At 37.3% G+C, this 57671-nt stretch carries 64 protein-coding genes and 1 other RNA gene (2 of these 65 cut by a window edge); 43 read left to right on the plus strand and 22 right to left on the minus strand.

The window, feature by feature from the left end:
- The 12 genes from ACFO5Y_RS02175 to atpC all read left to right on the plus strand — a co-directional run.
- Positions 1 to 908, plus strand: the 3' portion of a protein-coding gene (locus ACFO5Y_RS02175) for a serine hydrolase (RefSeq protein WP_197103795.1). It extends 25 nt beyond the left edge of the window; 908 of the gene's 933 nt are visible here — the last part of the coding sequence; its start codon lies beyond the left edge, outside the window; the stop codon is at positions 906 to 908.
- Positions 909 to 958: 50 nt separating this feature from the next.
- Entirely contained in the window at positions 959 to 1852 is an 894-nt protein-coding gene (locus ACFO5Y_RS02180) for a DMT family transporter (protein WP_197103796.1), read from the plus strand.
- A gap of 747 nt (positions 1853 to 2599) precedes the next feature.
- Complete coding sequence (locus tag ACFO5Y_RS02185) at positions 2600 to 2845, plus strand: AtpZ/AtpI family protein (RefSeq protein WP_197103797.1); 246 nt, start codon at positions 2600 to 2602, stop codon at positions 2843 to 2845.
- An 18-nt stretch (positions 2846 to 2863) separates the two neighbouring features.
- Complete coding sequence (locus ACFO5Y_RS02190; protein ID WP_197103798.1) at positions 2864 to 3238, plus strand: ATP synthase subunit I; 375 nt, start codon at positions 2864 to 2866, stop codon at positions 3236 to 3238.
- A gap of 19 nt (positions 3239 to 3257) precedes the next feature.
- Positions 3258 to 3935: a F0F1 ATP synthase subunit A gene (locus tag ACFO5Y_RS02195; RefSeq protein ID WP_197103799.1), complete on the plus strand. Its 678-nt coding sequence runs from the start codon at positions 3258 to 3260 to the stop codon at positions 3933 to 3935.
- Between the two features lie 60 nt (positions 3936 to 3995).
- Entirely contained in the window at positions 3996 to 4265 is a 270-nt protein-coding gene (gene atpE, locus ACFO5Y_RS02200; RefSeq protein WP_231606824.1) for an ATP synthase F0 subunit C, read from the plus strand.
- 36 nt (positions 4266 to 4301) lie between these two features.
- Complete coding sequence (locus tag ACFO5Y_RS02205) at positions 4302 to 4856, plus strand: F0F1 ATP synthase subunit B family protein (RefSeq protein ID WP_197103800.1); 555 nt, start codon at positions 4302 to 4304, stop codon at positions 4854 to 4856.
- Positions 4844 to 5389: an ATP synthase F1 subunit delta gene (gene atpH / locus ACFO5Y_RS02210; RefSeq protein WP_197103801.1), complete on the plus strand. Its 546-nt coding sequence runs from the start codon at positions 4844 to 4846 to the stop codon at positions 5387 to 5389. The genes ACFO5Y_RS02205 and atpH overlap by 13 nt, the downstream gene beginning before the upstream one ends.
- Positions 5379 to 6890, plus strand: coding sequence for a F0F1 ATP synthase subunit alpha (atpA, locus tag ACFO5Y_RS02215; RefSeq protein WP_197103802.1), 1512 nt, complete (start codon positions 5379 to 5381; stop codon positions 6888 to 6890). The genes atpH and atpA overlap by 11 nt, the downstream gene beginning before the upstream one ends.
- Before the next feature lie 21 nt (positions 6891 to 6911).
- Positions 6912 to 7748: an ATP synthase F1 subunit gamma gene (atpG, locus tag ACFO5Y_RS02220; RefSeq protein ID WP_231606829.1), complete on the plus strand. Its 837-nt coding sequence runs from the start codon at positions 6912 to 6914 to the stop codon at positions 7746 to 7748.
- An 11-nt stretch (positions 7749 to 7759) separates the two neighbouring features.
- Positions 7760 to 9157 (plus strand): F0F1 ATP synthase subunit beta, encoded by a 1398-nt coding sequence (gene atpD, locus ACFO5Y_RS02225; protein ID WP_197103804.1) that lies wholly within the window; start codon positions 7760 to 7762, stop codon positions 9155 to 9157.
- A 1-nt stretch (position 9158) separates the two neighbouring features.
- Positions 9159 to 9629, plus strand: a complete 471-nt coding sequence (atpC, locus tag ACFO5Y_RS02230; protein ID WP_197103805.1) for an ATP synthase F1 subunit epsilon — start codon at positions 9159 to 9161, stop codon at positions 9627 to 9629.
- 69 nt (positions 9630 to 9698) lie between these two features.
- Here the strand turns inward: atpC and ACFO5Y_RS02235 are convergent, their stop codons facing one another.
- Complete coding sequence (locus ACFO5Y_RS02235; RefSeq protein ID WP_197103806.1) at positions 9699 to 10349, minus strand: SDR family oxidoreductase; 651 nt, start codon at positions 10347 to 10349, stop codon at positions 9699 to 9701.
- A gap of 604 nt (positions 10350 to 10953) precedes the next feature.
- Here ACFO5Y_RS02235 and recQ point away from each other — a divergent pair.
- On the plus strand, positions 10954 to 13107 hold the full coding sequence (gene recQ / locus ACFO5Y_RS02240) for a DNA helicase RecQ (protein ID WP_197103807.1): 2154 nt from the start codon (positions 10954 to 10956) through the stop codon (positions 13105 to 13107).
- 487 nt (positions 13108 to 13594) lie between these two features.
- Here the strand turns inward: recQ and arsB are convergent, their stop codons facing one another.
- From arsB to arsA, 5 genes are all read right to left on the minus strand, one after another.
- The gene (gene arsB / locus ACFO5Y_RS02245) at positions 13595 to 14674 is read right to left on the minus strand and encodes an ACR3 family arsenite efflux transporter (RefSeq protein ID WP_197103808.1); all 1080 of its coding nucleotides are present in this window, start codon (positions 14672 to 14674) and stop codon (positions 13595 to 13597) included.
- A gap of 75 nt (positions 14675 to 14749) precedes the next feature.
- Positions 14750 to 15112 carry an arsenite efflux transporter metallochaperone ArsD gene (arsD, locus tag ACFO5Y_RS02250; RefSeq protein WP_197103809.1) on the minus strand — a complete coding sequence of 121 codons (363 nt, stop codon included), beginning with the start codon at positions 15110 to 15112 and terminating at the stop codon, positions 14750 to 14752.
- A 47-nt stretch (positions 15113 to 15159) separates the two neighbouring features.
- Complete coding sequence (gene arsD, locus ACFO5Y_RS02255; RefSeq protein ID WP_197103810.1) at positions 15160 to 15489, minus strand: arsenite efflux transporter metallochaperone ArsD; 330 nt, start codon at positions 15487 to 15489, stop codon at positions 15160 to 15162.
- A complete protein-coding gene (locus ACFO5Y_RS02260) occupies positions 15467 to 15808 on the minus strand; it encodes an ArsR/SmtB family transcription factor (protein WP_197103811.1) in 342 nt (113 codons plus the stop codon). The genes arsD (ACFO5Y_RS02255) and ACFO5Y_RS02260 overlap by 23 nt, the downstream gene beginning before the upstream one ends.
- 18 nt (positions 15809 to 15826) lie before the next feature.
- Positions 15827 to 17566 carry an arsenical pump-driving ATPase gene (arsA, locus tag ACFO5Y_RS02265; RefSeq protein ID WP_197103812.1) on the minus strand — a complete coding sequence of 580 codons (1740 nt, stop codon included), beginning with the start codon at positions 17564 to 17566 and terminating at the stop codon, positions 15827 to 15829.
- Positions 17567 to 17952: 386 nt separating this feature from the next.
- Here arsA and ACFO5Y_RS02270 point away from each other — a divergent pair, with 386 nt between their 5' ends.
- On the plus strand, positions 17953 to 18531 hold the full coding sequence (locus ACFO5Y_RS02270) for a rhodanese-like domain-containing protein (protein ID WP_197103813.1): 579 nt from the start codon (positions 17953 to 17955) through the stop codon (positions 18529 to 18531).
- 204 nt (positions 18532 to 18735) lie between these two features.
- On the opposite strand, the gene ACFO5Y_RS02275 is transcribed toward ACFO5Y_RS02270, so the two are convergent.
- The gene (locus ACFO5Y_RS02275; protein ID WP_197103814.1) at positions 18736 to 19479 is read right to left on the minus strand and encodes a cyclase family protein; all 744 of its coding nucleotides are present in this window, start codon (positions 19477 to 19479) and stop codon (positions 18736 to 18738) included.
- Between the two features lie 106 nt (positions 19480 to 19585).
- On the opposite strand from ACFO5Y_RS02275, the gene ACFO5Y_RS02280 reads away from it, so the two are divergent.
- A complete protein-coding gene (locus ACFO5Y_RS02280; RefSeq protein WP_197103815.1) occupies positions 19586 to 19897 on the plus strand; it encodes a YqfO family protein in 312 nt (103 codons plus the stop codon).
- A 231-nt stretch (positions 19898 to 20128) separates the two neighbouring features.
- Here the strand turns inward: ACFO5Y_RS02280 and ACFO5Y_RS02285 are convergent, their stop codons facing one another.
- Positions 20129 to 20569 carry a YtoQ family protein gene (locus ACFO5Y_RS02285; RefSeq protein ID WP_197103816.1) on the minus strand — a complete coding sequence of 147 codons (441 nt, stop codon included), beginning with the start codon at positions 20567 to 20569 and terminating at the stop codon, positions 20129 to 20131.
- Positions 20570 to 20788: 219 nt separating this feature from the next.
- On the opposite strand from ACFO5Y_RS02285, the gene ACFO5Y_RS02290 reads away from it, so the two are divergent.
- Both ACFO5Y_RS02290 and ACFO5Y_RS02295 read left to right on the plus strand, forming a co-directional pair.
- The gene (locus ACFO5Y_RS02290; RefSeq protein ID WP_197103817.1) at positions 20789 to 21571 is read left to right on the plus strand and encodes an IclR family transcriptional regulator; all 783 of its coding nucleotides are present in this window, start codon (positions 20789 to 20791) and stop codon (positions 21569 to 21571) included.
- Positions 21572 to 21786: 215 nt separating this feature from the next.
- Positions 21787 to 23112 carry a DUF308 domain-containing protein gene (locus ACFO5Y_RS02295; RefSeq protein WP_197103818.1) on the plus strand — a complete coding sequence of 442 codons (1326 nt, stop codon included), beginning with the start codon at positions 21787 to 21789 and terminating at the stop codon, positions 23110 to 23112.
- A gap of 50 nt (positions 23113 to 23162) precedes the next feature.
- Here ACFO5Y_RS02295 and ACFO5Y_RS02300 read toward each other — a convergent pair whose 3' ends face one another.
- The 3 genes from ACFO5Y_RS02300 to ACFO5Y_RS02310 all read right to left on the minus strand — a co-directional run bounded on the left by ACFO5Y_RS02300 (position 23163) and on the right by ACFO5Y_RS02310 (position 25582).
- Positions 23163 to 24623, minus strand: coding sequence for a hypothetical protein (locus tag ACFO5Y_RS02300; protein WP_197103819.1), 1461 nt, complete (start codon positions 24621 to 24623; stop codon positions 23163 to 23165).
- Between the two features lie 51 nt (positions 24624 to 24674).
- Entirely contained in the window at positions 24675 to 25079 is a 405-nt protein-coding gene (gene ndk / locus ACFO5Y_RS02305) for a nucleoside-diphosphate kinase (protein WP_197103820.1), read from the minus strand.
- Between the two features lie 62 nt (positions 25080 to 25141).
- Complete coding sequence (locus ACFO5Y_RS02310) at positions 25142 to 25582, minus strand: rhodanese-like domain-containing protein (protein ID WP_197103821.1); 441 nt, start codon at positions 25580 to 25582, stop codon at positions 25142 to 25144.
- 410 nt (positions 25583 to 25992) lie between these two features.
- Here ACFO5Y_RS02310 and ACFO5Y_RS02315 point away from each other — a divergent pair, with 410 nt between their 5' ends.
- The 4 genes from ACFO5Y_RS02315 to ACFO5Y_RS02330 all read left to right on the plus strand — a co-directional run bounded on the left by ACFO5Y_RS02315 (position 25993) and on the right by ACFO5Y_RS02330 (position 29763).
- Complete coding sequence (locus ACFO5Y_RS02315) at positions 25993 to 27774, plus strand: alkaline phosphatase (protein ID WP_197103822.1); 1782 nt, start codon at positions 25993 to 25995, stop codon at positions 27772 to 27774.
- Positions 27775 to 27855: 81 nt separating this feature from the next.
- Positions 27856 to 28473: a hypothetical protein gene (locus ACFO5Y_RS02320; RefSeq protein ID WP_197103823.1), complete on the plus strand. Its 618-nt coding sequence runs from the start codon at positions 27856 to 27858 to the stop codon at positions 28471 to 28473.
- A 27-nt stretch (positions 28474 to 28500) separates the two neighbouring features.
- Positions 28501 to 29550: a hypothetical protein gene (locus ACFO5Y_RS02325; RefSeq protein WP_197103824.1), complete on the plus strand. Its 1050-nt coding sequence runs from the start codon at positions 28501 to 28503 to the stop codon at positions 29548 to 29550.
- 24 nt (positions 29551 to 29574) lie between these two features.
- A complete protein-coding gene (locus ACFO5Y_RS02330) occupies positions 29575 to 29763 on the plus strand; it encodes a hypothetical protein (protein WP_197103825.1) in 189 nt (62 codons plus the stop codon).
- 85 nt (positions 29764 to 29848) lie between these two features.
- On the opposite strand, the gene ACFO5Y_RS02335 is transcribed toward ACFO5Y_RS02330, so the two are convergent.
- The 4 genes from ACFO5Y_RS02335 to ACFO5Y_RS02350 all read right to left on the minus strand — a co-directional run bounded on the left by ACFO5Y_RS02335 (position 29849) and on the right by ACFO5Y_RS02350 (position 32203).
- Complete coding sequence (locus ACFO5Y_RS02335; RefSeq protein WP_197103826.1) at positions 29849 to 30193, minus strand: hypothetical protein; 345 nt, start codon at positions 30191 to 30193, stop codon at positions 29849 to 29851.
- Between the two features lie 107 nt (positions 30194 to 30300).
- On the minus strand, positions 30301 to 30945 hold the full coding sequence (trmB, locus tag ACFO5Y_RS02340; RefSeq protein ID WP_197103827.1) for a tRNA (guanosine(46)-N7)-methyltransferase TrmB: 645 nt from the start codon (positions 30943 to 30945) through the stop codon (positions 30301 to 30303).
- Positions 30946 to 30959: 14 nt separating this feature from the next.
- Positions 30960 to 31748, minus strand: a complete 789-nt coding sequence (locus tag ACFO5Y_RS02345) for a phosphotransferase family protein (protein ID WP_197103828.1) — start codon at positions 31746 to 31748, stop codon at positions 30960 to 30962.
- Between the two features lie 86 nt (positions 31749 to 31834).
- Positions 31835 to 32203, minus strand: coding sequence for a hypothetical protein (locus tag ACFO5Y_RS02350; RefSeq protein WP_197103829.1), 369 nt, complete (start codon positions 32201 to 32203; stop codon positions 31835 to 31837).
- A 235-nt stretch (positions 32204 to 32438) separates the two neighbouring features.
- On the opposite strand from ACFO5Y_RS02350, the gene pepA reads away from it, so the two are divergent.
- The 18 genes from pepA (at position 32439) to ACFO5Y_RS02440 (ending at position 50560) form a co-directional block, all read left to right on the plus strand.
- Positions 32439 to 33512, plus strand: coding sequence for a glutamyl aminopeptidase (gene pepA / locus ACFO5Y_RS02355; RefSeq protein ID WP_138404688.1), 1074 nt, complete (start codon positions 32439 to 32441; stop codon positions 33510 to 33512).
- A gap of 29 nt (positions 33513 to 33541) precedes the next feature.
- Positions 33542 to 34171, plus strand: a complete 630-nt coding sequence (ytpR, locus tag ACFO5Y_RS02360) for a YtpR family tRNA-binding protein (protein ID WP_197103830.1) — start codon at positions 33542 to 33544, stop codon at positions 34169 to 34171.
- Positions 34172 to 34209: 38 nt separating this feature from the next.
- Entirely contained in the window at positions 34210 to 34818 is a 609-nt protein-coding gene (locus ACFO5Y_RS02365) for a hypothetical protein (RefSeq protein WP_197103831.1), read from the plus strand.
- A gap of 21 nt (positions 34819 to 34839) precedes the next feature.
- Positions 34840 to 36174 (plus strand): UDP-N-acetylmuramate--L-alanine ligase, encoded by a 1335-nt coding sequence (gene murC / locus ACFO5Y_RS02370; protein ID WP_197103858.1) that lies wholly within the window; start codon positions 34840 to 34842, stop codon positions 36172 to 36174.
- Positions 36175 to 36252: 78 nt separating this feature from the next.
- The gene (polA, locus tag ACFO5Y_RS02375) at positions 36253 to 38916 is read left to right on the plus strand and encodes a DNA polymerase I (protein ID WP_197103832.1); all 2664 of its coding nucleotides are present in this window, start codon (positions 36253 to 36255) and stop codon (positions 38914 to 38916) included.
- A 311-nt stretch (positions 38917 to 39227) separates the two neighbouring features.
- Positions 39228 to 40112 (plus strand): glycine betaine ABC transporter substrate-binding protein, encoded by an 885-nt coding sequence (locus ACFO5Y_RS02380; RefSeq protein WP_197103833.1) that lies wholly within the window; start codon positions 39228 to 39230, stop codon positions 40110 to 40112.
- 128 nt (positions 40113 to 40240) lie between these two features.
- On the plus strand, positions 40241 to 40891 hold the full coding sequence (locus ACFO5Y_RS02385) for an ABC transporter permease (RefSeq protein WP_197103859.1): 651 nt from the start codon (positions 40241 to 40243) through the stop codon (positions 40889 to 40891).
- Positions 40884 to 41651 (plus strand): ABC transporter ATP-binding protein, encoded by a 768-nt coding sequence (locus ACFO5Y_RS02390; protein WP_197103834.1) that lies wholly within the window; start codon positions 40884 to 40886, stop codon positions 41649 to 41651. The genes ACFO5Y_RS02385 and ACFO5Y_RS02390 overlap by 8 nt, the downstream gene beginning before the upstream one ends.
- Positions 41648 to 42280, plus strand: coding sequence for an ABC transporter permease (locus ACFO5Y_RS02395; protein WP_197103835.1), 633 nt, complete (start codon positions 41648 to 41650; stop codon positions 42278 to 42280). The genes ACFO5Y_RS02390 and ACFO5Y_RS02395 overlap by 4 nt, the downstream gene beginning before the upstream one ends.
- Positions 42281 to 42418: 138 nt before the next feature.
- Positions 42419 to 43255 carry a DNA-formamidopyrimidine glycosylase gene (mutM, locus tag ACFO5Y_RS02400; RefSeq protein WP_197103836.1) on the plus strand — a complete coding sequence of 279 codons (837 nt, stop codon included), beginning with the start codon at positions 42419 to 42421 and terminating at the stop codon, positions 43253 to 43255.
- A gap of 14 nt (positions 43256 to 43269) precedes the next feature.
- Positions 43270 to 43866, plus strand: a complete 597-nt coding sequence (gene coaE, locus ACFO5Y_RS02405) for a dephospho-CoA kinase (protein ID WP_197103837.1) — start codon at positions 43270 to 43272, stop codon at positions 43864 to 43866.
- Between the two features lie 21 nt (positions 43867 to 43887).
- Positions 43888 to 44388 (plus strand): transcriptional regulator NrdR, encoded by a 501-nt coding sequence (gene nrdR / locus ACFO5Y_RS02410; protein WP_138404665.1) that lies wholly within the window; start codon positions 43888 to 43890, stop codon positions 44386 to 44388.
- Positions 44372 to 45811 carry a replication initiation and membrane attachment family protein gene (locus ACFO5Y_RS02415; protein WP_197103838.1) on the plus strand — a complete coding sequence of 480 codons (1440 nt, stop codon included), beginning with the start codon at positions 44372 to 44374 and terminating at the stop codon, positions 45809 to 45811. The genes nrdR and ACFO5Y_RS02415 overlap by 17 nt, the downstream gene beginning before the upstream one ends.
- On the plus strand, positions 45811 to 46740 hold the full coding sequence (gene dnaI, locus ACFO5Y_RS02420; RefSeq protein WP_197103839.1) for a primosomal protein DnaI: 930 nt from the start codon (positions 45811 to 45813) through the stop codon (positions 46738 to 46740). Before ACFO5Y_RS02415 ends, dnaI begins: the two co-directional genes overlap by 1 nt.
- A gap of 11 nt (positions 46741 to 46751) precedes the next feature.
- Entirely contained in the window at positions 46752 to 46955 is a 204-nt protein-coding gene (locus tag ACFO5Y_RS02425; protein WP_197103861.1) for a hypothetical protein, read from the plus strand.
- Between the two features lie 385 nt (positions 46956 to 47340).
- A complete protein-coding gene (gene thrS / locus ACFO5Y_RS02430; RefSeq protein WP_197103840.1) occupies positions 47341 to 49287 on the plus strand; it encodes a threonine--tRNA ligase in 1947 nt (648 codons plus the stop codon).
- A 182-nt stretch (positions 49288 to 49469) separates the two neighbouring features.
- The gene (locus tag ACFO5Y_RS02435; RefSeq protein ID WP_197103841.1) at positions 49470 to 49832 is read left to right on the plus strand and encodes a DUF488 domain-containing protein; all 363 of its coding nucleotides are present in this window, start codon (positions 49470 to 49472) and stop codon (positions 49830 to 49832) included.
- 92 nt (positions 49833 to 49924) lie between these two features.
- A complete protein-coding gene (locus tag ACFO5Y_RS02440) occupies positions 49925 to 50560 on the plus strand; it encodes a hypothetical protein (RefSeq protein WP_197103842.1) in 636 nt (211 codons plus the stop codon).
- Between the two features lie 41 nt (positions 50561 to 50601).
- Here the strand turns inward: ACFO5Y_RS02440 and ACFO5Y_RS02445 are convergent, their stop codons facing one another.
- The 3 genes from ACFO5Y_RS02445 to ACFO5Y_RS02455 form a co-directional block, all read right to left on the minus strand.
- The gene (locus ACFO5Y_RS02445) at positions 50602 to 51381 is read right to left on the minus strand and encodes an ABC transporter permease (protein ID WP_197103843.1); all 780 of its coding nucleotides are present in this window, start codon (positions 51379 to 51381) and stop codon (positions 50602 to 50604) included.
- Positions 51368 to 52045, minus strand: coding sequence for an ABC transporter ATP-binding protein (locus ACFO5Y_RS02450; protein ID WP_197103844.1), 678 nt, complete (start codon positions 52043 to 52045; stop codon positions 51368 to 51370). The genes ACFO5Y_RS02445 and ACFO5Y_RS02450 overlap by 14 nt, the downstream gene beginning before the upstream one ends.
- A gap of 148 nt (positions 52046 to 52193) precedes the next feature.
- Positions 52194 to 52616 carry a cupin domain-containing protein gene (locus ACFO5Y_RS02455; protein ID WP_138404674.1) on the minus strand — a complete coding sequence of 141 codons (423 nt, stop codon included), beginning with the start codon at positions 52614 to 52616 and terminating at the stop codon, positions 52194 to 52196.
- 279 nt (positions 52617 to 52895) lie between these two features.
- Here ACFO5Y_RS02455 and ACFO5Y_RS02460 point away from each other — a divergent pair, with 279 nt between their 5' ends.
- Positions 52896 to 53054, plus strand: coding sequence for a hypothetical protein (locus ACFO5Y_RS02460; RefSeq protein ID WP_197103845.1), 159 nt, complete (start codon positions 52896 to 52898; stop codon positions 53052 to 53054).
- 70 nt (positions 53055 to 53124) lie between these two features.
- On the opposite strand, the gene ACFO5Y_RS02465 is transcribed toward ACFO5Y_RS02460, so the two are convergent.
- Positions 53125 to 53535 carry a DUF2871 domain-containing protein gene (locus tag ACFO5Y_RS02465; RefSeq protein ID WP_138404675.1) on the minus strand — a complete coding sequence of 137 codons (411 nt, stop codon included), beginning with the start codon at positions 53533 to 53535 and terminating at the stop codon, positions 53125 to 53127.
- Position 53536: 1 nt separating this feature from the next.
- Positions 53537 to 54205: a TetR/AcrR family transcriptional regulator gene (locus ACFO5Y_RS02470; protein ID WP_209494294.1), complete on the minus strand. Its 669-nt coding sequence runs from the start codon at positions 54203 to 54205 to the stop codon at positions 53537 to 53539.
- A 107-nt stretch (positions 54206 to 54312) separates the two neighbouring features.
- On the opposite strand from ACFO5Y_RS02470, the gene ACFO5Y_RS02475 reads away from it, so the two are divergent.
- Entirely contained in the window at positions 54313 to 54669 is a 357-nt protein-coding gene (locus tag ACFO5Y_RS02475) for an MmcQ/YjbR family DNA-binding protein (protein ID WP_197103847.1), read from the plus strand.
- A 51-nt stretch (positions 54670 to 54720) separates the two neighbouring features.
- Positions 54721 to 55236, plus strand: coding sequence for a GrpB family protein (locus ACFO5Y_RS02480; RefSeq protein WP_197103848.1), 516 nt, complete (start codon positions 54721 to 54723; stop codon positions 55234 to 55236).
- A 132-nt stretch (positions 55237 to 55368) separates the two neighbouring features.
- On the opposite strand, the gene ssrA is transcribed toward ACFO5Y_RS02480, so the two are convergent.
- Together ssrA and ACFO5Y_RS02490 are read right to left on the minus strand one after the other, a co-directional pair.
- Positions 55369 to 55735: a transfer-messenger RNA gene (gene ssrA, locus ACFO5Y_RS02485) on the minus strand.
- A gap of 63 nt (positions 55736 to 55798) precedes the next feature.
- Positions 55799 to 56572, minus strand: a complete 774-nt coding sequence (locus ACFO5Y_RS02490) for an NRDE family protein (RefSeq protein ID WP_197103849.1) — start codon at positions 56570 to 56572, stop codon at positions 55799 to 55801.
- Positions 56573 to 56880: 308 nt separating this feature from the next.
- Here ACFO5Y_RS02490 and ald point away from each other — a divergent pair, with 308 nt between their 5' ends.
- Positions 56881 to 57671, plus strand: partial view of an alanine dehydrogenase gene (ald, locus tag ACFO5Y_RS02495; protein WP_197103850.1) — the 5' portion only. It continues 325 nt past the right edge of the window; the window shows 791 of its 1116 coding nt (coding positions 1-791); the start codon lies at positions 56881 to 56883; the stop codon falls past the right edge of the window.

Consider the following 57671-nt stretch of genomic DNA (forward strand, 5'->3'; position numbering starts at 1 on the left):
TTTCCGTGTTTTTATTGGCGGCGTGTAGCACATCTGAAGAATCTGTGCCAGTTATTGAAGAAGAAGAGACGACTCAAAGTGAGTCTGTTGAGAGTGAGACAGAGGAGTCTGTGACTGAAGAATTATCTCAAGACTATAGTCAATTCACTTCTATGGAAGAATTAGTGACGGCAACAATTCAAGAATTCGGTTTGAATCCAGAGGCTGTTTCAGTTGCCTATCATAATTACCAGACTGACACAGATTTTTTCTATAACGAGCGAACGCCAATGCTTGTTGGAAGTGTGACGAAAGTGGGTGTCGCAAGACTTTACGCAGATTTAATTGCCGATGGTGTGATGTCTTTTGAGACAGAGTTACCTTATAGTGACGCTTTGTTCGAGGAGGGTGCCGGTCCAGTGACGAATGGTGAGAAGAAGGCGTCATATCCTTTATATGAGTTGTTTTACAATTCATTAGCTCTGTCAGATAACACCGCTTTTAATATGCTTTTCTCTTATTACCAGCAAATTTATGGAAATGTGCAAGAGTCACTTTTAAATTTAAGCGGACTGTCGTTTGATCAAGCTGAGTATACAACGAATAATATGGCAGACGCCCAGATGATTTTGAATATTTTACTTCCCGTCGCCACTGAAGATAAATACAGTTATATTTTAACGTCACTTAGCGGGAACACCGAGGCAGAATATTTTAAAAAATACATCCAAGAAGGTATGTTCACAAAATACGGTAGTATCGGCGGGTCTCTTCACGACTCCGGTATTTATATGGAGGACGGCGAACCGGTCTATGCTTTAGTTGTCTTAACGAATGGCCAAGGAAATGTAGATGAATTTCTAGCGACGATGAACCTTAGAATGAATGAATGGGGCAAAATCCAACAACAAAACACCCAAACAGATTAGAATTATGTTAGAATACTATTAAAACTTTAAAAGCTGAGGGGGATTGTGTTTTGGAAAAAGTTAAATTAGTGGTCGCAATGTTAATCGTGGGGTCCATTGGGATTTTTGTTCATTTTATTCCGCTGCCATCTGCTGTGATTGCTTTGTTTAGAGCTGTTATCGGAACACTTTTCCTGCTCGGGGTTATGATTTTTAAGAAAACGAAGATTGATTGGGCTGTTGTTAAGAAAAATTCGATTTACTTAATTATTTCCGGAACGGCGATTGGTTTTAATTGGATTTTCCTATTTGAGGCGTATCAATATACAAGCGTCGCCGTCGCAACTTTGTGCTACTATATGGCACCCGCCTTTGTGGTATTATTAGCACCTTTTGTATTAAATGAAAAAATGACGATTTATAATCTCATGAGCACAGTTGCTGCCTTGTTCGGAGCGGTCTTGATTTCAGGTGTGTTTGGTGGGGTGCAAGTCAACTTAATCGGGGTCGGATATGGAATCGGTGCAGCAGTTCTGTATGCATGGATCATGATTTTAAATAAAAAGACTAAAGGCTTACCAGGATTAGAACTGACCTTCTTCCAATTGTTAGTTTCAGCAGTGGTGATGGTTCCATATGTGTTCCTGACCGAGGACTTAAGTGGATTGAGTTTCACGCCTTCCGTGCTAGGACTTTTGTTGATCGTCGGAGTTGTTCATACAGGCTGGGTTTACCAACTATTTTTTGAAGCCTTGAATAAATTGCCAGCTCAAACCTCATCACTCTTGAGCTACATTGATCCAGTTACAGCTATTATCCTATCGGCAGTATTGCTACACCAACCTCTAAGCACGATACAAATTGTTGGGACGCTGTTTATTCTAGGCTCGGCGGTCATGAATGAGGTATTTAACTTTAGAAAGCAGAGATCAAGTGTGCCAAAGCAGTCTGAGAATTTAATATAGAAGTTATAAACACTATTCTTGAATGGAATGGTGTTTTTTTATGCTTGCGGGGCGTCGTGACCTGGCGCGACGCTACGCATTTTCGTTTGCGGACTGTCGCGCCGGCTCACGACGCTCCACATTTTCATTTGCGTACTGTCGCGCCGGCTCACGACGCCCCGTATTTTCATTTGCGTACTGTCGCGCCGGCTCACGACGCCCCGTATTTTCATTTGCGTACTGTCGCGCCGACTCACGACGCTCCGCAAGTCTAAATCCCCCAAAAACCCGACTAAATTCCATAATGACTATCCTTACATATAAAAATAATCATTCAATCCAATTCATGAAATGTTTTTTGGTTAACAATATAATAATAGCTAAATTTGCTTCTCAAATAAAAATAATAAAAAATTAACATTATTCATTTTGATATTTGAATAATTTATGGTAATCTCAATATATAAAGGTAAAGAATATAAGGGTTTACAAATGAAGGAGTTACACCGATACATAGAGATAACGAGGATAAATATAAGTATTGAAATTAATCTTTACCTTATACATAAGGTGAAAATTATAGAAAATATTTTTGGTCTTTCTCGAATAAAATTTTGAGAAAGACTTTTTTCGTTCACAGAGTATTCATACAATTCTAATAGGATTGAAAAGGATATAGAATTGAACAAGCCTCTTCCTGTACATGGTTTTCATTTTAAAGCAGTCTTATATTTAAAATTTAAGCGTGAAAGTAAGGAGGAGGTTGTTGTGAGCAAAAAGGATTCCCAGGAAAAGCAGGAAAGAAATAATAAGACAATTCGCGCTTTAGCCCAGTTCTCGCATATTGGTGTTGTCATTGCCGCTTCGATATTTATTGGTGTTATGATTGGTAAATATTTGGATGCATTTTTAGGAACATCGCCATGGTTTTTATTAATATTTTCTTTACTAGGAATTGGAGCAGCCTTTAAATCTTTATTAGATATTCCAAAAGAAGAAGAGAAAAAGAAATGATGAAAGGGGAGTGACATGTTGAAACTGACTTATATTGCTAAGCGAATGATTTACTCTATTCTGATTATTGCACTTATTGGTATTGTCGGATCAGTATTATTTTACCAGTCATTGGAATTTCTTCCGTTTTTATGGGGAGTGATCCTTGGATCGTTAACAAGTATAGTGAAAGTGGTTCTTTTAGATAAAGCGGTGGATAAAGCACTCTCGATGGATAACAAGAAAGCGAAAAATTATGTTGGCTTACAACATATACTCAGACTGTTTCTTTCTGGGGTTGTGCTTGTATTGGGAGCAGTTGTACCACAAATTAACCTCTGGGGTGTTGTTTTAGGGATTCTTGCTTTTCAGCTTTCTGTATACACCGTTCGAAATGTAAAAAACGCAAAATAAAATATAGGAGGTGTAGCTTATGGGATTAAATATTGAAAACTACGGCGTCCTCAATATTGGTGGCGTTGAAATTTGGATCACCGAAACGATTGTCAACACATGGATTATTATGATTCTACTAACAATACTGGCACTTTTCGTCCGATTCAAACTCAACAGTTTCAAGAAGGTACCACGAGGTTTTCAAAATGTGATCGAAATTGTTGTAGAGATGTTTGATAATTTTGCAGGTGGAATGTTAGGAGTCAACTTATCGTATATATCTCCGTGGTTCTTTATGATATTTGTCTTTCTACTCACCAGTGCGTTACTTAGCGTCTTTGGTTTAAGAGCACCGACTGCGGACTGGGCAACAACCTTTGCCTTTGCACTCGCCACGTTCGTATTAATGATTGGAATGGGATTCAAACATCGAAAAGGGGATTACTTAAAGACCTTCTTCGAACCACACTTTATCTTCTTCCCACTGAATTTAATTGGGGAGTTGGCTAAGCCAGTGTCACTGAGTTTCCGTTTGTTCGGGAATATGCTTTCGGGAACAATTATCTTAACACTGTATTATTCACTGACGCCCTTATTCGTACAATTTGGGATACCGTCTTTATTACACGCATTCTTTGACGTTGTTTTCGGAGCACTACAGACATATATTTTCGTAATTATTAGTTTAATGTATGTCAAAGGGGCAGCAGAATAGCCTCGGTAAATTTGGGAATAATTTTATAAAAATACAAAAATATAATGGAGGAATTAACACATGGGAGATTTAGCACTAATTATGGCGGTTGCGCACATCGCAGCAGCAATTGCACTATTAAACGGATTACTAACAACATTTGGACAAGCAAGAATTGCGGCACAAGCAATTGAATCAATGGGGAGACAACCAGAAGCAGCAGATGATATTCGTTCAACAATGTTTATCGGTTTAGCGATGAGTGAGACGTCAGGTATCTATGGACTTTTAATCGCAATTATCATGCTATTCGCAAATCCGTTAGTAGACATCTTTATTAACCTAATGTAATTATGCACTGCATACTGAAAAAGGAGGTCATGTGAATTGAATAACTTAATCATTCTTTCGACCCAAGCAGTTCCTGAAGGACGCGTGTTTGGTCTGGATGGGCAAACACTAATTCAAATAGGTGTTCAGTTATTAAACGGGATTATATTAGCCATTGTATTAACTTACGTATTATATAAACCTGTGAAAAGCTTTTTGGATAAGCGTACTAATAGTATCGAAGCGGACATCGAGCATGCTGAACGCATGTCAAAAGAAGCGGATGCTACAATTTCAGAATATAATAAAAAAATCGAAGACATTGAGGAAGAACGACTAAAACTTTTAGATGAAAGTCGGGCACAAGCTGACGAAGAACGCAAAGAAGTCCTCAAGCGGGCACAAGTTGAAGCCGATGATATTAAATCAGCAGCCCTCTTAAGAATCTCAGCGGACCGTGCGCGCATGGAAGAAGAAATGCGTCTTCAATCGATTGAAATGGCCAACTTAATGGCGAGTCAATATTTATCTGAACAAATGGATGACGAAGCACAATCCGAATACTTCGAAAAAATGCTCTCTAGGATGGAGGAGACATCATGGTCCAAGTAGTGAATCGTTACTCTAATGCAATGTTAGAACTACTCAATGAACAAGATGACATAGAGAAAAGTTTAAACCAAGCAACTTTCATCCGAGATTCGCTTGATTACCAAGAAATTAAAGGCTTTCTGGAGAATCCAGATATACCTAATGTCGAAAAGAAAGCCCTTATCAAGAATAACTTTGAAGGAAAACTAGACGATCACTTTATGGGGTTTTTAGAATTACTCATTAGAAAAAGTCGAGAATCACTGATTGTGCCAGTCTTGACAGATCTCATCCATCAATTAAATAAACAATTGGGAAATATGGAAGCTTATGTCGTATCAGCGACAGCCCTAAGTGAAGACCAAAAAGCATCCTTAGTTAAAGCACTAACGGATAAATTAGATACAAAAATTCATTTGAAATGCTCGGTTGACCCTCAAGTTTTAGGAGGGTTTTCTGTATTAGTAGATGGACAAATCTTTGATAGTACTGTCCGAACTGAACTAAATAAAATGACAGAACGTTTGAAGAGAGGAGACTATCGTGGCAGTTAAATCTAATGAAATAAGTAATGTAATTAAAGAACAAATCAAAGCATATTCTACCAAAATGGAATTTATCGAAGCCGGAACTGTAACACAAGTGGGTGACGGTATTGCACAAGTATATGGTTTAGAAAGTGCTAAAAGTGGTGAGCTATTAGAATTTCCAAACGGCGTTCAAGGAATGGCTCAAAACTTAGATGAAGACAGTATTGGTGTTATTATCATGGGTTCCGATGCTGGAATTAAAGAAGGTGATTCGGTTAAATTAACCGGACGCATGGCAGAAGTGCCGGTTGGAGATGGTATGTTAGGACGTGTTGTGAATGCCTTAGGTGAGCCGATCGATGATAAAGGACCGATCGCAGCAGACGGACACCGCCTCATTGAAAGCCCAGCACCAACAGTTATTATGCGTAGCGAAGTGAATCAACCCCTTCAAACGGGAATTAAAGCAATTGACTCGCTCGTTCCAATCGGAAAAGGCCAACGTGAGTTAATTATTGGAGACCGTGAAACCGGTAAGACAGCAATCGGAATTGACACAATAATCAATCAAAAAAATACTGGCGTACATTGTGTCTACGTAGCGATAGGACAAAAAGCGTCGACAGTTGCCCGTATTATTAAAACTTTAAATGAAGCAGACGCAATGGATTATACAACCGTCGTTGTTTCAACTGCAAGTGATCCTGCGCCCTTACAGTATATTTCACCCTATGCAGGAACAGCAATCGCGGAAGAATGGATGAATAATGGGAAAGACGCTTTAATCATTTATGATGATTTATCAAAACACGCCGTTGCTTACCGATCAATTAGTTTACTTCTAAAGCGTCCACCTGGACGTGAAGCCTATCCTGGTGATGTATTCTACTTACACTCGAGATTATTAGAACGAGCAGCAAGCATGAGTGAAGAACATGGTGGAGGAACATTAACAGCCTTACCGATTGTAGAAACACAAGAGGGAGACATTTCTGCTTATATTCCAACAAACATTATCTCCATTACTGATGGACAAATTTATCTAGAATCTGATCTATTCAACCACGGAATTCGACCTGCGATTAACCCAGGTTTATCCGTATCACGTGTGGGTGGGTCGGCTCAGATTCCAGCAATGAAGAAAATTGCCGGACCACTGAGAATTGAGTTTGCTCAATACAATGAACTATCAGTCTTCTCGCAATTTGGGACTGATTTAGATAAAGACACTTTAGCACGACTCGAACATGGTGAGCGTATTATGGAAGTATTAAAGCAAGGTCAATACAAACCAATGAAAGTTGAGAATCAAGTCTTAATTTTCTATGCATTAAGCCAAAGGCATTTAACAGACATTGAAGTAAACCGCGTCTTAAAATTTCAAAATGATTTCTTGAGATATGTTGAAAAGAATCATAAAGATATCCAAACAGAAATCCGCACGACCGGATTAATTTCAGATGAGTTAGCTGAACGAATTGATCAAGTTATCGCAAAGGTAAAAGAACAGTATAATTATAGTTAGGGGGACTACGATTTGGCTTCAATGAGAGATATTAAAAATAGAATCGAAAACGTCAGTTCCACTGAACAATTAATTAAAGCGATGGATACAATTGCCTCGACGAAACTTCATAAGGCACGCCTTCAATTGAATGGCGTCCGACCTATGTATAATGGTTTGAAAGAACAAGTCGAAGAAATTGGCGAAAGAGAAGATGCCCTAAATCACGCTTTCTATGAAGAACGTGAAGTGAAAAATTCGCTGTACGTTGTCATGACAAGCAATCAAGGTTACGTAGGGTCTTATAATTCCGCAGTTTTAAACGCAGCTTTAGAACACATGGATGACGGTCGCGAAGAAAAGATACTATCCATAGGGACAAAGGCACTCAGTTACTTTAGAAAACGTGAGAAAAATATCGTGCGTAAAATTACTGATGTAGCGGATTCGCATGTATATTATGGTTCCCAAGAGATAGCGCAATGGATTACAAATCAATACTTAACTGAAGAAGTTGATGAAGTGTATATTGTTTATTCAAAATTCGTGAATGTGTTAACACATGAGCCAAAAGTTGAAAAAATATTACCCATTAAGTCTAACTTTACTTATCTCGGTTACGAAAGTGATCGTGAATATGAACCAAGTATCAGTTCAGTCATTGACCACCTTGTTCCATTATATCTACATATGAACATATTTAGAGCATTCTCAGAAGCCCATACTAGTGAACAATCCGCCCGTATGGTTAATATGGATTCGGCTGGGAAAAATGCATCCGAACTGATTCGAGAATTAACGCTATCGTACAACCGTCAGCGCCAAGGAGCAATTACACAAGAATTGAGCGAAATAGTAGGAGGTACAAATTTTGACTAAAGGTGAACAATATGGCTAAAAAAAATATAGGAAAAATCACTCAAATTATTGGAGCCGTTATCGATATTCAATTCGATGAACTACCAGCTTTATATAATGCGATTGAAATAGAATTAGAAGAAGACAAAATCATTGTCGAAGTCATGCAACATTTAGGTGACCATGCTGTGCGTTGTATTGCGATGCATCCAACAGATGGTCTAGAACGTGGAATGGAAGCCTTAGATACTGGTGCACCTATCAGTGTTCCAGTAGGGGAAGAAGTTTTAGGACGTATGGTGAACGTATTAGGTGAACCCATTGACGCAAAACCACCCATCGAATCTAAAGAAAAATGGTCAATCCACAGAGAACCCCCTGCATTAACCGATATCGTAGCTCAACCTGAAATCTTAGAGACAGGAATTAAAGCCATTGACTTGCTTTGTCCATTCTCAAAAGGTGGTAAAATCGGGTTATTCGGTGGTGCCGGAGTAGGTAAAACAGTACTAATTATGGAATTAATTAATAGTATTGCGAAAGAACACGGCGGTTATTCAGTATTCGTTGGAGTTGGAGAGCGTACTCGTGAAGGAAACGACCTTTACTACGATATGCAAAACTCAGGCGTTATTGATAATACAGCCTTAGTCTTTGGACAAATGAACGAACCTCCTGGAGTTAGAATGCGTGTTGGTTTAACAGGCCTAACGATGACAGAGTACTTCCGTGATGAGAAACAGCAAGACGTATTATTATTTATTGATAATATCTTCCGTTTTGTTCAAGCAGGTTCAGAAGTTTCTGCCTTATTAGGACGTACGCCAAGTGCTGTAGGTTACCAACCAACACTTGCCAACGAAATCGGATCTTTACAAGAACGAATCACTTCAACAAAATCAGGTTCAATTACATCTGTTCAAGCAATTTATGTTCCAGCAGATGACTTTACTGACCCAGCAACTGCGACAACGTTCTCGCATTTAGATGCTGTCACGGTCTTATCAAGATCTGTGGTAGAACAAGGTATTTACCCAGCGATTGATCCACTAGAATCTTCTTCACGCTCACTAGAAGCAAGTATTGTTGGTTCTGAACATTATCAAGTGGCTCAAGCTGTAAAAAATATCTTACAACAATACAAAGAATTACAAGATATTGTAGCAATCTTAGGAATGGACGACTTATCAGAAGACGATAAGAAAATCGTCAGCCGTGCAAGAAAAGTACAACAATTCTTGTCACAACCATTCTATGTTGCAGAGAAATTCACTTCGATTCCAGGTCGTTACGTAACAATTGAAGAAACACTTCAAGGCTTCAGAGAAATTATTGAAGGCGAGCACGACGATATACCAGAAGGCTTCTTCTTGAACGTTGGTTCAATTGATGAAGTGGTTGAAAAGTATAGAAATAGTCAAGGTGAGTGAAATGGCTGAAACTCAAGAAAATATTGATAAAAAGAAACTAACATTAACGATCACAACGCCTCGTGGCGTGAAATTCGTTGAGGAAGCGGATATGGTTATTATGCGTACGATTGACGGTAATATGGGTGTGTTACCAGGTCATGCGCCCGTTTCGACGACCTTAGGCGATGGTGTGCTTCGAATTATGAATAATGGTTTCGAAAAGCAACTCGCTGTCTTTGGTGGTCATGTTAATATCTCTGATAATGCGATCAATCTTTTTAGTACAATAGCTCAAAGACCAGATGAAATTGATGTGGCGAGAGCAGAAGAGGATCGTAAGGAAGCGTTAGCTGCCGTAGAAGAAGAGATTGAAGAAAATATGACGAAACGTTTAGAATTAATGCAGTTCCGTGCTTTAGTTCGTTTACGTGTGAGTCAAAATGAATTCTTCGAAGATGAGGATGAGTCTGATGAAGAAGATGAAGATTAATAAATCCAAAAAAATAGCCGAGTCAGTCACTTTATAATGTGATCTGACTCGGTTATTTTTTGTTATATATTAAAGTGATTTAACAGCGTCATTAACGGCCTTGTCGCCAGCTAAGACTTCGAATTCTTTCTTGATTGAGTTGTCGTTTTCTAAGACGGCTACAAGAGTGCGGGCAACATCTTCACGTGGAATCTCATTGATTTCAAAGTCTGTTCCTACTTTAATGTTTCCAGTACCGCTTTCGTCTACAAGAATACCTGGGTGAACGATAGTCCAGTCTAATTCTGTACGGTTTTTCAACCATTCATCTGCATAGTTCTTAGCGATGGTGTATACTTGCAGGGAATTTTCTTTTTCCATTTCTTCGCGTCCAGTACGGAACGTGCTGACCATTACGAAGCGTTTAACACCAGCTTGTTCGGCAGCTGTCATTACTTTGATTGCGCCGTCTAAGTCGATTTTCACGGTCTTATCTAAGCCTTTTCCTCCGGCACCCGCACTGAATATCACTGCGTCCATGCCTTTAGCGGCTTCGGCTAATTCGTCGATGGAATTCTTAGCTAAGTCGAGTAACACTGTTTCAATGCCTCGTTCTTCAAAGAAACTTTCTTGTTCAGCCTTACGTATCATGGCTGTTTCTTGAATGTTTTCATGGTCTTTGACTATTTCAGCAAAGTGTCTAGCGACTTTACCATTTGCTCCTACTACTAATACTTTCATTAAAAAACTCCTTTCAAAAGCTTTTAACCTAATGTATCTTCTACCTAATCTTAACAACAACGCTTTTTGTTTACAAAGAATTGGATTGTGAGGGGGAGTTGGTTTGAGCTGATTGCAGAGAGAATGATTCGGTGACCGTAGTGGAACGCCTTCAGCTAATCACTTCGGCTAAAGCCTTGTGATTGAGCTTCCGTCTCGCTCTGCTACTGAATCCATACGTCGCTACCGCTCCTATGGCTTCATGTGCGCACAGTCGTCCTAATACTACGGTACCTCATCATTCTCTCTTTCATCAGCTAACTAAATTATATTATTTTAACATTAAGCTAAAGTTATATATGAATTGATATTGAAGTGACTGAGGAAATTCATGTGCCATGCAAAAGGACGATCTACCGCATTAGATTCTGTGCGAACGTTAGTGAGCTACAGAAGCAATAGGTAGGCGAGTCGGAAGCTCCTTTGTATAAATACGATAGTGTTTATACAAAAAGCTACAGACGTTCCCATGGCTACAATGAATTTCCACTGGAACGAAAATATCGATGAATCACCTCATGTTCTAAATAATTCAGTTGTATGTTAAACTATTTAAGGATAAAAAATGATTTTAGAAGAAAGGGCGTATTTTGTGCAGTTAGAAGCATCATTACAGGAGCATTTTGGGTATTCTTCCTTTCGCCCTGGGCAAAAAGAAATAATAAACACAATATTATCTGGACAAGACACATTAGGAATTCTACCAACCGGGGGCGGGAAGTCAGTATGTTACCAACTCCCGGCTTTAATGTTGCCTGGCTTAACCGTAGTGATATCACCGTTGATTTCATTGATGAAAGATCAAGTGGACACGTTGACGCAACAAGGTGTTCAAGCAGCTTATTTGAACTCGACCATCAGTAGTGAAGAGTTCCAAGACATTATTCAACAATTGCGACAAAGAACTTTGAAGATGTTGTATGTCGCACCTGAACGGTTAGAAAATCCTAGTTTCCAAGCATTTTTGAGCAAACAAAATATCTCATTATTTGCTGTAGACGAGGCGCACTGTGTGTCTCAATGGGGCTTTGATTTTAGACCAAGCTACCGAAACATTACACAATTTATTAACCAATTGCCTCAAAGACCAAGAATGGCCGCTTTTACCGCAACCGCAACGAAACGAGTACAAGACGATATTGTCGCTCAATTAGAATTAGAAGAACCTGGTGTGTTCATTAATTCCTTTGACCGACCAAATATTAAATTTTCAGTCGTCGAACCTAATAATCGCTTAGCGACTTTGCATAGTTTAATTAATCACGACGAGGCGATTATTATTTATGCCAGCACGCGTAAACAAGTCGACAAGTTGCATATAGAATTAAAGCAAGAAGGCTATGCCGTGAATAAATATCACGCGGGGATGGAACACGACCAAAGACAACAATCTCAGTCTGAGTTTATTAATGATGAGTGTAATATTATTGTTGCTACAAATGCTTTTGGAATGGGAATTGATAAGACGGACGTTCGGAAAGTGATTCACTTTAACTTGCCGAAAGATTTAGAAAGTTATTATCAAGAAGCAGGTCGTGCGGGACGAGACTCATTAGATGCGGAAGCGATTCTTTTATATCACTCACAAGATATTATGACCAATAAGTTCTTAATTGCGCAAAGTAATGATGAATTAGCTCACCGCCGATTAGAAATGATGATACAATACGCAAGTTTCACGGGTTGCTTACGGAATTTTATCTTAAGATATTTTGGCGAATTCCCTAATGAACCGTGTGGAAATTGTTCAAACTGTATGGGTGAAATGCGTCAAATCGATGTGACAAAAGAAGCTCAGATGATCTTATCGTGTATGCTTCGAATGAAGCACCAATTTGGGATGACGATGATTATTGATGTTCTGCGTGGAAGTCAGAATCAACGAGTCTTAGATAATCGCTTTGACGAGCTATCGACTTACGGCATTATGAAGACTTATTCCGTTCAACAAATTCGCGATATCATCTCAGCCTTATTGGCGTATCAATATATCAGCGTAACTGAACATCGCGGTTTATATGCGACTGAAGCGTCTAAGATGCTTTTAATGGGTCAAACGTCTTTAACGATTAAAGAACGTAAATACTTGAAAGCTTCAACGAGCCGCAGACGAACAGTATCTAAAAATGTTAACCCGGATCTGTATGAACAATTACGTCAAGTTCGGGCACAATTGGCCAAAGAAGAGGGGATGCCGGCTTATATTATCTTCTCTAATAAATCCTTGGAAGATATGGCGAGTCGTATGCCGAATACTTATGAAGAATTCCTTGATGTTGAAGGAGTTGGCTCGGTTAAAGCCGAGAAGTATGCGGGTTATTTCTTGCCAGCGATTCAAGAATATTCGTCTTCGAATCCGAATGCGACAGTCGAATCGGAACCGCACCGTGAAAGTGTTGAGACACAAAGTAGTGGCGGCCAATCGAGTTATCATCTGAGTGCTCAGTACGCAGAGCGTGGACTGACGCCTTTAGAGATTGCGATTGAACGTAATATCACTGAAGCAACTGTCTTGTCGCATCTGACTCAAGCTGCGGAGCAAGGGGATTTGGAAGTGTTTGACGCGGATGTGTCATCGTATATTAAGAACCAAATCAAGCAGGCGATTCGAAAAGTTGGAACCAATTCACTGAAAGATATTAAAGAGGCTTTGCCTGATAAGATAAGTTATGATGATATAAAATACGTCCTGATTGATTATTTAGTAAATAATATTTAATAAAAAGCACGCATCTAAGGAGCAGTAATGAGGTGACCCCCGTAAAGTTAGAGTTAAAAATCTAACTTTACGGGGGTCGTTTTTGTGTCACAAAAGTATTCATATAAATATCAAAATACGTTTAATCTCAAATCGAACTACTCTTTTAGAAATTTACTCATCACCACTGCAACATTCAGAATTGATCGTTAAGTATTACTCCAGATTGCCAACTCTACTTATAATATTTGAACTCAATAAAGATTTCGTCATTATAACGTATATTTTTGTTAGACGTTGTAATAGATAACCATGGGTTTGGAATCTTATTCCGCAACAAGGTCGCTTCTAAACGTTTCTACATACCCTCGTCCATACATCGCCCGATTCACTATGAAGTTGAATACAATCTCTGTGATTAGATAAAGTCTGGCATTATGCATTCAAATTTTAAGTTAATAAAACAGTTGATGAAAGGTTCTATCACATAATTTTCTTCTCTTTTTAATTAATATTCGTAGCCATCGAACCAATGTTTCGTTTTATTTGAAAATTTGACTAATAATAGCATAACAGGAACCTCTACTAATACTCCTACAACGGTTGCTAAAGTTGCACCAGAATTTAATCCAAATAATGCTATTGAGACAGCTACAGCAAGTTCAAAAAAGTTACTTGTTCCAACCATAGCTGCGGGTGCTGCTATTGAAAAAGGCAATTTACAAGCTTTAGCACCACCATAACCAAGGAAAAATATTACTATATTTTGAACAATTAACGGAATAGCAATTAATAAAATATGGAATGGATTACTTAGAATTCGTTCACCTTGGAATGAAAAGATAATAACTAAAGTTAGTAGTAAACCAATCCGTGTGGTCCCATCAAATTTATTCACAAAATCTTTTTCAAAATAATCATCACCTTTTTTCTTGACCACGTATTTTCGAACAATAATTCCTAGAGCCAAAGGGATTACAATGAATACAAAAATAGAGAGTAAAAGTGTATTGATAGGGACCGAAACGTTACCAATACCCAATAAAAGTGCCACAATTGGAGCATATAAAAAGAGAACAATGATATCATTTATAGATACTTGCAATAAGGTGTATGCTGGATCACCTTTGGTTAGTTCACTCCATACAAATACCATAGCTGTACAAGGTGCTGCCCCTAAAAGAATCGCACCAGCTATGTACTCATTGGCTAGTTCGGGACTTAAAAACGGTTTAAATACCACCAAAAAGAAAAAGGCAGAAATTGCATACATGGTAAATGGTTTAATTAGCCAGTTTACTACTGTAGTTAAGATTAATCCTTTTGGCTTTCTTGTTGCATTTACAATACTGCTAAAGTCAATTTTTAACATCATTGGAAAAATCATTAACCAAATTAAAATAGCTGTTGGAATTGATACGTTATAATACTCAAATTGACTTAAAAAATTAGGTATTGCAGGAACAAATTGCCCTAGCGCTACACCAATAATCATTGATAAAGCAACCCATAAACTTAAATAACGTTCCCAAAGCCCAATCCCATTTTCTTTATTCGATACATTTTCTTTTAAAGCTGTTTCTTTCATTATTTTCATCCAATAATAATAGTATTTAATCTTTTAATGAGAAACAAAAGAAGATAAACTCTTACTTCTTTTCCCTTAACAACATCCAGTGGAACCACAATCGCTCTCACCAGATTGGTCTGTTACCATAAAACGTACACCAGTATATTCAGCAATTTCATCAAGAGTTGGATAAGCTCCAGCTTTCTTCACTTTGCCATTCAATACTGTGATTGGCAAAGCAGCAGAATTCTCTTTCTGTAAAATAGTACTAACGGTTTCATTACTTACAAATTGCACAGGATTGTCAGTCAAATTGTATTGATAAGCTTGATATCCATCAATAGTATTTAATGCATTGATGAGAGATGTAATTAGCATTTGATTTTCATCCACTGATGAGCCACAACCTCCACTACTGCAGCACATAGCGGGTTCAAATATCTCTAATTTGTTCATATTTTACCTCTTTTTCTAAAATAAATTTCGCACCTCAAACATTTTTCTTATTGAATCGCTTCTTTAACCAGTTGAATACCTAAATATTCACTAATTTCTTCATTCATTGGATAAGCACCGGTTTTAACAATTTCTCCATCTAATACAGTAATTGGAAGAGAGTCTTGTCCTTCATTTTGCATAGTGTCTATGACGTTTTGATTTCGTACAAACGAATTAGGATTGGAAGCAAGATTGTAACGGATCATCATCACATCGTCTTCTTCTTTCACTTGTTTCATCACACCCGTAATACGTAATAAATCCTCGTCTACAGAAGGACCACAAACTCCGGTACTACAGCATAGGGCAGGTTCATAAATGGCTAACTTTTTCATATTGATCTTCCTTTTCATTTATTGTTGTATGACAAATACATCTTTCAGAACTTGAGAAAACACTTTGAAGGATTTCTGTTATCTCGGTAGCTAATTCTCGATTCAGCGAATAATGATGCCAAATTCCTATTTTTTCTGTAACAATTAAATCCGCATCTCTTAATACTTTTATATGATGGGAGAGAGTTGGTTGAGTAAAATCAAAGTGTTCAAGCAAATCACAGGCACATAAAGTATCGCAGGATAGTAAATCGAGTATCTTTACTCGATTTGGATCAGATAAAGCTTTCATTTTTTCAGCAAATAATTCATAATTCATTTTTATTCTCCTTTGAGATTAAACAATTGTAGCAAGAACATCCTCTTTTAACTCAATAGGACTCCAGTCGATGACCGCAAAATGCCCTTTTGATAATCCATCGACACGTTGGATCCATTCTTCTTCCGATTTTGCGCGAGCTAACAATGTTTTATTCGTAGTCCCTGTTGATAATAAACTGTTATTAACCACCCACCAAGTATGTGCAATACCTGCACGGTCTAAATCTTCTTGTAAACGAATCGATTCATAGACAGGTGTATTTTCAGGTAATGTCACCATGACCACTTCTGTTTGGTTGTGATCTTGTAAAATAGGCAGGAGTAGGGTAATTGATTCTGGTACTTCTCCAGAAGTTCGCTCCACCTCTTGGGCGTAACTTTGAGAAGATTCTAAAAGTAAAAGTGTGTGTCCCGTAGGCGCAGTATCAATAACCACCACATCTGCTTCCGTCATCGAAACAATTTCAGCGAATTTTCTGAATACTGCAATTTCTTCTGTACAAGGTGAGTTTAGATCTTCTTCTACATAAGCTAAGTCCTCTTCCGACATTGATTCACGCGCTTTAGCTAAAACTTCATTTTGGTAAAGCTCTAACTCTTTTTTCTCATCAATATGGCTAACCCCAAGAGTATCTGATTCATGCACAATATAATTTAAGTGAGCTGCAGGATCGGTCGTTGTTAAATGAACTTTTTTACCTTTTTCTACAAGGCCTTTCGCAATGCTGGCTGCGATGGTTGTTTTCCCAACGCCACCTTTACCCATTGTAAAGACGACTCGTTTGTTTGTGTTGTGTAAATCATCGATAACAGTTTGTAAGCGTGGGTATTCCTGATCCTGCACTTCTTCATGACTGATTTCAGGTTGTTCTTCACTAAGTAATAAACCGATACTTTCGATACTTGCAAGATTGTAAGGTCTTAATGGAATTTCAAAAAGAGGTAAGTTTTTAAGATTTTCAGGCATTTGGTTTAATGCATCTTGTTGAATTTCATAGTATGTTTGAGAAATCGTATCTGTCGGATTTTCTAAAAGGCCATTCACAATAAGTTTCTGGTTTTCAACCCCTAATGCTCGTAATTCTTCGGACGCACGATTGGCTTCGACTAATGGTCCTTCTTGCGGGCGAGTTACGAGTAGTAAAGTTGTCATTTCAGAATTAGCAAGTGTTTCTACTGCCAAACTATAACTTTCTCTCTCTTCATCTAAACCAGATAATTGACCCATACAGCTTGTGCCAGTTGTATTTTCATCAAAGAAGTTTGTCCAAGCAGAAGGTAATTGTAAGAGTCTTAATGTATGGCCGGTAGGCGCTGTATCAAAAATGATATAGTCGTATTGGTCAGATATATCAGGGCTTGTTAAGAATTTTGCGAACTGATCAAAAGAAGCAATTTCTGTCGTACATGAACCACTTAATTGTTCTTCCATATTTTGTACCGCAGAGTCTGGCAGAATTCCGCGATAAGGACCCACAATAGATTCTTTATATTCTTCTGCAGCACTGACTGGATCAAAGTTAGCGACGGTTAAGCCAGGAATTTCTTCAATTTCTGTTCCGTTATCATCTAATTCTCTTTCAAAAACATCTTGTAAATTACTGGCAGGGTCTGTACTCACTAATACAACTTTGAAACCTTCATTCGCTAATTGAATAGCTGTTGCGCTAGCGGCTGTTGTTTTCCCAACGCCACCTTTACCTGTATAGAATAAATACTTTGTATTAATATGCTCTTTTGGATTAAAAATTTCCATTCTGTTTTCCACTCCTTTGTTAAACGATTTGGACGAAATGATTGATTTAGTTTCTACAATCAACTAAGGGCTTATATTGATGATTGTATATGTATCGAATATATAGGTACCTATCTATGTATTCGATACAAATCAACCTATATGATGCAAGAAAACTTGCAATAATTCTCTAAATTTCATATACTTTATTCACATAGATACCTGTCAATGTATTAAATATAGATGGGTCTCTATGCTTTGTCAAGTAATCTTATCATTTTTATTTACTTCATTTTGTTGAAGGGTCATTAGGGATACTTATTGAGAGTGACACCTATTTATCCCCCTTTCATTCAACTTTAAGTAAATAATAAATGAATACAAAACTATCATGAGGAGCATTACAAATGAAGAAAATATTTTACGAGGACATTAATAACCAACAACTGGTTGATGTTCGAACTCAACATGGGTACCAAGAGGGACATATTAAAAACTCTCTCAATCTTAACCCAAGTAACTTTAAAACTTATGCAACTTATTATCTCGATGTAAATCAATCCATTATTTTTATCATTGGTTCTGAGGACGAAGCTCAACTAGCAGAACTCACTGGGGTGACTGATGAATTAGGTTTTAATCAAAAGAATGGTTATCTTTTGATAGATGAAGTACCCAAAGATGGCTTACAGACAACGGAAACTATCCCTGCTGAAGATTTCCTGAATAAATCAGATGATTTTATATTACTTGACGTCAGACATCCAGACGAAATTACACGGCCAGCACCTGAAAAAAAATTGGTCAATATTCCATTTGAGGATTTAGTCAATGATTATCAATCACTGGATACGAGCAAACAAATTTTTACGCTTTGTGGATCTGGTAACCGAAGTACTGCAGCGGCTTCTTTCCTTGAATCAAAAGGATTAAATCCTAAAGTTATTGAAGGCGGAATGAAAGCCATTCAAGAAATTGGTAAATAATAAATTATAAAAAGTTTTCAAAAAAATGGCTTTGCAGATCCTTACAGGTATTGCAAAGCCTTTTTCTTAGTTTATTGTCGATAAAGATTGCTGTAACAAGCATTTAGAAGGCATTTTAAATCAAGAGCAAGGTAATTGTGAGGTGACCCCCGAAAGTTAGATTTTTAACTCTAACTTTTGGGGGTCACCTCAAAGCTTCTTTTTTTAACTATTCGGAATTACCACAAAAACTTCAGCTGGGAAACCAGGTGAGTCTTTAATATGCGGAACAGCTACAAAGATAATGCTACCGACGGCAGGGACTTGATCAAGATTAGCTAGTAATTCTACTTGGTATTTATCTTCGGCCAACCAATAGTATTGTGCATCTAAGAAGCCTTGTTCAGCTGCGTCTACACCACTATCCGTGTTTAATGTCTCATGTCCGATGGCAGTGACTTTACGTGTGCGACTTAAGAATTCTAAAGCCGGAATTGACCATCCTGGTGTATGCTCAACACCTTCATTGTCTTTATTTAAGAATGCATCTGGGTCATCAAAGCGTTTGTACCAACCACTTGAGAAGGCCACGAAGCTCCCTTCAGGAATTTGACCGTATTTTTCTTCAAAGTCTTTAATATCGTCAACGGTCACCGCATAGCCCGGATTGTCTTTTACTTTGTCTTCTAGGTGAATGACGTAAAGTGGTAAGATGCGTTCATTTTGTGGGATGTCTTGTAGCGTTCTTTTTCCTTCAGCAAAATGGCTCGGTGCGTCAATATGAGTCCCGTGAGAAGAACCGATAGTATATTCAAGTGAGTGCACACGGTCTTCTTCCATTTTTGAAATTTGTTTCTCTTGAAGTGGATTAAATGTATGATAAATTGGAATTTGATCATTCACTTCATGTGTTAAGTTTACCCATTTGTAACCTTTCAAATCTTGTAGTAATTGATGTAGTGCATGCATTTGTATCACTCCTATATTGTTATTTACTTAATTTTACTTATTAACTTAGGTAAAAGCAACGCAAACCACTATTGTAGAGCATTTTTAAGAAAGAGGGAACTTTACTATGTCCTATTTAAAAGTTGAAATTTTTATACCAGCAGAAAATTCTGAAGAATTAATCACCGCACTAAACCAAGCAGGGCTTTTGAAAGACGGCAACTATGATTATTGTTATGCGGCCACTCCAGTAAAAGGCCACTTTAGACCACTGGACGGGGCGAACCCCTTTATAGGCGAGGTTGGCGAGATTGCAGAAGTGGATGAATTGAAAGTTGAGTTTAGGATTAAGGCTGTGGATAGAAAAATTGCTGAGATGGTTATTCTAGAAAAACATCCTTATGAAACGCCGGTGGTTAACTTTATTGGGTTGGTTTAAAGGGAGTTAGGGGTTAAAATTTGTTATTCATGTCCCTGAGAAAATCTCAAGGACACGAAATGCCAAAATATGTCCCTGAAAAAATCTCAAGGACACGAAATGCCAAAATATGTCCCTCAAAAAATCTCAAGGACACGAAACGCCAAAACATGTCCCTGAAAAGTTCTCAAGGACACGAAAAGCTCAACAATGTGGAAAAATCACCACAATTGCTGAGCTTTTGCTGATTCACTATTTAAATACGTAATCTAACACTTCCACCGCTTGGTCCAATGTCTCAACAGTCACATTTGCTTTATTTGATAGCTCTTTAAGTGAGTGAATTAACTCAGTTGGACGTACAATAATCAGTGGCTTGTTTTGGTTGATCGCAGTTGTTGCGTCCATCGCTGTATTCCATTGGCGGTATTGGTCGCCAAACAGTGCTATAACAAGATCCGCCTTATTCATCAGTATTTGAGTGCGGAAATTATTAATATCAGAAGCAGCATTATCACGGTAATAGTTATTAGGTTGCTCACCTAGGATTTTTTCACCAATACCATCTGAAGCGTCGTGATCTGTTTGTGGTGCTACGAATTCGATATCTAACCCTTTCGCTGCTACTTTCTCTTTTAATTCCTCACGCCAATTATCATGAATTTGACCTGCTAAATATACAGTTAATTTCATATTTATAACCTCCATTTAATTCTATCATATCGAAATAAGGGGAGGGTTGCTAATAATATACTCAGTTAAGTGTACAAAATGGGAAACGATTGCATTCGCTATGGAATAGTGATTTAGTACAGAAAAAAAGCAATTATTTTCATAAAAATGATTGACAACAAAAGGTTGGGACTGCTATGATAAAGATATTGAGTTTCTAAATAAGAAAGAGGGATTAGGTTGTCTGAAGTTGGTAAAAAACCATATGGTACTGTTTTAATAAAAGCTGATCAAATACTTGGGGTGCTGTCACAATCAGGCGAACCCTTAACAATGAATGATATATCGAAGCATGCGGATATTACGTTATCAACGACATCCAAAATATTAGACACACTAATATTACTTGGTTATGTGCGCCGTGATGAAACGACGAAACGCTATGCTTTAGGAGCAACGCTACTTCAGTTAGCGAACGCTGCCTTTATGCATTTTGACATTGTTAGAGAATCGCATCCAGCTTTAAAGCATTTATATGAGCAATTTGGCGAAACGGTTCACTTAGGACTTTTTCGTGACAATCAAATCTTGTATATTAATAAAATTACGAATCCAAGTAGCAAACACCAAACGCTCTCAAGGATTGGTAATACACAACCTTTATACTGTTCAGCTATGGGGAAGGCGACTTTGGCTACATTCGATAAGACAGTTCAAAATCAATATTTTGATTCTGCTATCTTAACGCCACGAACACCTTATACATTAACTGATCCAGCTGATTTAATGGGGCAAGTGGAAGAGTCTGAAAAAAAAGGCTATGCTATTGATGATCGTGAATCAGAGGAAGATGTCTTTTGTGTAGGTGCAGCGATTGTGAATCCGATTGACCGCAATCATTATGCGTTCAGTATTAGTATTCCTTATTATCGTCTGACTGATCAGTTGAAGGAAGATATGATTGCTGCTGTGACGAAGACTAAAACAATTATTGAGTTCCAATTAGAATCTTACACCGATTAAATAAAGATAGAAACTGTACAGAACATGTACAGTTTTTTGTGTTGAAATTTCCCATACAGAAAGCACAAGCAAATTTGTGGTAATCTTGACACTTTTTTTATAAAATATTACCTAAACTAATCTGTTTATTGAAGTGCAATTTATTTAAAAAAGAATTTTCTTTAATATTAAACTTAGCTAAGATATAATAAATAAAAACTGATAGGGGATGAGATATGGTGAGTCGCAGGGAAAATATTAGTTCGATTTTATTTGGCTGCTTTTTAGTTATTTTTGGACTTGCGCTTGTATTTTTTAGAGCTTCATTTGTTCTCCTATTGGCTGAAATTATTCAATTCATTTTAATTGTCATAGGTCTTTGGAAATTATTCTATACCTTAGTACTCAAACGAGGAGAAGATGAGATTCTACCTAGGCTAATTGCATTAGGAAAGGCATTGTTGTATGTAATCTTCGGTTTAATTTTGGCTGATCGAGTCGAATTTACAACTGGGTGGCTAATATTCTTTATTGGCTTGTATCAGTTTACGGTCGGTATCATTGGTTTCACTTCTTATATTTTATTAGCACGAGATAAAGTGAGTGATATTAATAGTCAATTATTTATTACCTTGATCCATTTTCTATTTGGCGTTACGAGTATGTTTGGTTCAGAGCGTATTACGAACACGTTATTTCGACTTGGCGTCTATTTAGTGTTTATCGGTTTTACTTATGTTAATGATGGAAGGCAGTTAATTACGCGTAATGAAAAAGCCAAGAAACTTAGAAATCGCATACGGATACCTTTACCAGTCTTTATTGATGCGATTATTCCGAATAACGTGATGATTAAATTCAATGAAATGCTGGCCGGGAATGAAGATACGGTTACGGAAAGATTTTCTAATCAAAAGCCACCTAAAGATTACGATGAAGATTCGATAGTCCATATTTTAATTCATGTTGGAAAGACCGGCTTTGATAAAATAGGTCACGTGGACGTCAGTTATAAAGGAAAAGTGTACTCATACGGAAATCATGATATTGAAGCTCACATAGCTGCAGGAGCAATAGGGGACGGTGTTCTCGTCGTTGCGGATGAAAAACCTTACTTGGATTTTCTAAAAACGAGAGGAACGAGTGTGTTTCGCTTTGGAATTGGTCTGAAAGAAAAAGAGTTAGAAGAGTTAAAATACGAGCTCGAGCATATTCTAAAAGATGTAACGCCCTGGGAAGCAACGACTGAAAAGCAAAAGAAAAGTTATATCGGCAAAGTACTGGAAGCGACGAAAGGGCAAGCCTTTAAATTTAAGCGCGGACGTTATAAAACTTATTTTGTTTTAGGAACCAATTGCGTGTTGCTGGCAGATGAATTACTTGGAAATAATGGAATTAATCTGATTAATGTCACAGGAATATTAGCTCCAGGAACTTACTATGACTACTTTAATAAGCTTTTCCATACATATGGCTCGAATGTCATATCGAAAATGTTAATCCATCCGCAATTTCAAGAACCATTGGTTGAGGTTAAACCAGCCACAAAGACAAATAAATAATAAAATGCGCTTAGAAAAGTGAGGGAAGCATTCTTTTCTAAGCGTATTTTTTATCTTCTAGAGTCGTCATATTCAACAAAATTTAAGTAATTAGCTTTAGCGGGTTGGTCTTTATAATCGCTAAAGGGAACAGATTGGTGATAGAAGATCTGGCCATTATCATAGAAGACAAAGCTCACTTCTTGAGCACCCGTTGATGGATTAATTGTTGGAATAGCAAGTTGATAACGGTCACTTGGATTGCCCCAAAATTGAGATACCGCAATAATATTCGGATTCAAATCAACAAATTGACTGACCGAATTATATTGATAAAAATCATTATCAATCGGCTTAAACATTTCAGGTGATACTTCATAGAAAATCAAAGTTGCTCCCATCGCAAAAACATCGTGAATCGGATAAGATACTTGCATGAATGATTCTGTTCCATTCGGTCTGTAATAAGGATACGATATAATGTAATTATTACGGAAATCAAGTTGAAGTTGTTCAGAAACCGTATAATCAGAGCGATCTATCATTGTTTGCAGTTCTTCGTATTTCGTATCCTCACCTCCAATATTTCCAAAACTAGCATTCTCAACAACATATCTAAAATCACCATACGCTTCTAAAGCCTCGGGAGAGGTAATCCAATTGAATGCTTCAAACGCTTGATGGAGCTCAATGACATTTTGATAACTTGATGGTTGACTTGTCGATTCAGTTGACAGCTTTTGAAAACGAGTTAGGTTTACATTAAAAGTAATGTCATCCATTGAATTACTTTGTGTCTCGTAAAAGCTCACTAAATCATAGGAATCCTGGACGTCGTTATAATAAAAATAAAGATTCGTGTCTAATTTTATCATATTTGACTGCTCACCGATGTAGTTTTGATATTGATAAGATGCGTATCCAAGACCTTCAGTTCCTTGATGATCAACACTCCCATCGCTGTTAAAAGTCAATTGATGTGAAGTATCAGGTCTGAATGAATCTGAAACAGTGACTTTATTTGATAAAAAGAACACTAAACTTTCCTCTGACCTTTCCAGATAATTATCGTAAGGTATAGTTACGTTTTGTAAACTAATGCTTTGAACTGCAGCAGTAGATTGATAATTCCCAATAAAATCCTGATAAGGTAAGGATTCTGTGCTGGCATTCGAAGCACTATCTCCAGCAGGGTTAGCATAGTGGGCTAAGTACTCACGGGCATATTCTGTTAAGGACATCTCCGTTGCATGGTCAATCCAACCTGGATAACCGTCTTCCAAACCATAAATGATATCTCTAATCTGGGCATCACTTAAAGTCGTTCCGCTGATAGCAGAGTTGAATAATGCATCATCAAAATCATCCATATATTGTCCGCCATCCACCCAACCATGCCCAGATGATAGGGAAGAGCTTAAATAATCAACAAACTCTTGTCGTCCCATTAAACCTTGCGCAGAGACGGGTTGGAAGTTAATCATTGCGAGAGAAGTCGCGAATAATAAGCTTACTTTAAAAATTTTATTCATAAAATGCTCCTATTATTTGAATAGTAACTAGTCAGTTTGAACTCACAGAAACTAGCCAAAGAATCGCTTGATTTCGATTTCAGCAGCTTCAGGTGAATCTGATCCATGAATCGTATTATAAGTTAAATCAGTCGCAAAGTCTCCACGAATTGTTCCCGGCATTGCTTCAAAGACATTTGTCGGCCCCATCAATGTCCGCATACCTTGAATAGCTTCTTCGCCTTCAACAATCATTGCAAATACTGGTCCGGATAACATATAAGCTTCCAGTTTAGGATAGAAATTCTGTTCTAATAAATGAGCATAATGATTCGCAATTATCTCTGAATCAAGATCCATTAACTTTGCTTGAACGATCTGGTAGCCTTTTCTTTCAATTCGACTAATAATTTCACCCATTAACTGTCGTTGGATAGCATCAGGTTTCAACATGATGTAAGTCTGTTCTACCGCCATGATCTCACTCCTCTATAGTATTGTTAATTTCATTTTATTTGAAAATATCTATAATCGTATTTTCATTGACCAGTAGCCTTATATTTGTCTTCATCTTGGATAGCTTTCATACCACCTTCGATAATGATAGGTTGAAATCCTAGTGTCTCAAGGTACGAAGCAGCTGCTGTTCCTCGGTTCCCAGAACCGCATAAAGTATAGATTTTTTTATTGTTATTCAGAGATTGATGAGACGTAGGTAAATCTTCAAACGGAATGGATTTTAGATTATTTTTAGGTGCGATACGTGTAATTTCGGACGGATGTCTAACATCAAGAAGAGTATAATCGCCTTCAAGGTTTAAGAAAGCCTTAGCAGAGATTGTATCACTTTGTCTAAGTTCCGAATTAGGGATTTCCTCAAACAAAATATAACCAGACAACTCTGTAAAGCCTAATTCTTTTGCTGATATTTGAAGATTGTCTAAGTATTCTGAGCTATTATCATCTGTGACAAAGTCCATAGGCTCATTTGTTGGGAAATAGTTAATCGCGTACTTTTTAAAATTAGCTAAAATAAGATTCAGAGATCCAACAATGTGGCCAGCTGAAATGAATGTTGCGAACGCGTATCAATGATGTGTTGTCCACTAAGTGAGCTGTAATTTAATTTTTGCATATAATCATCCTCCGATTATTCTAATTATAGTAAGTATATGGTATTAAAATTAGCGAAGCAAAGGATTATTGATATTTAAAAACAATGCATGAATACTTAATATTTTGAGGGTTAAAACTTTACACAAAATTTACGTAAACTTTACATTAAAACTGCCAAGTTTACATCAAATTTACATCAAATTTACATTACATTGCTAAAATAATTCTTGTAATACAATACAAATAATTTATGGAATAGGGGAATTTTGAAAAAATGAAGAAATCTCTTTTAGTATCATTATGTGCTTCTGTATTATTATCAGTCATATCACCTACATTTGTTTCTGCAAGACAAGAAGAAGGTCAATTTGCTGATCTACCAGTTGTTACTTTAGAAGAAGGTCGCGCTTTAACTGAAGATTTATCACTAGTAAACGAAAACCAAGCCAAATACGTATTCTTATTCATCGGTGACGGAATGGGGAACATCCCTGTATCTGCGGCAGAATATTACTTAGGCCCAGATAATGGTAATGAAGGAAATGGTGTAGCGCAAGCACAACCTTTAAACTTCTCACAATTCCCTGTAATTGGGTTACAAAACCCAACGGATGCAGACCACTATGTGCCAGACTCAGCAGCAACAGCAACTTCATTCGGTAACGGTGTAAAAATTGATTCAAACGTGATTGGTTTAACTCCTGGCTTTACTGAACAAACAGAATCAGTAGCTGAAAAAGCAAAAGCTGAAGGTAAATCAATTGGTATTCTTTCAACAGTTACATTAAACCACGCAACACCAGCAGCATTCTACTCAAACGTTGAGCACCGTAATAACTATTATGAAATCGGTGAACAAATGGCTTTATCTGACTTCGATTATTTCGCTGGAGGATCTCTAGGAGGTCGTACGGGTGAAGAAGGTCAACCTGACTTATACGATGTAATGGAAGAAAATGGCTATACTGTTGCAGATACACAAGAAGAATTTGATGCAATTACTGCAGAATCAGGTAAAGTATATGCTCCAGCAGCTGTATTATCTGAAGCAGACGGATCTTCAATGAAATACGCTATGGACCGTGACGAAGGTGAGCAATCATTAGCAGACATGGTTTCTAAAGGGATTGAAGTATTAGGTTCAAACGAAGAAGGTTTCTTCATGATGACTGAATCTGGTAAGATTGACTGGGCAGAGCATGCGAATGATGCAGCTGCTACAATTCATGAAGTTGTTGACTTCCAAAATGCTATCCAAGAAGCAATTAACTTCTACTATGAGCATCCAGAAGAAACGTTAATCGTTGTTACAGCTGACCACCCAACTGGTGGATTTACAATAGGTAACTCAGAAACAGGATACAACAGCTACTTCCACTTAATCGATAATCAAGCTGTTTCTCAAGAAGAGTTTGATGTAATCTTTGCTGAAGCATTAGAAGAAAATCCAGAAATGACTTTCGAAGATTTTGTTCCAGTATTAGAAGAAAACTTTGGTTTCGTTATTGATTTAGAAGCAACTGAAGAAGTATTAACACAAGCAGAAGCAAGTGAAGCAGAAGCTGAAGAAACTGATTTAATGGCAGTATCTGCATTAGACTTAGAAGAATTACGCTATGCATTTGAGCAATCTAAATTAGAGTATGATGACCGTAACGCTGGCCAAGCTGACGTTATCAAAGGTTACCACTCTTACTTACCAATCTCTATTGCATCAACTCGTTTAGTAGCTCGTAAAGCTGGTTTCGCATTTACAACTGTTGACCACTCTCCAGAGCGTGTTCCAGTTTATGCAATCGGATCAGGAGCTGCAATGTTCGAAGGAAACTTTGAAAACAACGACATTGCTTACAAATTATTAGCAGCAATGGGTATGTACGAAGGTGGCGACACAGCAATTGCACCAATCGAAGTAACTGGTAAAGCATCTGCTGAGGAAGCAACTGAAGAAGAGTCTACTGAAGAAACTTCAGAAGAAACAACTGAAGAATCTACAGAAGAAGAGACAACTGAGGAATCAGCAGAAGAAACAACTGAAGAAGAATCAGCTGAATAATCTCTGAGGAATTTAATTAAACAATTTCTTAGCGCAGCGTTATTTATTTAACGTTGCGCTTTTGAATTTTAGGAGACATTTATGAAAAGAAATTTATTATTATTTATTGGACTGTTTTTCACTTTAATTGGCCCTAAGAGTAGTGTACTGGCTCAAGGAGAGGAACAAATTTTGTCTGATGTACCTTTTGTAGGGTATTATATAGCACCAGAAGATCATGCGATAGAAGGCTTATTATTCGAAGAAAATCAACTTTTAATTTATATTAAAGACGAACACGATTTAACTGACGATGCATCTGGATTAGAGAAAAGCCAATGGTTAGCTGACTTTCATTCCTTTCCATATCCAGATTTATCAAGCTATTCTGAAAGTGTTCGTGAGCGTTATTTAAGTGAAGATAATTTACCATATGATTTACAAGCGGATTATGAAGAAATTGTCCCTATGATTACACCTGAGATGTCACAATTGGACATTTTAAATTTAATCAATAACCGTATCCCGGGCATTTACTATACGGAAAAAGATGGGTATGCTTATTATACAATCGCAAGTCCGACTGTGCTTGAAGAAGAGGATGCGTGGAACATTCAACTATTCGGTGAAGAATTATTCGTACTTGAAGAAGTTGATGGAAAGTTGCAAGATCAAGATGGAATCACTTATGAGTATCTTGCGGGCATTACACCAAATTAATTAATTATTGGAAAGGATAAGAAGCCATTGAAAAAATCTTTGACACTACTTTTAACAACTACTTTATTACTATCACTGAATCCAGTGATGATTTTGGCAGAAGAAGATCATGACCATGATGCGACTGAAACTTTAGCAGCAGACCATCATCATGAACATGGAACGAATTATGCCAATTTCATGCCAGCGAATATTTTAAATCCAGATGATAGCGTTTATGAAGCACCAGAAGCTACTGAAGATTACGTTGGGCTTTATACTGCTCAAACTAGAGTTGAGGATTTGGATGCAGACTTAGAATTAATTCTATCGATTGGTGATGACGGCTTGTTCAACTTAGCCTATTATTTTGTGAATAGCCCGGAACAACGTGGCGTTAGATTTTATGCAAATGAAGAGGGTGAAGTTGAAAGTACTGAAGCAATCTATCAAGATTTAGTCATTCTTACTGGCGCTTTACGAGAGGGCGAAGGTGGTTTGGGTACAGGCTTAATTGGTAAAACTATCTCACCGGTCGTTCTTTTAGATGAAGATGGGGAAGCAGATCGCTTATATCCATATATGAATTTAGCTTATGATTTGAGAGAGAATCACCTGAACGCACGTGTATACCAAAATGTTGGTCTATACTTAGCTGATGATGTGGTTGCTGTAGACGTGAATCATCTAATCGGACTGGATAGTGACGAGCAGATTGTGACGCAGTTTTCATCGGTTGAAGAAGGGCATGAAGATGAAGTCTTAGTAGAGAGTCGCACATATGAATTACTGCAAGAGAGTTTTGATAATGATTTAATAGAGCATAATGATTTCAAGATGGATTACCAATCTGAGAATGAATTCATGCAACTTGTTCTAGCCATGCACTTGAGAACGAATGCAAGTTTCCCACAAGATACTGAAGTTGAATTGATTGACCCTAAAAGTGTTCAACTTAACGATGACTCGGAAGCTCAATACGCGATGTTAATTAATGACTCTGTCTTATATGTCTTCGACGGCGAAAGTTTGTTTATGACTGAAGAGGTAGAAGAAGTTGATGGTAAGTATACTGTTGAAAAATGGGTAACAAATTAATTAATCGCCTGGAGGTTAAATTAGATGACATTTGAAAAAGATTCTGAAAAAGAAGTGAAACGCGAAGTTTATAACGACCCGCATCACCCAGACCATCCACGAAACAGAGATAAAGATTGTTCAGATAAGCAAGAGGAAGAATTAAAAGAGTCTCGTGAACAAACACATGGTGGCGACCCGCATCACCCGGATCATCCGAGAAATCGTAAGTAAAATGAAAGAGAAGAACCTGACCAGAAAAGTGGTTAGGTTCTTTTTTTGTTGGCTTAAGCCAAACCGCAATCCCATTTGTCTCCAGTTACCCCAACTCAAGACGAACCACAATCCCATTCGTCTCAAGTTCCGTCAACTCAAGCCAAACCGCAATCCCATTTGTCTCCAGTTGCCTCAACTCAAGCCAAACCACAATTCCATTCGTCTCCAGTTGCTTCAACTCAAGACGAACCGCAATCCCATTCGTCTCAAGTCGCTCCAACTCAAGACGAACCGCAATCCCATTTGTCTCCAGTTGCCTCAACTCAAGCCAAACCGCAATCCCATTTGTCTCCAGTTGCCTCAACTCAAGCCAAACCGCAATTCCATTCGTCTCAAGTCGCTCCAACTCAAGCCAAACCACAATCCCATTTGTCTCAAGTAACCTCAACTCAAGCCACACCGCAACCCCATTGTCTTAAGTTCCATCCCCACAATAAATAAACGCTAAAAAAATAACCTAACCAAACAAAATTTGGCTAGGCTATTTGCTTTTTTCTATTTACTCGGAAAAACAGCTTCTAGACGATAAATGCGATTACCTCTAGATGAGAATTTTTCTTCATATTCTGTCATGACGTTACCTTCGAAATCAGACTTATGTAAATCAAGCCAAACTTGCTTAAAGTACATACCATATTCAGACATGCTCTCAAGCGAGTGTTCAAAAAGACCTTGGTTATCAGTCTTGAAGTGAACTTCTCCGTTTTCAGGAAGGATAGTTTCATATTGTTTTAAAAATATTGGTGAAGTGAGACGTCTTTTAGCGTGACGTGTTTTTGGCCATGGATCACTGAAGTTTAAGTAAAGTAAGCTGATTTCAGCAGGTGCGAAATACTCGCTTAAATCACTGCCGTCCCCATGTAAGATTTGAACATTAGGTAGAGCTTCTTCAATTTGTTTTTCCAAGATTGATACAATCACACTTGTTTGGATTTCAACGGCGATATAATTTATTTCTGGATGGGCTTTTGCCATATTGATAATGAATTGTCCTTTTCCGGATCCAACTTCAATATGGATAGGTTGCTCTTTTTCAAAGCGGGACTGCCATTTACCTTTGTACTCAGTCGGTTCAGCTGGTACGTATTGTGGATATTCATTTAATTTGTCTTGTGCCCAAGGTTTGTTACGTAAACGCATAATTTAATTGCTCCTTAATTGATTAAATCTTTATAGATAGTTTTAAGTAAAATAATGTATTCATTGGTTTTGTGTTGACGGCCTTCAAGATAATATTGCTTAATTAAATAAAGGCAATTCATCATACTATACCAGCGAACGCGCTTGTAGAAAGAATTGTTAATGGGATAGTTATATAATTCAAACCAATCCATCCACTCACTCGGGGCAAAATAATGTACAAGTATCATTGTGATGTCACTTAAAGGATCAGCAACTTTGACACTTTCCCAATCAACGAGATAGAGATGGTTATCTTGGCTTTTCAAGAAATTATTATGGTTTAAATCTCCGTGACATACTGTCCGGCGCACATCATAAAAATCTTTGTCAATGGCATCCTCCATATGTCGAATCACTTCGTTTAATAAATGATTCTCTGCAAGTGTAGGTGACAAGCCAACAAAGTATTGTTCTATAAAGTCTAGCGGATAAAAGTTACGCTCGCCCATTCGCTTGAGCATCAATAATAAATTATCCGATTCATGTATTTGTCGGATTAATTCAATGACTTCAGTTGATCCCATATCTTCTTTCTTTAATAGACGTCCATCTTTCCATTCTTGAGCGGTAATAGTATCGCCAGAGAAGGTTCTTTGCGTCCACATTAATTTGGGGGCAATGCCTTCAGCAGATAATGCTGCAATAAATGGAGAAGTATTTCGTTTAAAGAATACTTTCTCGTCTGATTTTACGCCCATATAAGCATCGCCAGATGCACCTGCAAGTGGGTGAAGCTCCCAATCGCCTTGTTGGTCATACATAGATTATTCTGCCTCCCCCCAAAACTTACTTAAAAAATCACAATATCAAATATTTTACCATGATAAGAATTAGGGTCAATCTTTTTTTAGTTATTTTGATTAATTAAATAATAATCGATAAGTTCACCCGTATAAATATCACTTGCGAATTGATATTGTAAACGACCTTCAGCATTCTCAACAGTGACGCCACCAATGTAAACAAGGGGTTTGTCTTCGAATAAATCATATTCAATTGAATCGTAATCGATCCAAGAGCCAACAACGTTTCCTTTTTGACCGAGGCGGGTTTTTGCTGTTTCTAAGACAAGACCTGCTTTTTTAGGACGGTTTTCTTTAATTAATAATGTCGCTGCCGCTCCGATGAGGACACCGGTTGCTAAAAGTAGTCCACCTAAGAGACCGTTATTATCATAATTGTAGTTTTGGTTATTATTGTTGTTATTTTCACTCATGTACTTTCACTCCTAATTTTAGATTCTTAAACTAGTTTAACACGTTGTCTGTTTCATGGCTAAAGAAAACCTTGGAAACGCTTATATAAAATGTGTATAATAACAGCTTTGATGAGAGAATTCTCAGTGTAATAATAGTTACTTATAAATTGCATTTTGACGCGATTTGTGCAACAATTAGAGGGATTGTTTACAGATAAATTATATTAGAAGGAGGCAGTTTAACTGCATGACTATTAATGATAATCAATTTAAACGAATTAAAGAATTAACTGAATTACAAGGAATTTCCGGTAATGAGGGCGAAGTAAGAGCTTACCTCAAAGAGAAATTAACACCACTTGTTGACGAAGTTGAGATAAGTGGCTTAGGAAATATCTTTGGAATTAAAAAATCATCAACAGAAGATGCACCTAAATTAATGGTTGCAGCTCATATGGATGAAGTTGGTTTCATGGTAAGCCAAATTAACGATAACGGAACATTCAAAGTGACACCGATCGGTGGCTGGAACGTTTACGCTGTATCCGCACAACGTTTTACTTTACAAACAAAACAAGGAAACTATCCTTGTGTCTCAAGTGCAGTGGCGCCTCACTTATTACGCGGAAGCAAAGCACAATCACTGAAACCATCAGATATTTTATTTGATGCTGGTTTTACTTCAAAAGAAGAAGCGATGTCTTACGGCGTTCGTCCAGGCGATAGCTTAGTGCCAGATGTAGAGACAATTCGTACAGCGAATAATGAATCAATCATTAGTAAAGCTTGGGATAACCGTTACGGAAGTGCTGTAATCTTAGATACATTAGAAAAAATCCAAGGTCAATCACTTAAATCAGAATTAATTATGGGCGCGTCAGTTCAAGAGGAAGTGGGCTTACGTGGTATTCGTGGAGCGGTTCACCGTTACCAACCAGATTTATTCTTAGCTGTAGATTGCTCGCCAGCAGCTGATGCTGAAGGTAAGAAAGATGTTCAAGGTCGCTTAGGCGAAGGCTTCTTACTACGTGTTCAAGATCCAGGAATGATTACTCACAAAGGCTTACGTGAATATTTATTAGATACGGCAGAGACAAACAATATTCCGTATCAATACTTCTTCTCAAAAGGTGGAACAGACGCAGGTGCTGCTCACACAATGAATGATGGTGTCATCAGTGGAGTCATTGGTGTACCAGCTAGATATATTCATGGTCATCAATCACTCTTTAGAATTTCTGATTATGAAGCGGCACAAGCAATGCTAGAAGCTGTAGTCACGACATTTGATCGTACGACTTACGAAACGTTAGTTCAAAATACTTAATATCGACCGAAAGAAAGGATATAATAATTATGTGGATTGCATTTTATAATGAACAAGGTGTTGGCGATGTCTTAATGTTAACTCGAGGGAAAGCAGACGAGAATCATTTATCAACAGAATCAAATAATGGTGTGACAATTGTGAGAGATAGCACTCAAGATAACCAAGTAATGTCAATTAATTTATTTAATATTTCTGAAACATTTAAACCAAATGGTAATGGGAATGTTGATTTAACTGAAGAACAAGTGTCTCAAGTTAATGACAAGATTAAAGAAGCGGGCTTTGACATTGAAGTAGAGGTTGACTCAAAACCTAAATTCGTAGTAGGATACGTTGAATCATGTAAAAAACACGAGGATAGCGACCATTTATCAGTGACACAAACAAATGTCGGCGGAGAAGTTTTACAAATTGTTTGTGGTGCAGACAATATTGCTGAAGATATGAATGTCCTTGTCGCACGCCCAGGGGCTACGATGCCAAACGGTATGATTATTTGGCCAGGTGAATTACGTGGTGTTGAGAGTTTTGGTATGATTTGTTCAACACGTGAATTAGGTTTATCTGATATTGAAGATTTACCCGGTATTTGGGAGTTGAAAGACTCTTTTGAACCAGGAATGAGCCTAGAAGAAGTTGTCGCTTCATACAAGTAATAAAAGTTGATTAAACTAGTAGTCAAGGATGTGTAATAATGAAAAAATACGAAGGACCCGCATTTAACAATCGAAGTGGTCAGTCAGATAAAAGACGCTTCGCTCATCCAACTCAAGGAATGGATTCTGGTAAATCTAAGTTTGAGCCAGCCTATCTAAATCAACAAAAGAAAAGGCAACAACCAAAAGATAATCAGCCGGATCAAGCGAAAGAAACAAAAGAGGACTCACTTCGTGAACCGAAGCAGTCAACGCAACAAAGTGGACTGGAACATTACGAGATACCTTTTTTGAAGAAGCAAAACAAACCGACAGCACCGTTAAATACGCAACAGAGCTTAGAAGAAACTCAATCAAGCGATGATGAAACTTCAACGGTGGATGGGGATTGGGCTGCGACTAAACCGTCACTGAGGTCTAATTATGAACCTTCGTTTAAGAAACAAGTGGCAAACACTCATGAAGTTCAAGATGAAGAAGAACAAATTGAAGACGATTCATTTGAAGAGCGACCTTTCAAACCGACTGAATTACCAAAACCATATAAGAAACCAAAATTAAGCAACCGACAAGTAGACGAGAATACAAGATTACTAGCTAAAAGATTACAAAAATCTAAAAATAACTTTTTATTGTTTGAGGACTAGGAGGCAATAAAACATATGAATATGATTAATAAAGAACATAAATATCATTTTGTTGGAATTAAAGGGTCTGGAATGAGTGCATTAGCGCTGATTCTTCATGGCGAAGGCTTTGAAGTTCAAGGAAGTGACGTAGGGAAATACTTCTTTACACAACAGGAATTAGAGAATCAAGACATTACTATCTTAGAATTCAATGCTGACAATATTACTGAGGATTTAACAATTATTGCTGGGAATGCATTTAATGATGATCATCCAGAATTAGTTAGAGCCAGAGAATTAGGTCTAGAAATTTATCGTTACCATGACTTTATTGGTGGCTTAATTCAAAACTATACAAGTATTGCAGTGACAGGTTCACACGGTAAGACATCAACAACCGGCTTACTATCACATACATTGAAAAACCTTGCACCAACAAGTTATTTAATTGGTGATGGAACTGGATTCGGGGATGAGACAGCAACATACTTTGCACTAGAAGCATGTGAATACCGTCGTCATTTCTTAGCTTATAAACCGGATTATATGATTGTTACGAACGTTGATTTCGATCACCCAGATTACTACCGCTCAATTGAGGATGTATTTGAAGCGATTCAAACGTTCTCTAATCAAGCAAACAAAGCAATTATTGCTTGTGGGGATGACGAATATCTACCGAATCTAAAGGCTGATGTCCCAGTTTATTACTACGGACTCACTGAAGAGTCACAAGTACATGCGAAAAATATTAATCGTACTGTTGAAGGGTCTGAATTCGACGTTGTCATTGACGGCGAAGTATTTGGAAGATTTGCGATCCCAGTCTTTGGTGAGCACAATATCTTAAATGCTTTATCAGTCATTACAGTGCTTTATTTAGAAGGCTTTAAAGCTGAAGATATTAAAGAGCATATCGCAACTTTTGGTGGCGTGAAACGTCGTTTCTCAGCACGTCAAATTCAAGATTTAACAATCATTGATGACTATGCACATCATCCATCTGAGATTACAGCAACCATCGATGCAGCGAAACAACGCTACCCGAATCGTGAAATTGTCGCAATCTTTCAACCGCATACGTTCTCTAGAACAGTGGCGATGTTGAATGAGTTTGCAGAGTCCTTGTCATTAGCGGACAAAGTATATCTTGTCGAGATATTTAACTCAGCGCGTGAAGCGAATGGGGAAGTAACCATTGAAGACCTTGCGAAGTTAATCCATCAAAATGTTGAAATCATCTCAACGGATCATTTATCACCATTAATGGATTATAAAGACGCAGTATTCCTGTTCATGGGCGCAGGAGACATTGATGAACTTTCTCGTCAATTTGAGAAAGCATATGCTAACTTAAGCCCGAACCGATTATAGAATAGAAACAACAAGCGGCCAACGAGTTAGAATTCGTTGGCTGTTTGTGCTTAATAATTAAAGATGGAGGAATATTCAATGAGTCAACGTAAAATTATGTTAATTGACGGAAGTAGTCTTGCCTTTCGTGCTTTTTATTCGATTTTAGATTTAGATCGCTTTAAGAACAAATCGGGTCTACACACGAATGCCCTTTACAGCTTTCATCGAATGTTAGACAGTGTCATGGAAAAATTTCAACCGACACATATATTAGTTGCTTTCGATAAAAGTGAAGTGACATTCAGAACGGACATGTTTAAAGAGTATAAAGGCGGGCGACAAAAAACGCCAAGTGAATTCAAAGAACAAATGCCTTATCTTAAAGTCTTACTCGATGCTTACGGAATGAAACACTATGATATCTTGCATTACGAAGCGGATGATGTGATTGGAACACTGTCTCATCAAGCAGATTCGGATGATGAAGTTATTGTTATTTCAGGAGATAAAGACTTAATCCAACTCGCAACAGATAACGTTACAGTTTATATTACCCGTAAAGGTGTAAGTCAGTTAGAAGCTTACACACCTGAGACAGTGATGGAAACTTATGGAGTGACTCCAAAGCAGTTTATTGAGTTAAAAGGTTTAATGGGAGACCCATCGGATAATTACCCAGGTGTAACACGCATCGGTGAGAAGACGGCCATCAAATTAATCAAAGAATATCATTCTGTCGAAGAATTGTATGAGCGCCTAGATGAATTAAAACCATCTAAGATGAAAGAAAACTTAACCAATGAAAAAGAAGAAGCGTTCATGAGTAGAGAATTAGCTGAAATCTTATTGGAAGCGCCAATTGAAATTGGGATTGATGACATCACTTATGAAGGAAAGAATATTGAAGAGCTAGTTGAATTTTACCGTCAAATGGAATTTAATAGTTTCCTGACTGAACTTCAAGCGACGTCAGATGTCGATATCACAGCGATTGAATCGGATGAACCACAACTCGAATACGACGTACAGTTTGTAGACGCAATCACTGAAGAAATTTTGCCAAAGCAGACTGCAGTATACTTTGAAACAGTTGGCGATAATTATCATTTTGATGATGTCTTATATGTTTCTTGGTATGACCAAGTTGCGAATATGGTTTATGTTGCTGAGGCATCTGTCGCTTTAAATGATTCAAATTTCAAAGCTTGGCTAGAAGATGAGTCTGTTGATAAAATCTTATTCGATTCAAAACGAGATGAAGTCTTAACAAGTCATTATGGGGTTCAATTAAAAGGAATTATATTTGACACTTTAATTGCGGCTTACTTAGTAGAAGCGAATCATATGGACGAGATTGCGAATGTCGTCAGAGCACTAGAAGTACCAGTGAACGTAGAGCTAGACGAGATGGTTTACGGAAAAGGCGCGAAGCGAAAATTACCAGAAGATACTGATGTAACGGTAAATCATGTCGCAAGTAAAGCTATGGCATTAGATGCGTTAGTAGAGCCATTACGCACTCGCCTAGTTGATTTAGAGATGGATGATCTGTACGAAGACATCGAAGTGCCGGTGGCACGTGTTCTTGCTCGCATGGAAATCGCTGGAATTAAAGTAGACGGCGCAACATTAGAAGAGAAGAACGCAGAATTAATCGAACGATTAAAACAAATGGAAGCGCGTATTCACGAACATGCCGGTGAAGAATTTAACGTAAATTCACCGAAACAGTTAGGTGAAATTCTATTCGATAAGATGGGCTTACCAGTCATTAAAAAGACAAAAACAGGCTACAGTACAGCTGCCAACGTTCTTGAAAAACTTTTAGATAAGCACCCAATTATTCAAGAAATTCTTGATTACCGTTCAATCAGTAAACTTCAAGGAACTTACTTAGCGGGCCTACCAGGATATATTAAAGAAGATGGGAAGATCCATACGAAATTCGTCCAAACATTAACGCAAACAGGACGTTTAAGTAGTGCAGATCCAAACTTACAAAATATTCCGGTACGTTTAGAAGAAGGCCGTAAAATTCGTCAAGCCTTCGTTCCTTCAGAAGAAGGTTGGCAATTATTTGGCGCCGACTATTCACAGATTGAACTCCGCGTACTTGCGCATATTAGTAAAGAAGAACATATGACGAATGACTTTATTGCAGGTGAAGATATTCACTCGGCCACTGCTAGACGTGTGTTCAATTTAGAATCGACGGCAGATGTTGATAGTAACTTACGTCGCCAAGCTAAAGCTGTAAACTTCGGAATTGTATATGGAATTAGTGATTACGGGTTATCACAAAACCTAAATATACCAAGACCTGAAGCGAAAGAATTCATTGAACGTTACTTTGAAATGTACCCAGGCGTTCAGAAATTTATGGATGACATTGTTGAAAAAGCTCGAGAAGATGGCTACGTCAGCACATTATTCCATCGCCGTCGTTACTTACCTGATATTAAGGCAAGCAACTTCAATATTCGTTCATTCGCAGAACGAACAGCGATGAACTCACCGATTCAAGGGACTGCGGCAGATATCTTGAAGATCGCAATGATTCGTCTTCAAAAAGCCATTGATGATGAAGGACTTCAAGCAAGAATCTTATTACAAGTGCATGATGAGTTAATCTTAGAAGCACCTGCAGAAGAAATGGAACGCTTAAGTGAACTCGTACCTGAAATTATGGAACACGCTGCAAACTTAGACGTACCTTTAGAAGTCGATTATAACCAAGGAATTAATTGGTACGAATTATAGTATTGAATATAAGACTCTCACTCTTAATAGGGTGAGGGTCTTTTTGGTGTTTGTCTGCGTGCTTAACTGGAAGAATAAAAAATAATTGTTCCAGCTGCGGCGTTTAACTGGAAGAATAAAAAATAATTGTTCCAGCTACACCGTTTAACTTGAACAATCTAAATTTATTCCTCCTGAAGTTCAATCAATTGCTTGAGAACCGAGATTATTCTATACTTAAATTACTGTATATTAAGATTAGTCATAGTTTCTATGGTGAAAGTGGCTGGAATATCAGCGCCAATCACCCCTAATATAAAAGGAGTCGAAGTATGAAAAAAGCAAAAAATATTATTACATTACTCGTCTTAGCCAGCTTAGTCCTTGTTGGTTGTTCTTCCGGCGCTTCAGGTGGCAACATAAAGATTGGATCAAAAGACTTCACTGAAAGTCTGATCGTGAGTGAAATCTACGCCCTAGCTTTAGAAGAGAATGGTTACTCAGTCGAGCGCGTACCAAGTATCGCAAGTTCAGTGATACCTCAAGCTATTGAAAATTCAGAAATTGATTTGTATCCAGAATATACTGGGACAGCCTTATTAAGTATCTTCAACTTACCGATGGACACAGATCCTGATAGTGTTGCTGAAACAATTCGTAATGCCTACGAAGAAGGTGGCGAGTTAACGACACTTGAATATGCGCCAGCGAACGATTCTCAAGGTATCGCAATTACTACTGCTGCTTCTGAAGAATACGGTATTGATACAATCAGTGATTTACAAGCAAATGCAGAAAACATTCGCTTTGCGTCTCAAGGTGAGTTCGAAGAACGAGAAGACGGCTTAGAAGGACTTGAGGAAGTCTACGGTGAATTCGATTTTGAATCAATCACGGTCTATGATAATAGCTTAAAATACCAAGTCTTAAGTAGTGATGAAGCTGATGCGACACCTGCTTACACGACTGAAGGGCAATTATCGAATACAGATTTGTATAAAGTATTAGAAGATGACCAAAACTTCTGGCCACCTTATAATTTAGTACCAGTTGTTCGCCAAGAAGTATTAGATGCGAACCCTGATATTGAAACCATTATTAATGACATTAACGCAACATTAGATACACAAACCGTTGTAGATCTGAATGCTAGCGTTGATATTGATGGGCGAGACTATATGGAAGTTGCGGAAGAATACTATAATTCGATTCAATAAACTAAGCACACAAATTTTTACGCGAGTAGAAGAAAACCCTCTACTTGCGTATTTTTATTGGAAACAAATATTTTGGGAAAAGTGTCTTAATCATGTAAACTATACAGAAGATGCGACAACAAATTGGAATTGGAGGGAATTGCTTGCTTTATCAAATGATAGAATACTTTCAAACGGACTCTAGTGAGTTCATTGGATACTTAATCCAACATATTAAACTAAGCCTAATTGCCTTAATTATTGCGATTTGTATCGGCATACCCTTAGGTTATATTAGTTACCGAAATAAGAAGTTAGGTGAGGTCTTAACAACGTCTTCGCAATTACTGCGAATTATACCGAGTCTAGCGGTGTTATTCATCTTAATACCAATCATCGGGGTGGGAGAATTACCAGCACTGATTGCTTTAACTTTTCTAGCCATTCCGCCAATTATTATGAATACAATTCTTGGTTTTAATGAGATTCCGGCGATCACTTTAGAAGTGGCTCGGGGCATTGGAATGAACCAGAAGCAATTACGTAACCGGATTGAATTTCCACTTGCGGCGCCTTATATTTTAAATGGAATTAAACTAGCCTTAGTTGAAATTATTGCCAGTGCGACTTTAGCAACCTATATCGGAGCCGGAGGACTGGGAACGTTAATCTTTACTGGATTAGGACTTTACCGAATGGATTTATTAGTCATTGGTGGGGGAACGGTCGCGGTATTATCGTTATTAAGTATGGCTTTAATGGATTTATTAATAGAGAAAGTGGGGGAGAACCATGGCTAAGACAAAGATAAAATTCAGAAACATCAACAAATCGTTCGGCGATAAAGAAATCATCAAAGATTTGTCCTTTGATATTGAAGAAGGTCAATTCATAACGATCCTTGGCTCATCCGGGTCAGGTAAGACAACGACTTTAAAAATGGTCAATCGACTGATCGAACCAAACAGTGGTCAAATTGAAATCAATGATAAAGAAATCAAAGAGTATGATTTAATCGAATTGCGCCGAAAAATTGGCTATGTCGTTCAACAAATCGGACTTTTCCCACACATTACGATTGAAAAGAATATTGCTACCGTGCCAGAATTACTTGGCTGGGAACCAGAAAAGATTAAAGAACGCGTAACTGAATTAATGGCTTTAATTCAATTACCGTATTCAGAATATGCTAACCGATATCCGAAACAATTATCCGGCGGTCAACAACAGCGTATTGGCGTGGCACGTGCACTCGCAGCCAATCCTCAAATTATGTTGTTAGACGAGCCTTTTGGTTCTGTTGATGCCATTACCCGTAAAGAATTGCAGACACAAATTAAAGCAATCCATGCAGAATTAGACAGTAAAACATTCTTATTCGTTACACATGATATCAACGAAGCCTTCTTACTCGGCGACCGAGTGATGATTATGGATAAAGGACGCATTGAACAATATGATACACCACAAAATATTATAAAAAATCCAAAAGGTGCATTCGTTAATAGTTTATTAGATACGGTTCGTGAAGAAGAGTCTTTATGGAGTGAGTTAATATGATCGATTACTTAATTCGATATAGTGACCGTCTTATTGATGCGACAGTGACACATCTCCAACTTGTGACGATCTCATTACTCATCGCCATTGCGATTGCTGGCGTGATTATCTACATCTTAATTCATAACCAAAGATGGTTAAAGCGTCTGACTTACTTTTTCTCAGCCTTATATTCCGTTCCAAGTTATGCTATGTTTGCGCTTTTAATTCCTGTGACAGGCTTAGGTGCTGATACGGCAATGATTGTTCTCACTTTGTACTGTGAATATATTTTGCTGCGAACCTTTAGTACAGGAATACAAGAAATTGACCCTATGATTGTGGAAGCAGCCATTGGCATGGGAATGACGGATAAAGAATTATTCTTTCGAATCTACCTGCCACTTTCTTCTAAAGCAATCTTTAGTGGGATTCGACTCGCCATGACTTCGAGTATCGGAATTGCGACCATAGGTGCGACAATTAATGCTGGAGGCTTGGGAACGATTCTCTTCTCAGGTTTAAGAACACAAGACATGGTTCAAATTCTTTGGGGGATGATTTTGACGGTTTTATTATGTATTGCGTGCAACTTTATCCTAAAACAGATTGAAAAATTTGCGTTAAGAAACTATGAATTGGAAGGTTAATTTGCTTATAAAAGTTTGAAATTAGTCGATGACTCCCAAATGTGAAAGCATTTGGGTATTTTAATATAATTCGGTATTTTATGTCCAAAGTATATAGAAATTTTGTTATAATTATAATATGTAGAAAGAGGTGCTTGCATGCCCGAGTTACCGGAAGTTGAAGTAAATCGAAAAGGTTTAGACAAATTAGTCAAAGGTAAAAAAATTAAAAATATTAACGTCTTTTGGAAGCGAATTGTTGTTCAATTTGAAGAGAATCCAAATGTCCTTCTGCCCTTAATTGATGAGACCATATTATCGGTGGACAGACGTGGTAAATACTTATTATTCCGTTTTCCTGATAGTTATTTAGTGTCTCATTTGCGGATGGAAGGAAAGTATTTTTATTTTCCAGAAGAGGAAGTACCAAAAACAAAAGACAAACATACGCATGTCATCATTGAATTTCATGACAAGAGCCAATTACATTATAATGATGTACGGAAATTTGGTAGAATGGAGTATGTTCCAAAAAATTTAATCAAAACATTCTTTGCTGAGCGAAAGATTGGTCCAGAACCAACGGAAGCAGAGTTTCATATAGAAGAGTTCAAAGATCAATTAGAGAAATCGAAGCAGCCGATTAAAACGGCTTTGTTATCACAAAAGATAGTGACTGGACTAGGGAATATTTATGTGGATGAAGTCTTATTTGAAGCACAGATTCACCCACAAACAGTTGGATCCCAACTATCAGATAAACAGATAAATACCTTGTATCATGCTATAATTAATATAATGAGTAAGGCAGTGGAACTTGGCGGATCAACGATTCGAAGTTACCGCAATACTGTTGGAGAAGCAGGGCGCTATCAGAACGAGTTAAAAGTATACGGTAAGACCGGTGAGCCTTGTGTCCGGTGTCAAACTCCCATTGAGAAAATCCGCGTAGCCCAAAGAGGGACACACTATTGTCCTGTATGCCAAAGATTATAACAGGAGATAAACGTATGAAAGCTATTGCTATAACAGGAAGTATCGCAACTGGAAAATCCACGGTTTCAAAATATCTAATTCAACAGGGTTATCCAGTGATTGATACAGATATTATTAGTCGCGTTGTGGTTGAAAAAGGTACTGTTGGCTTAGAACGATTGAAAGAAAATTTCGGAAACGATATTATTCAAGCAGATGGTACGTTAAACCGCAAAGCTTTAGGAAATATTGTGTTTAATGATGAAGCGAGTATTGAGAAACTCAATCAAATTTTACATCCGTTAATTTCTAAAGAATCTAAAGAAAGAATGGCAGCATATAAAGAAGAAGGTCATTCACTAATCTTTGTGGATATCCCTTTATATTATGAAGTGGATATTGACATTCCAACGGATGTCGTCTGGCTTGTATACGTCTCACCAGACATTCAATTAGAACGCTTAATGAAGCGGAATCAAATTGGTGAAGAAGATGCACGCCAACTTATTAGCAATCAAATATCGATTCAAGATAAGGCCAAATGGAGCGAAATCGTGATTGATAATTCAAACACACTTGAAGAGACACATAAACAAATCGATCAACTATTAAAAGCAGAGAATAACAAGTAATTACTTAAGGAGGTATGTACAATGCAATGTCCTAAATGTCAGGGTCAGTCATCCAAAGTGATTGACTCACGTCCGGCAGAAGAGGGTCAATCCATTCGTCGAAGAAGAGAATGTTTACAATGTGGCTTTCGCTTCAATACTCATGAGCGGATCGAGCAATCACCATTACTAGTAGTAAAACGCGATGGTACGCGTGAAGAATTTAATCGAGATAAATTAATGCGAGGCATTGTTCGAAGTGCGGAAAAACGGCCGATTGCGGTGGAGCAGATGAATGAACTTGTGAATCAAGTGGAAGAGTCCATTCGAGATGACGCTGACCAAGAGATCGAGACAAGCCGTATTGGGGAATATGTCATGCCTCTTCTTATGGAATTGGATGAGGTTGCCTACATTCGCTTTGCGAGTGTCTACCGTGAATTCCAATCGCGTGAGAGTTTCATGAAAGAATTAGAATCTATGGCAGGTAAGCATGGATCACAGATTGAGGAAGGTCAAGATCAAGATGAGCCTAACCATTAATCCGCTTCAACCCTTTGTTTTAAAAGGGCAAGCAGATATTTCAGCTAATTATCTAGAAAGTTTAACTCATTTATATCAACCAATTATCGGTCCAGAAAGTATGGGTCTATACTTAACGCTAATGTCAATGCCAACAACTGTTCACTTGGATAGTCGCAGATCATTACGTCATCAAATTTTACTACTTCACTTGAACATTGGTATTAAAGAATTGAATGAAGCACGGATAAAACTCGAGGCCGTCGGTTTAATGCGAACATATCGCGATATGAAATCAAATTCGAATCCCGTACATCAAACAATTCTCTATGATTTAAAGTTGCCCCTACTCAATCAAGCCTTTTTCCAAGATGCTTTATTAAGTACAGCTTTATTAAATCAATTGGGAGAGAAAGACTACGAAGAGTTAACAACACTTTTAACTGTAGAAGCGATTGATGAGGATCGTTATGCTGAGGAGACGTCCACCTTTCAAAAGGCGTTATATCCTATTCAAGTCAATGAAGCTGCTACAAAAGTTATTGACGAACAACCAGATAAAGTGCATAATTATGCACCTGGTTTAGAATATAGTCGTTTTATTTCTTATTTAATTTCTGAAGGAATAAACCATTCAGAATTAACTGAAGAATTGAAAGAACAGATTTATGCGATCCATGATATTTACGGCAATACAGAAAGCGAGTTAGCTAATCTAGTATACTTAGCTATGGATAAAACTACCGGAAATGTAAATTTAAATGACTTGAAGAAAATTGCTCAAAGACAAAATAAAAAAGCTGAATCGAATTGGCAACAAGACCAACTTGAGCCAAGGACGGAGTCGAACCGAACGTCTCGAATGTATACGAAAGAAGAAGTAGAAGACCGCAGACAACAATTAAAAGCGCAACATCCTGAATTAGCGCCAGGAGCGGTTCAATTGGTGATTTCGTGTGAACAAATGCCGAGTAATGCATTCTTGAATAAGATGAAGCAAGCCAAAAAAACTTTCGCAACCGATTCAGAGCATTTTTATATTAGAGATTTAGCAGAAAAAACACGTTTAAACGAACATGTTGTGAACTTTTTAATCTACTATCTTTTAGTGATTAACGACAGACCGAATATTTATAAAGGCGAATTGCAACGTGTAGCGAGTGAATGGGAACAAGAGGAATTAACGAATATCCCTAAGGCGATGCAATATGTGAAAGAACAACGCAAGAAGAAAGAAATCGAACAGAAGCAAAGAGAAAACCGTTCGAATTACAAGAAACGTGGACAATCCCAGCATCAAGAGATTATTCCATCTTGGTTGAAGGATAAGGAACAGTCCGTGCAACAACAAGAGACTCCTCAAACTGCATCTCAACCGCAATATAGTGAAGATGAGATGCGTAAGCGTCTGAATGAGTTAATAGGGGAAGAAGGTGATTCATAGTGCAAAAAATTAATCAAATATTGACTCGGTTTACGAGAGATCCAAAGTTTCAAGCAGATTATAAAGCGACCGTCGATTATGTCTTAAATCATCCCGATGTCAAAGCGTTTGTGAACCAGCATGAAGAGGCCATTTCTCAAGAAATGATTGAAAATTCGATTTCTAAATTGAATGAATTCGCACGGGAAATGGATCTATTAAGAAAAGGTGAACAAGGACAAAATCCTGGTTTCAAACCAGTCTTGTTCTTAAATTATAATTACATCGATGTATCATATGTGCCGACTAAGGCTTACTATGAGAATAAAGAGAAGCAGCAACAAAGAAGTTTATTAGATAACCGAATGATGTCTGCGGATGTAAGAGAAGCGACCTTGACTGAGTATTATGCCAATACAGAGTCGCGTAAGCAGCTTTTAGCAGAAGTGATCAGCTTTATAGATGAGTACAAGAAGAACCCACATCGTGCTCAAGGCTTATACATCTCAGGGGAATTTGGTGTAGGTAAGACTTATTTACTGGGTGCTTTAGCCAATGCACTAGTGAAGTTGAATAAAAGTGTGACGATGATTCATTATCCAACCTTTACAACGGAGATTAAATCGACGTTTGCTGATAATTCAACACAAAAAGTTTTAACGGATGTGAAGTCGGTCGATATCTTAATTATTGATGATATCGGAGCCGAAGCTAACACCGTTTGGGTACGTGATGAAGTATTGACGACCATTCTAGAATACCGTATGAAGGAGTCATTACCGACATTCTTTTCGTCAAACTTTAACTTAAAAGAGATCGAAAGCCACTTAGCTCACTCAAGAGATGGTGGTAACGAAACAATTAAAGCGAAGCGAATTATGGAAAGAATTCGTTTCCTAGCAAAAGAAGTCTCTCTTACAGGAGAGAACTTAAGACATAGAAATAGATAAGGAGGGATGATTTGAACCGTAATCCTGAAGAAGAATTAAAACAAAAGCGACTACTCATGATTTATTTTGGGATCGCCCTAGCCATTCAAGTAATCGTCCTTTTCATCTATTATTTTAGAGAAGGACAAACACAATTAGCCTTTCCAATGCTTTTGGGTATTTTTATTACAGGTGCTGGCTTGGTGACGCTTTCGCAGTTTGGTAAGCGACAATAGGACTTGTAATTCAATAAAAGTCATGATATAAATATGATATAGCTTTTGCTTTCATTAGGAAGTGAAAAGCCCTTAAATGAATAAACCACTTTACATGAAGACAACTTAGTAAACTCAATGCTCTCAGAGAGGGATGATTTGGTGCGACATCCTACATTGCTTTATATAAGACCCCTTCATATACTTTTACTCTGAACTCGGTTTCGATATTAGGAGTAGACGCAGATGCCCGTTAAGCTTGAATGAAGTTCATAGGACACTAATTTAGTGTCTCTATGGAAAAATTTGGGTGGAACCACGTAATAAATTTCACGTCCCATTGATTGAGTACACGCTCAGTCAATGGGATTTTTTTGTATATTTTATAAAAAAGAGGAGAATAGTCATGGACAAAATTAAATTAACGTTTCCAGATGGAAATGTAAAAGAATTTGACGCAGGTATTACAATTGCTGATGTTGCTGATTCAATTAGTAAATCACTTAAAAAAGCAGCTTTAGCAGGGAAACTAGATGGGGAAATTATTGATTACCATACACCAATTACCAAAGATGGTGCGATTGAAGTTATCACAAATAAAAGCCCTGAAGCATTAGAATTAATGCGTCACTCATCAGCGCATCTATTAGCACACGCGTTAACTCGTTTATACCCAGGAATTCAATTTGGTGTAGGGCCAGCGATTGAATCAGGATTCTACTACGATACTTATAAAGAAGATCCAATCACTGAAGAAGATTTACCTAAGATTGAAAAAGAAATGAAGAAAATCATCTCTGAAAACCACGACATCATTGGTCGCGTCGTTTCTAGAGAAGAAGCATTAGAAATCTTTAAAGATGATGCTTTCAAACTAGAATTAATTAAAGAACTTCCAGAAGATGAAGAAATCTCAGTATACCAACAAGGTGAATTCGTTGACTTATGTCGCGGAGGCCACATGCCTTCTACAGGTAAGATTAAAGTGGTTAAATTATTATCACTGGCTGGTGCATACTGGAGAGGGAATTCAGATAACACAATGATGCAACGTGTGTACGGTACAGCGTTCTTCAAACAAGATGAATTGGATGAATTCTTACGTTTACGTGAAGAAGCAAGAGAACGCGATCATCGTAAGTTAGGTAAAGAACTAGGCATCTTCATGATTAACCAAGAAGCGGGGCAAGGCTTACCATTCTGGTTACCAAACGGGGCAACAATCCGTCGTACCATCGAACGTTACATTATGGATAAAGAAATTAGCTTAGGCTATGAGCACGTATATACACCCATCATGGCTAAATCAGATTTATATAAAACTTCTGGTCACTGGGATCACTATAAAGATGACATGTTCCCATTAATGGACATGGGTGACGGCGAAATGTTGGCACTACGTCCAATGAACTGTCCACATCACATGTTAATTTACAAAAACGACATCCATTCATACCGTGAATTACCAATCCGTATTGCGGAATTAGGTATGATGCACCGTTACGAAAAATCAGGTGCCTTATCAGGATTACAACGTGTACGTGAGATGACATTGAACGACGCACATATCTTTGTACGTCCTGACCAAATTAAAGAAGAATTCAAACGCGTACTAAAATTAATTGAAGATGTATACAACGACTTCAATATTACTGACTACCGCTTCCGCTTAAGCTACCGCGATCCAGAAGATAAAGAGAAATACTTTGATGACGATCAAATGTGGGAAAAAGCAGAAGCAATGTTAAAAGAAGCGATGGACGAATTAGGTCTAGAATACTTTGAAGCAATTGGTGAAGCAGCCTTCTACGGACCTAAATTAGACGTGCAATTCAAGACAGCCATTGGTCTTGAAGAAACAATGTCAACAGTTCAATTAGACTTCTTATTACCAGAACGTTTCGAATTAACTTATGTGGGTGAAGACGGACAAAATACACACCGACCAGTAGTTATTCACCGTGGTGTTGTATCAACAATGGAACGTTTCGTTGCTTACTTAATCGAAGAATACAAAGGGGCATTCCCAACATGGTTAGCGCCTGTTCAAGCCGTATTATTACCTGTAAGTAATGATGCTCATGGTGACCGTATCGAAGAACTTTACCATGATTTAAGAGCGAAAGGTTACCGCGTTGAGATGGACTTACGTAACGAAAAATTAGGTTACAAGATTCGTGAAGCTCAAACGTCTAAAGTACCATACCAAATCGTTATTGGAGACCAAGAGGTGGAAGACGGCACAGTGAATATCCGTCCATACAGCTCTAAAAATTCTCAAACGATGACTTACGACGAGTTTGTTGAGTACCTTGAGAAAGATATCGCATCAAAAAGTCGTGACGCTGAATAATTTGAATAGTTAATAGCAGAACAGCTCAACCATTGTGGTTTATGACCATGATTGTTGAGCTTTTTTTGCTTGGGAGTGAGGGACTAAAGTGCCGACCACATTTTGCGTATCTCGTGACTTTACCATATGTTAGCGCTAAGCTTGTTGTATAGAGTGTATAACAACTTAAGGAGGATCATATTATGGCAAAAATACATATTAAAAGAGCTTACGATGATGCGAAAGACCAAGATGGTTTCCGTATATTAGTGGATCGTTTATGGCCAAGGGGCATTAAAAAGGAAGACTTACATCATGATGAGTGGTTTAAAGGCATTGCGCCCTCATCAGATTTGCGAAAAGACTTTGATCATGAAGATGACAAATTTACTTGGTTTAAAGAACATTATGAAAAAGAATTAAATAATAATGATGAGAAAGATTCATGGCTTTCATTAGTCAAAGAAAAATTAGATGACGGTCCCGTAACTTTACTATATGCAGCCAAAGACAAGGACAACAATAATGCGGTCGTATTAAAAGAATGGACAGAGGATCATCTATAAAAATACTCGATACAGTCAATTTCATTTTACTTTTAACCGTTAACATCGCTATAATGGAATGAAAGAGATTGAAAATTCGAGGAGGAAAATAAATGGTTTTTGAAATTGTAGTGATCGTAATATTGGTTATCTTACTCGTCAACCAATTTAATTTATGGAATCGCTTTACAGTTTGGTTTAATCAACAATCTGATAGCGAAGCGGGGGAAAGTGGACGCAATTATAAAGGGTATATCTTTATTGTACTTATTGGAGCAATCTTCGCTTTCATCACAGCTTACTTTCAAACAGCTAGAGAGATTAACTTTGCAGCAACATCCTTAGCGCTAGAACAATTAGCAATGAACAACGAAGTGATTGCGGAATCAGCAATGAATGCCCAAACAACCGCATTCCAAAACGCCTTTGACTTCACATCATTGTACTGGCAAAAATTCTTTGAAAATGCGACACTGTTCATTCTATTACCAGTCTTAATTAGTTTAGGAACAGTATTCATGCAAGATGAAATGAAGAAGACAAAAGAAGAGTTAGCGCAAGTTACGATTGCTGATTCGAAAAAAGTTGAACCAGAATCTGAAATAGAAGTGACAGAAACAACTGAACCTATTGAACCTATTGTAACAACTGAACCCACAGAAGAACCCATAGTCAATGAAGACATTGCTGTATTAGCCGAAGAAGAAATCAAGGAAGAAGCAGAAGACGATACAACTGAATTGTCATAACAAAAAATGAGTTAGTGAGATTTTCTCACTAACTCATTTTTTTATTTATCTTTTAATCGATTTGTACGTAATTGGTTTCGGTCACTAAAGAATGAACGATACGTTAAGTAAGTCGCGATATAAGTAGAGATTGCCGTAGAGGCTAGCATCATAAACATAACCATAATTTGGTAAAGAATGGCTTTAGTAGGATCAATTCCCGCAAACATTAAACCAGCCATCATGCCAGGTAAAGTCACTAATCCAACAGTCTTCGTACTATCAATCGTTGGCTGTAAACCACGACTCATTGTAGCTTTTAGAATCGATTGGGACGCTTGATAGGGTGTCGCACCTAGAGCTAATTTTTCTTGCACAGCTTGCGCTTGGTCTGTAAACGTCTGTGATAGGGTAGAGAATGCTAAACCAATCGAACTCATGGATCCACCGATAATCATCCCAGTAATTGGAATGAGTTGAGAAGGTGTAAACTCTAAACTACCTGAGAGAACAAGCACACTAATCGTAATCGTCGCTGTGGTTAAAATCGCAATTAAAGAATTGATAAAGGCATTTTTCAAACCTTTCCCACGTTGTCCCGCATTCCAACTAGCATTTAATATCATGACTAGCATCATTGCTAGTGTTACAAATGTGTTGTTAACTTGGAATATTCCTTGTAATAGGAAACCAACCACAACGAGTTGAACAATCATGCGGACAATCGCAATAATTAAATCTTTTTCAAGTTTTAATTTTTCTCGGTATGAAATGACAATCGCAATAATAACTAAAATAAAAGACAAGATTAAAGAAGTTGGGGTTACATTAAGCTGGTTCATGATTATCCTCACTTTCATCGAAGGCTATTTTATCTAAGGTGATAATTCGGTCAGCTAATTGTTGTTCTTTTTCAATGTGGCTGACTAAAATAACTGTGACATTATTCTCTTTACGGTATTGGTCTAACCATTCCCAGATGATTTTTCGAGTATCTGAATCTAGGGCACTCGTAATCTCATCAAGTAAGAGAATATCAGGGCGGAATTGAACGTTACGAATTAAAGCCACACGCTGTTTCTCTCCACCAGATAAAGTTGTAATATCTTTATCTAAATATGACTTCGGTAATTGAACATGTGAAAGCAAATCTTTCGCAAGTTCTTCATCAAAGTCCATATCGCGAATATCATAACTAAACTTTAAGTTATCGCGAACTGTTTCGCCAAATAAGGTTGGCGCTTGGAAACAATACGAGACATTTTGTCGTAAGTCAATGGGATCAATGTCTTCGACATTCTCACCTTTATATAAATAGTCACCTGACGTTGTTAAAGCAGGGCTTTGTAATTGCGCAAGGTATTTGAGTACGGTACTTTTACCGCTCCCAGAAGGGCCATTAATCGTAAGAATTTCGTTGGGGTGTACGTCGAATGATAAGTTACTTATGATTGTTTGCGTATTGGTTTTAATTGTTAGATTATTAATCTGTATAAGTTCTGACACGGTAATCACCTTTCTTTGAAAAACATATTACCTAATTGTAAGTATTATAATTGGACTTTGCAAGACATACTAAAAATATATATAAAAACTCTGAGCCAATGTCATGAACTAACACCGGATCAGAGTTGCTTTGTTAATGATTGTTTATTTAATGTTCATTCGGATCGTTTTCTGCATCTTCATGAGTCGGGTGGACTGTTCCTTCTAAGTGATCTGGTCCAGCATATATTGTATATAACTTAAGTGGTTTATCTCCAGTATTCTCGATATTATGCCACTTATTTGCTGGAACAAATACAGCATCATCATCAGATACTTTTATTTGTACATTTAAATCATCTTCAGTTGGCCCCATCTTACATAAGCCTTCACCATCTTCAATTCGAATAAATTGATCAATGCCTTCGTGTACTTCTAAACCAATATCATCCCCTGGTTGAATTGACATGACAGTTACTTGTAATTTTTCGCCTGTCCAAATTGTCGTACGATAGTTATTATTTTCCTTTGTTGCATCTTCGATATTTATTACATACGGCTTTTTACCATGGTCCTTGTAGTCAAATTCCATATTAAATCCTCCTCGTAATAGTTTACACATCTAAAATACATATGTTACATAGATAATAACGTTTACATAAAACTTTGTCAAATAATATAAATTTTTTTATAAAAAAGTATTGAGGGAGCAAAATATATTTATATTAGGTAATGATTTGAAGGGGCACAATGAGAGAGTAGCTTTCTAGATTTAAAGGCAAGCTTATAAAGCAAAGGTATAGTAATTCGAGAATAGTCAACAACAGATAAATGAATCACCTATATAAGCAATACAAGTGAGGGTGATGTGTTGTTAGATCGATATTATCAACAATATAAAAAAGAAGTTATAAAATCAATTGATATTCCAGAAGAGAGTTTATTGATAACGATCGAAACAATTAATCAACTAAAAAATTATTTCACCGAAGCTGTTGAAAAGATTGATCAAATAAATAACTCGAATTAATCAGGTGCAAGCTATTAAAAGCCCCCTTAAATCCAAACGAGGATTAAAAGGGGGCTCTTCTTAAATAAAACTATTTAACTGCTTTAATACTATCCATTAATACTTTAAAGAAAAAGCCAAGACCAATTGTTAGTAGAATATGCCCAATACCAGCAATCCCAGACATCATTGCAGATGATTCCATTCCCATCACAATCATTGATCCATGGATTAACATAATTAGTAAAGATAAGCCTAAACCGGATTGGTAGAACATAATGAATTTTTTATAATGGCGGTGTGCGCTTAATTTAAATTGGTGTTCAAGAATTAATACAATTAAGAAAAAGAACATTCCTAAAATTAAAGTGTGTGTGTGTAATACCCCTAATTGAGTATAGCCAGTAAAGTCATAAATTCGAGCAAATTCACGATCAAATAATCCGAAAGCCAGACCTAAAATCATATAAATCATACTCGTACGTGCTAATTTGTGTTGCATATTACTCTCCTTTTGTGTTGTTTATGCCATGTAGTAACCAAGAAATCTTTCGATCGTATTCTAAGAGAAGTGTCTGTGAATCCCATTCATTGGCGATATATTCAGTTAAACTATTCGTAACCAATGACATGACAAAGTATAAAAAGCTCATCGCTTCTTCTTTATTTGAGATATCAAAGTGATTCTTCTCTAATATCGTAAACCAATGATCAAACATATGTGATTCTGAAGGAACTTTACGACGTCTCGAGAATATTAATTGATCACTTCGAGTTAAGAATTTGATTTGTTTCCATTGAATATCTTGATGATCGAGGTGACTAATTTCCCTCAAGTAATTCGCAATCCCATCGAATAGGGCATCCTCGCTTTGTTGAATGTGCTGCATAATATCAATATGAATTGCGCGTGCCACTGTTGATATTAAGTAATCATTCGCATCAGCCAAATCTTTAAAATACTTATAAAAAGCGCCGCGAGACATATTCATTAATGTAATAATTTCTGACACCTTCACTTGACTCAGCGGTTGATCGTAAAGAACATCCAATAAAATCAATTCAATCTGTACGCGTTTATCAGCATCTAAATGTAAAAAAGTATCTTTAGGGATATGAAAACCTCCTTCATAACAAAGTAGTGACAAAATGTCACTGTGAGAGTATAACATGAGAGTGACACTTTGTCACTAGCAATTAAAAATTTATAACATTTGCTTAGTTAAAGGGTTGGTGGTAAGTTTTACTTGAACAAATTATTCATAAAGGAGGGCAAATAATGATTGAAAGAGAAGAGTTATTTGACTACATTGAAGATAAATATAAAGTTAAACCCGACCATCCTTGGGATACCTTTGAGAATTATGCAGCCTTGAGACATAAGGACAATGAAAAGTGGTTTGCCCTAGTTATGGACATCACTCCAGATAAGATTGGCCTAAAAGGAGATAAGAAAATCGATGTCTTGAATCTAAAAGTAAGAAATGAATTCATCGGCATGCTCAGAAAAATAGAGGGGATTTACCAAGCTTATCACATGGACAAAGATAATTGGGTGACCATTAATTTGAGTGAGATGAATTCAATGGGTGATATTGAAGATTTAATTGAAGAAAGTTTTGATTTGACGAAATAGGGTTGAGTATAATGAAGATATATTAAATCAATTCAAAAGGAGTTTTCATATATGCTTGGTTTACCTAGAGGTGAAGTGTTTTTAGTTCCCTGGACAAGTGAATGGGAAAAAGAATTTATACTAGAGAAAAGAAGAATCCAAACTAAGATTGAATCCTATACAGTTAAAATCCATCACATTGGTAGTACTGCAGTAAAGTATTTAAGTTCAAAGCCTATTATTGATATCGCAATTGAAATTGAGCAATTTAGGGATGGAGAAAAGTGTATTTCGGCCTTAGAATCACTTGGTTATACTTATCATGGTACAAACATATTACCCGATCGACATTATTTTACTAAAGGAGAACCCAGAACTCATCAAATTCATATGTATCAAACTGGAAACGAATATTTGATAGATCAGTTAGATTTTAGAGATTATTTGAGAAATAATAGTCAAGCCAAAAATGAATATGAAACATTAAAGATAGAATTATCAAAAATAAACAAAACAAATAAGCATAAATATGCTGAGGAAAAAACTGCATTTGTTCAATCGATATTGAGAAAAATCAATCATCCTTAATATATGAATGAAGTTTAAAAACAATGACCATCTTTGGAGTAGTATTGATTATAGCCTTCGTGAGTGAAAATAAATAAAAAAATAGGTTTCCTATCAGCCTTTGAAAGCTGGTAGGAAACCTTAGTGAAGCTATTATGGAGATGAGGAGATTCGAACTCCTGTCCAAATATCTCGCCACTTACAAATCTACGTCAATAGTTTATCCATTTAAAGTTTGGCTCACTGTTAGCCGATAAACGGGCATCGCAGTTCGCGAGTCTGGTAATCTCTTATTTAACTTGCAGACGGAAAGTTAAATCGTATCCCACTGAATTTGAGACCGGTATCTGAGCACATGGGCGATGCCAGGCCGATCTTCACCCGCAGTTCTTAGGCTGCTAAAGCGAAATTATTGTTTGTTTTGTTTGCAGTTATATTTAACTGTAGCGTTTTTAGGAAGTCGCTGCCTTCCTGACGCATCATAAGTTCGAACAATACCTGTCGAAACCAAGACATCCCCGATATGATACTCAACTAGTATAGCACGGAGAGTATCATAAGTCAAACTTAGTCAGTCTTTTACCTATTCCGACTCTAACTGAAACGTCTCCTCAGTGACTTGAGTAATTTCTTTCGGACTGTATCTGACTTCTTTCATTTGAACCTTGCCTTCCTTATCAACAACAATTGCTGTTGTTGAAACTGTACCAAACTCTTGATTCCCATTTAGGAAAATCGAAGAACTTTGTCTCGCATATTCCTTATCTAAATGCTCAGGGTAATGCTTAAAGTCTGGATTAGGTGTCTTGTCTTGAAAGCTTTTAATCATTTGATCGACAGATGGGGCTTGGTTCGCCTCGATCATCTGAGTTAGGTCACTTTCAGAATGAGACTGACGGTACTTAGATAGATCATCTTTCGTATTACTCACACTATGAATCCCATCAGATAGGGGAGTCAAAGCATCCGAGACATTATCATATAGATACAGGTCATCTAGTGTTCCAAATAATAAATTATACCCGTCATAATTCAGCCGGTTCGTTCTTAATTCCTTCGCATACTCAATAGCAGTCATTTCGCCTTTAAGAAAATTCGAAATCAATTCACCACGCGATGTTAATTCAACCGGTTCATGCTTTGTAAAAGGCTGATTAGTCAAAGCGGCAAAGCGACCTGTCTTTGTCATGGCTAACCATGTTCCGCCAGCTTTCATATCACGGCCACCAATAATGTTTGGCTCATCTTCCCAGAAATGAATCTCCTTACTTTCTCTATGGTAAGACTCATCCCGGTTAGCAATTAGTACGAATGGATACGGTCTATCCGCATCTTTATTGAATGTAATTAAGCACATATGTGTCACCTCCTATATTACACTTATTAATTCATCTTCATTTGATAGTATATCATTCTGATATAAAATAAATATGAATTTGCTTCAAGTTCAAAAAATAATATATGATTAAATAATTAGCTATTTAGTTATATAATGATATGAATGTGAATTCACATGGGAGATTTTCATGCAAAAAAATACCTACACAAAGGTATTTTAAAAAAACAAAGTATATCATTATAACTTTTTCACTAATCATGATATACTAAATTTGTTGGAAATTTATATTTGACAATCGAAAAAGAAATTTGAGGAGAGAAATATTTATGATAATTGGAATTCCGAAAGAAATTAAACCAAATGAAGATCGCGTTGGTATGACACCTGGTAACGTGCAAACGTTAGTGGATGCAGGTAATACTGTGTATGTTGGAAAACACGCTGGTGACGGATCAGGTTTTACTGATGAGGAATATATTGAAGCTGGCGCAGAAATCAAAGATGACGCAAAAGACGTATGGGCCGCTGATATGGTAATTAAAGTAAAAGAACCTCTAGCTGAAGAATATGATTATTTCCATGATGGCTTAATCTTATTCGCCTATCTACATCTTGCGCCTGAATTAAACTTAACTCAAGCATTATTAGATAAAGGCGTAATTGGTATTGCATACGAGACAATGGTTGAAGACGGTACGTTACCATTACTTACTCCAATGAGTGAAGTAGCAGGACGTATGGCTGTTCAAATCGGTGCTCACTTCTTAGAAAAACAAAATGGTGGACGTGGAATTCTATTAGACGGTCTACCAGGCGTGAGCAGTGCCCACGTTGTTGTTATTGGTGGAGGTATCGTGGGATACAACGCAGCGAGACTCTCAGTTGGTATGGGAGCTAAAGTAACAATTTTAGATATTAATCCACAACGTTTAGCTGAATTAGAAGACTTATTAGGTGGACAAGTTGAAACATTAATGTCTACTGAAGAGAATATTGCGAAAGTAATCCAAGATGCTGACGTGGCTATTGGTTCTGTATTAATCCCAGGACGTCGCGCACCAATCTTAGTAACTGAAGATATGGTTAAGACAATGAAAGAAGGATCTGTGATCGTCGA

The organism is Ruoffia tabacinasalis (genome assembly GCF_042652985.1).
Taxonomy (GTDB): Bacteria; Bacillota; Bacilli; order Lactobacillales; family Aerococcaceae; genus Ruoffia; species Ruoffia tabacinasalis.

Excerpts from the sequence above, each read along its gene's own strand:
- ACFO5Y_RS02195 (WP_197103799.1), top strand. The coding sequence starts at position 3,258 with ATGGGATTAAATATTGAAAACTACGGCGTCCTCAATATTGGTGGCGTT.
- atpE (WP_231606824.1), top strand. The coding sequence starts at position 3,996 with ATGGGAGATTTAGCACTAATTATGGCGGTTGCGCACATCGCAGCAGCA.
- atpH (WP_197103801.1), top strand. The coding sequence starts at position 4,844 with ATGGTCCAAGTAGTGAATCGTTACTCTAATGCAATGTTAGAACTACTC.
- atpG (WP_231606829.1), top strand. The coding sequence starts at position 6,912 with ATGAGAGATATTAAAAATAGAATCGAAAACGTCAGTTCCACTGAACAA.
- atpD (WP_197103804.1), top strand. The coding sequence starts at position 7,760 with ATGGCTAAAAAAAATATAGGAAAAATCACTCAAATTATTGGAGCCGTT.
- atpC (WP_197103805.1), top strand. The coding sequence starts at position 9,159 with ATGGCTGAAACTCAAGAAAATATTGATAAAAAGAAACTAACATTAACG.
- ACFO5Y_RS02235 (WP_197103806.1), bottom strand. The coding sequence starts at position 10,349 with ATGAAAGTATTAGTAGTAGGAGCAAATGGTAAAGTCGCTAGACACTTT.
- recQ (WP_197103807.1), top strand. The coding sequence starts at position 10,954 with ATGATTTTAGAAGAAAGGGCGTATTTTGTGCAGTTAGAAGCATCATTA.
- arsB (WP_197103808.1), bottom strand. The coding sequence starts at position 14,674 with ATGAAAGAAACAGCTTTAAAAGAAAATGTATCGAATAAAGAAAATGGG.
- arsD (WP_197103809.1), bottom strand. The coding sequence starts at position 15,112 with ATGAACAAATTAGAGATATTTGAACCCGCTATGTGCTGCAGTAGTGGA.
- arsD (WP_197103810.1), bottom strand. The coding sequence starts at position 15,489 with ATGAAAAAGTTAGCCATTTATGAACCTGCCCTATGCTGTAGTACCGGA.
- ACFO5Y_RS02260 (WP_197103811.1), bottom strand. The coding sequence starts at position 15,808 with ATGAATTATGAATTATTTGCTGAAAAAATGAAAGCTTTATCTGATCCA.
- arsA (WP_197103812.1), bottom strand. The coding sequence starts at position 17,566 with ATGGAAATTTTTAATCCAAAAGAGCATATTAATACAAAGTATTTATTC.
- ACFO5Y_RS02270 (WP_197103813.1), top strand. The coding sequence starts at position 17,953 with ATGAAGAAAATATTTTACGAGGACATTAATAACCAACAACTGGTTGAT.
- ACFO5Y_RS02275 (WP_197103814.1), bottom strand. The coding sequence starts at position 19,479 with ATGCATGCACTACATCAATTACTACAAGATTTGAAAGGTTACAAATGG.
- ACFO5Y_RS02280 (WP_197103815.1), top strand. The coding sequence starts at position 19,586 with ATGTCCTATTTAAAAGTTGAAATTTTTATACCAGCAGAAAATTCTGAA.
- ACFO5Y_RS02285 (WP_197103816.1), bottom strand. The coding sequence starts at position 20,569 with ATGAAATTAACTGTATATTTAGCAGGTCAAATTCATGATAATTGGCGT.
- ACFO5Y_RS02295 (WP_197103818.1), top strand. The coding sequence starts at position 21,787 with ATGGTGAGTCGCAGGGAAAATATTAGTTCGATTTTATTTGGCTGCTTT.
- ACFO5Y_RS02300 (WP_197103819.1), bottom strand. The coding sequence starts at position 24,623 with ATGAATAAAATTTTTAAAGTAAGCTTATTATTCGCGACTTCTCTCGCA.
- ndk (WP_197103820.1), bottom strand. The coding sequence starts at position 25,079 with ATGGCGGTAGAACAGACTTACATCATGTTGAAACCTGATGCTATCCAA.
- ACFO5Y_RS02310 (WP_197103821.1), bottom strand. The coding sequence starts at position 25,582 with ATGGACTTTGTCACAGATGATAATAGCTCAGAATACTTAGACAATCTT.
- ACFO5Y_RS02315 (WP_197103822.1), top strand. The coding sequence starts at position 25,993 with ATGAAGAAATCTCTTTTAGTATCATTATGTGCTTCTGTATTATTATCA.
- ACFO5Y_RS02320 (WP_197103823.1), top strand. The coding sequence starts at position 27,856 with ATGAAAAGAAATTTATTATTATTTATTGGACTGTTTTTCACTTTAATT.
- ACFO5Y_RS02330 (WP_197103825.1), top strand. The coding sequence starts at position 29,575 with ATGACATTTGAAAAAGATTCTGAAAAAGAAGTGAAACGCGAAGTTTAT.
- trmB (WP_197103827.1), bottom strand. The coding sequence starts at position 30,945 with ATGCGTTTACGTAACAAACCTTGGGCACAAGACAAATTAAATGAATAT.
- ACFO5Y_RS02345 (WP_197103828.1), bottom strand. The coding sequence starts at position 31,748 with ATGTATGACCAACAAGGCGATTGGGAGCTTCACCCACTTGCAGGTGCA.
- ACFO5Y_RS02350 (WP_197103829.1), bottom strand. The coding sequence starts at position 32,203 with ATGAGTGAAAATAACAACAATAATAACCAAAACTACAATTATGATAAT.
- ytpR (WP_197103830.1), top strand. The coding sequence starts at position 33,542 with ATGTGGATTGCATTTTATAATGAACAAGGTGTTGGCGATGTCTTAATG.
- ACFO5Y_RS02365 (WP_197103831.1), top strand. The coding sequence starts at position 34,210 with ATGAAAAAATACGAAGGACCCGCATTTAACAATCGAAGTGGTCAGTCA.
- murC (WP_197103858.1), top strand. The coding sequence starts at position 34,840 with ATGATTAATAAAGAACATAAATATCATTTTGTTGGAATTAAAGGGTCT.
- polA (WP_197103832.1), top strand. The coding sequence starts at position 36,253 with ATGAGTCAACGTAAAATTATGTTAATTGACGGAAGTAGTCTTGCCTTT.
- ACFO5Y_RS02380 (WP_197103833.1), top strand. The coding sequence starts at position 39,228 with ATGAAAAAAGCAAAAAATATTATTACATTACTCGTCTTAGCCAGCTTA.
- ACFO5Y_RS02390 (WP_197103834.1), top strand. The coding sequence starts at position 40,884 with ATGGCTAAGACAAAGATAAAATTCAGAAACATCAACAAATCGTTCGGC.
- ACFO5Y_RS02395 (WP_197103835.1), top strand. The coding sequence starts at position 41,648 with ATGATCGATTACTTAATTCGATATAGTGACCGTCTTATTGATGCGACA.
- mutM (WP_197103836.1), top strand. The coding sequence starts at position 42,419 with ATGCCCGAGTTACCGGAAGTTGAAGTAAATCGAAAAGGTTTAGACAAA.
- coaE (WP_197103837.1), top strand. The coding sequence starts at position 43,270 with ATGAAAGCTATTGCTATAACAGGAAGTATCGCAACTGGAAAATCCACG.
- nrdR (WP_138404665.1), top strand. The coding sequence starts at position 43,888 with ATGCAATGTCCTAAATGTCAGGGTCAGTCATCCAAAGTGATTGACTCA.
- ACFO5Y_RS02415 (WP_197103838.1), top strand. The coding sequence starts at position 44,372 with ATGAGCCTAACCATTAATCCGCTTCAACCCTTTGTTTTAAAAGGGCAA.
- thrS (WP_197103840.1), top strand. The coding sequence starts at position 47,341 with ATGGACAAAATTAAATTAACGTTTCCAGATGGAAATGTAAAAGAATTT.
- ACFO5Y_RS02435 (WP_197103841.1), top strand. The coding sequence starts at position 49,470 with ATGGCAAAAATACATATTAAAAGAGCTTACGATGATGCGAAAGACCAA.
- ACFO5Y_RS02440 (WP_197103842.1), top strand. The coding sequence starts at position 49,925 with ATGGTTTTTGAAATTGTAGTGATCGTAATATTGGTTATCTTACTCGTC.
- ACFO5Y_RS02445 (WP_197103843.1), bottom strand. The coding sequence starts at position 51,381 with ATGAACCAGCTTAATGTAACCCCAACTTCTTTAATCTTGTCTTTTATT.
- ACFO5Y_RS02455 (WP_138404674.1), bottom strand. The coding sequence starts at position 52,616 with ATGGAATTTGACTACAAGGACCATGGTAAAAAGCCGTATGTAATAAAT.
- ACFO5Y_RS02465 (WP_138404675.1), bottom strand. The coding sequence starts at position 53,535 with ATGCAACACAAATTAGCACGTACGAGTATGATTTATATGATTTTAGGT.
- ACFO5Y_RS02470 (WP_209494294.1), bottom strand. The coding sequence starts at position 54,205 with ATGTTATACTCTCACAGTGACATTTTGTCACTACTTTGTTATGAAGGA.
- ACFO5Y_RS02475 (WP_197103847.1), top strand. The coding sequence starts at position 54,313 with ATGATTGAAAGAGAAGAGTTATTTGACTACATTGAAGATAAATATAAA.
- ACFO5Y_RS02480 (WP_197103848.1), top strand. The coding sequence starts at position 54,721 with ATGCTTGGTTTACCTAGAGGTGAAGTGTTTTTAGTTCCCTGGACAAGT.
- ACFO5Y_RS02490 (WP_197103849.1), bottom strand. The coding sequence starts at position 56,572 with ATGTGCTTAATTACATTCAATAAAGATGCGGATAGACCGTATCCATTC.